Annotated in this window: 46 protein-coding genes and 1 pseudogene (1 of these 47 running past the window's edge); 19 read left to right on the plus strand and 28 right to left on the minus strand. The window is 61.1% G+C overall.

Annotated elements, in window-relative coordinates:
- Positions 1–112: 112 nt before the first annotated feature.
- A complete protein-coding gene (locus DW024_RS04460) occupies positions 113–1,600 on the plus strand; it encodes a hypothetical protein (protein WP_117818276.1) in 1,488 nt (495 codons plus the stop codon).
- A gap of 73 nt (positions 1,601–1,673) precedes the next feature.
- Here the strand turns inward: DW024_RS04460 and DW024_RS04465 are convergent, their stop codons facing one another.
- The 4 genes from DW024_RS04465 to DW024_RS04480 form a co-directional block, all read right to left on the minus strand.
- Positions 1,674–3,026 (minus strand): ATP-binding protein, encoded by a 1,353-nt coding sequence (locus tag DW024_RS04465; RefSeq protein ID WP_117637939.1) that lies wholly within the window; start codon positions 3,024–3,026, stop codon positions 1,674–1,676.
- A gap of 208 nt (positions 3,027–3,234) precedes the next feature.
- Positions 3,235–3,429: a hypothetical protein gene (locus DW024_RS04470; protein WP_233502698.1), complete on the minus strand. Its 195-nt coding sequence runs from the start codon at positions 3,427–3,429 to the stop codon at positions 3,235–3,237.
- Positions 3,430–3,563: 134 nt separating this feature from the next.
- Positions 3,564–6,191, minus strand: coding sequence for an ATP-dependent chaperone ClpB (gene clpB / locus DW024_RS04475; protein WP_117759104.1), 2,628 nt, complete (start codon positions 6,189–6,191; stop codon positions 3,564–3,566).
- A 285-nt stretch (positions 6,192–6,476) separates the two neighbouring features.
- Positions 6,477–7,163, minus strand: a complete 687-nt coding sequence (locus tag DW024_RS04480; protein ID WP_117797285.1) for a hypothetical protein — start codon at positions 7,161–7,163, stop codon at positions 6,477–6,479.
- Between the two features lie 219 nt (positions 7,164–7,382).
- On the opposite strand from DW024_RS04480, the gene DW024_RS04485 reads away from it, so the two are divergent.
- Positions 7,383–8,051, plus strand: coding sequence for a hypothetical protein (locus DW024_RS04485; protein WP_117583635.1), 669 nt, complete (start codon positions 7,383–7,385; stop codon positions 8,049–8,051).
- A 272-nt stretch (positions 8,052–8,323) separates the two neighbouring features.
- Here the strand turns inward: DW024_RS04485 and DW024_RS04490 are convergent, their stop codons facing one another.
- The 5 genes from DW024_RS04490 to dnaK all read right to left on the minus strand — a co-directional run bounded on the left by DW024_RS04490 (position 8,324) and on the right by dnaK (position 15,194).
- A complete protein-coding gene (locus tag DW024_RS04490) occupies positions 8,324–10,624 on the minus strand; it encodes a hydratase (protein WP_118377062.1) in 2,301 nt (766 codons plus the stop codon).
- Positions 10,625–10,894: 270 nt separating this feature from the next.
- The gene (locus DW024_RS04495; RefSeq protein ID WP_055250809.1) at positions 10,895–11,311 is read right to left on the minus strand and encodes a heat shock protein transcriptional repressor HspR; all 417 of its coding nucleotides are present in this window, start codon (positions 11,309–11,311) and stop codon (positions 10,895–10,897) included.
- A 72-nt stretch (positions 11,312–11,383) separates the two neighbouring features.
- Positions 11,384–12,349, minus strand: coding sequence for a DnaJ C-terminal domain-containing protein (locus DW024_RS04500; protein WP_117583637.1), 966 nt, complete (start codon positions 12,347–12,349; stop codon positions 11,384–11,386).
- Between the two features lie 107 nt (positions 12,350–12,456).
- A complete protein-coding gene (locus DW024_RS04505) occupies positions 12,457–13,299 on the minus strand; it encodes a nucleotide exchange factor GrpE (protein ID WP_117583638.1) in 843 nt (280 codons plus the stop codon).
- Positions 13,300–13,301: 2 nt separating this feature from the next.
- Entirely contained in the window at positions 13,302–15,194 is a 1,893-nt protein-coding gene (gene dnaK / locus DW024_RS04510) for a molecular chaperone DnaK (RefSeq protein ID WP_117564548.1), read from the minus strand.
- Between the two features lie 543 nt (positions 15,195–15,737).
- On the opposite strand from dnaK, the gene DW024_RS04515 reads away from it, so the two are divergent.
- On the plus strand, positions 15,738–15,923 hold the full coding sequence (locus tag DW024_RS04515) for a DUF362 domain-containing protein (protein WP_006235216.1): 186 nt from the start codon (positions 15,738–15,740) through the stop codon (positions 15,921–15,923).
- 237 nt (positions 15,924–16,160) lie between these two features.
- Here the strand turns inward: DW024_RS04515 and DW024_RS04520 are convergent, their stop codons facing one another.
- The 7 genes and pseudogenes from DW024_RS04520 to DW024_RS04550 all read right to left on the minus strand — a co-directional run bounded on the left by DW024_RS04520 (position 16,161) and on the right by DW024_RS04550 (position 23,392).
- Positions 16,161–16,706 carry a transcription repressor NadR gene (locus tag DW024_RS04520; RefSeq protein ID WP_118377063.1) on the minus strand — a complete coding sequence of 182 codons (546 nt, stop codon included), beginning with the start codon at positions 16,704–16,706 and terminating at the stop codon, positions 16,161–16,163.
- Positions 16,706–17,566: a carboxylating nicotinate-nucleotide diphosphorylase gene (gene nadC, locus DW024_RS04525; RefSeq protein ID WP_055250817.1), complete on the minus strand. Its 861-nt coding sequence runs from the start codon at positions 17,564–17,566 to the stop codon at positions 16,706–16,708. The genes DW024_RS04520 and nadC overlap by 1 nt, the downstream gene beginning before the upstream one ends.
- A 3-nt stretch (positions 17,567–17,569) precedes the next feature.
- Complete coding sequence (locus tag DW024_RS04530) at positions 17,570–18,946, minus strand: L-aspartate oxidase (protein ID WP_233541332.1); 1,377 nt, start codon at positions 18,944–18,946, stop codon at positions 17,570–17,572.
- A gap of 56 nt (positions 18,947–19,002) precedes the next feature.
- Complete coding sequence (nadA, locus tag DW024_RS04535) at positions 19,003–20,028, minus strand: quinolinate synthase NadA (RefSeq protein ID WP_089573637.1); 1,026 nt, start codon at positions 20,026–20,028, stop codon at positions 19,003–19,005.
- A gap of 994 nt (positions 20,029–21,022) precedes the next feature.
- The gene (locus DW024_RS04545) at positions 21,023–22,075 is read right to left on the minus strand and encodes an IS3 family transposase (protein WP_158572161.1); all 1,053 of its coding nucleotides are present in this window, start codon (positions 22,073–22,075) and stop codon (positions 21,023–21,025) included.
- A pseudogene (locus DW024_RS10250) lies at positions 21,976–22,203 on the minus strand (transposase); the annotation flags it as partial. The pseudogene DW024_RS10250 and the gene DW024_RS04545, both read right to left, overlap by 100 nt.
- Positions 22,204–22,285: 82 nt before the next feature.
- Entirely contained in the window at positions 22,286–23,392 is a 1,107-nt protein-coding gene (locus tag DW024_RS04550) for a hypothetical protein (RefSeq protein ID WP_233503821.1), read from the minus strand.
- Positions 23,393–23,684: 292 nt separating this feature from the next.
- Here DW024_RS04550 and DW024_RS04555 point away from each other — a divergent pair, with 292 nt between their 5' ends.
- Complete coding sequence (locus tag DW024_RS04555) at positions 23,685–24,107, plus strand: GHKL domain-containing protein (RefSeq protein ID WP_158561612.1); 423 nt, start codon at positions 23,685–23,687, stop codon at positions 24,105–24,107.
- Between the two features lie 74 nt (positions 24,108–24,181).
- On the opposite strand, the gene DW024_RS04560 is transcribed toward DW024_RS04555, so the two are convergent.
- Complete coding sequence (locus DW024_RS04560) at positions 24,182–24,757, minus strand: hypothetical protein (RefSeq protein WP_118377079.1); 576 nt, start codon at positions 24,755–24,757, stop codon at positions 24,182–24,184.
- A 136-nt stretch (positions 24,758–24,893) separates the two neighbouring features.
- On the opposite strand from DW024_RS04560, the gene trxA reads away from it, so the two are divergent.
- The 8 genes from trxA (at position 24,894) to DW024_RS04600 (ending at position 32,239) form a co-directional block, all read left to right on the plus strand.
- On the plus strand, positions 24,894–25,214 hold the full coding sequence (gene trxA, locus DW024_RS04565; protein ID WP_118377080.1) for a thioredoxin: 321 nt from the start codon (positions 24,894–24,896) through the stop codon (positions 25,212–25,214).
- Positions 25,215–25,435: 221 nt separating this feature from the next.
- Complete coding sequence (locus DW024_RS04570) at positions 25,436–25,684, plus strand: hypothetical protein (RefSeq protein ID WP_006235225.1); 249 nt, start codon at positions 25,436–25,438, stop codon at positions 25,682–25,684.
- 1 nt (position 25,685) lies between these two features.
- Positions 25,686–26,198, plus strand: a complete 513-nt coding sequence (gene nikR / locus DW024_RS04575; protein WP_118205863.1) for a nickel-responsive transcriptional regulator NikR — start codon at positions 25,686–25,688, stop codon at positions 26,196–26,198.
- Between the two features lie 42 nt (positions 26,199–26,240).
- Positions 26,241–28,712, plus strand: coding sequence for a carbamoyltransferase HypF (hypF, locus tag DW024_RS04580; RefSeq protein WP_118377065.1), 2,472 nt, complete (start codon positions 26,241–26,243; stop codon positions 28,710–28,712).
- 131 nt (positions 28,713–28,843) lie between these two features.
- Complete coding sequence (locus DW024_RS04585; RefSeq protein WP_022094793.1) at positions 28,844–29,104, plus strand: HypC/HybG/HupF family hydrogenase formation chaperone; 261 nt, start codon at positions 28,844–28,846, stop codon at positions 29,102–29,104.
- The gene (hypD, locus tag DW024_RS04590) at positions 29,104–30,219 is read left to right on the plus strand and encodes a hydrogenase formation protein HypD (RefSeq protein WP_233541333.1); all 1,116 of its coding nucleotides are present in this window, start codon (positions 29,104–29,106) and stop codon (positions 30,217–30,219) included. The genes DW024_RS04585 and hypD overlap by 1 nt, the downstream gene beginning before the upstream one ends.
- 211 nt (positions 30,220–30,430) lie before the next feature.
- On the plus strand, positions 30,431–31,465 hold the full coding sequence (hypE, locus tag DW024_RS04595) for a hydrogenase expression/formation protein HypE (protein ID WP_118377066.1): 1,035 nt from the start codon (positions 30,431–30,433) through the stop codon (positions 31,463–31,465).
- 105 nt (positions 31,466–31,570) lie between these two features.
- Entirely contained in the window at positions 31,571–32,239 is a 669-nt protein-coding gene (locus tag DW024_RS04600; RefSeq protein ID WP_118377067.1) for an HAD family hydrolase, read from the plus strand.
- A gap of 476 nt (positions 32,240–32,715) precedes the next feature.
- Here the strand turns inward: DW024_RS04600 and DW024_RS04605 are convergent, their stop codons facing one another.
- The 4 genes from DW024_RS04605 to DW024_RS04620 form a co-directional block, all read right to left on the minus strand.
- Entirely contained in the window at positions 32,716–33,273 is a 558-nt protein-coding gene (locus tag DW024_RS04605) for a hypothetical protein (protein ID WP_118377068.1), read from the minus strand.
- A gap of 236 nt (positions 33,274–33,509) precedes the next feature.
- Positions 33,510–34,046, minus strand: a complete 537-nt coding sequence (locus DW024_RS04610) for a PTS glucose transporter subunit IIA (protein ID WP_117806548.1) — start codon at positions 34,044–34,046, stop codon at positions 33,510–33,512.
- 140 nt (positions 34,047–34,186) lie between these two features.
- A complete protein-coding gene (locus DW024_RS04615) occupies positions 34,187–35,635 on the minus strand; it encodes a glycoside hydrolase family 1 protein (protein WP_118377069.1) in 1,449 nt (482 codons plus the stop codon).
- A 167-nt stretch (positions 35,636–35,802) separates the two neighbouring features.
- Positions 35,803–36,795, minus strand: a complete 993-nt coding sequence (locus DW024_RS04620; RefSeq protein ID WP_118377070.1) for a helix-turn-helix domain-containing protein — start codon at positions 36,793–36,795, stop codon at positions 35,803–35,805.
- Positions 36,796–36,909: 114 nt separating this feature from the next.
- On the opposite strand from DW024_RS04620, the gene DW024_RS04625 reads away from it, so the two are divergent.
- Both DW024_RS04625 and DW024_RS04630 read left to right on the plus strand, forming a co-directional pair.
- Complete coding sequence (locus DW024_RS04625; protein WP_118377071.1) at positions 36,910–39,501, plus strand: glycoside hydrolase family 2; 2,592 nt, start codon at positions 36,910–36,912, stop codon at positions 39,499–39,501.
- A 164-nt stretch (positions 39,502–39,665) separates the two neighbouring features.
- Complete coding sequence (locus tag DW024_RS04630; RefSeq protein ID WP_118372907.1) at positions 39,666–40,520, plus strand: MurR/RpiR family transcriptional regulator; 855 nt, start codon at positions 39,666–39,668, stop codon at positions 40,518–40,520.
- A gap of 150 nt (positions 40,521–40,670) precedes the next feature.
- On the opposite strand, the gene DW024_RS04635 is transcribed toward DW024_RS04630, so the two are convergent.
- Positions 40,671–41,984 carry a DUF4038 domain-containing protein gene (locus DW024_RS04635; RefSeq protein WP_118372913.1) on the minus strand — a complete coding sequence of 438 codons (1,314 nt, stop codon included), beginning with the start codon at positions 41,982–41,984 and terminating at the stop codon, positions 40,671–40,673.
- A gap of 208 nt (positions 41,985–42,192) precedes the next feature.
- The gene (locus DW024_RS04640; protein ID WP_117818312.1) at positions 42,193–43,620 is read right to left on the minus strand and encodes a PTS transporter subunit EIIC; all 1,428 of its coding nucleotides are present in this window, start codon (positions 43,618–43,620) and stop codon (positions 42,193–42,195) included.
- A 487-nt stretch (positions 43,621–44,107) separates the two neighbouring features.
- Between DW024_RS04640 and DW024_RS04645 the strand changes: the two genes are divergently transcribed.
- A complete protein-coding gene (locus DW024_RS04645; protein WP_118377072.1) occupies positions 44,108–45,445 on the plus strand; it encodes a prolyl oligopeptidase family serine peptidase in 1,338 nt (445 codons plus the stop codon).
- Between the two features lie 266 nt (positions 45,446–45,711).
- A complete protein-coding gene (locus tag DW024_RS04650) occupies positions 45,712–47,223 on the plus strand; it encodes a nucleoside hydrolase-like domain-containing protein (protein WP_118377073.1) in 1,512 nt (503 codons plus the stop codon).
- Positions 47,224–47,587: 364 nt separating this feature from the next.
- Here the strand turns inward: DW024_RS04650 and pyrE are convergent, their stop codons facing one another.
- The gene (gene pyrE / locus DW024_RS04655; RefSeq protein ID WP_118372875.1) at positions 47,588–48,268 is read right to left on the minus strand and encodes an orotate phosphoribosyltransferase; all 681 of its coding nucleotides are present in this window, start codon (positions 48,266–48,268) and stop codon (positions 47,588–47,590) included.
- 435 nt (positions 48,269–48,703) lie between these two features.
- On the opposite strand from pyrE, the gene DW024_RS10255 reads away from it, so the two are divergent.
- The 3 genes from DW024_RS10255 to DW024_RS04665 all read left to right on the plus strand — a co-directional run bounded on the left by DW024_RS10255 (position 48,704) and on the right by DW024_RS04665 (position 53,120).
- Positions 48,704–50,254: an HAD-IC family P-type ATPase gene (locus DW024_RS10255; RefSeq protein WP_233541334.1), complete on the plus strand. Its 1,551-nt coding sequence runs from the start codon at positions 48,704–48,706 to the stop codon at positions 50,252–50,254.
- Complete coding sequence (locus DW024_RS10260; RefSeq protein ID WP_233541335.1) at positions 50,251–51,471, plus strand: HAD-IC family P-type ATPase; 1,221 nt, start codon at positions 50,251–50,253, stop codon at positions 51,469–51,471. Before DW024_RS10255 ends, DW024_RS10260 begins: the two co-directional genes overlap by 4 nt.
- Before the next feature lie 383 nt (positions 51,472–51,854).
- Complete coding sequence (locus DW024_RS04665; protein WP_158549353.1) at positions 51,855–53,120, plus strand: ATP-binding protein; 1,266 nt, start codon at positions 51,855–51,857, stop codon at positions 53,118–53,120.
- 97 nt (positions 53,121–53,217) lie between these two features.
- Here DW024_RS04665 and DW024_RS04670 read toward each other — a convergent pair whose 3' ends face one another.
- From DW024_RS04670 to DW024_RS04685, 4 genes are all read right to left on the minus strand, one after another.
- On the minus strand, positions 53,218–54,648 hold the full coding sequence (locus DW024_RS04670; RefSeq protein WP_118372873.1) for a 6-phospho-beta-glucosidase: 1,431 nt from the start codon (positions 54,646–54,648) through the stop codon (positions 53,218–53,220).
- 264 nt (positions 54,649–54,912) lie between these two features.
- Positions 54,913–55,557 (minus strand): DUF4867 family protein, encoded by a 645-nt coding sequence (locus DW024_RS04675; RefSeq protein WP_118377074.1) that lies wholly within the window; start codon positions 55,555–55,557, stop codon positions 54,913–54,915.
- A gap of 123 nt (positions 55,558–55,680) precedes the next feature.
- Positions 55,681–56,661 (minus strand): alpha/beta hydrolase, encoded by a 981-nt coding sequence (locus DW024_RS04680; RefSeq protein WP_117778711.1) that lies wholly within the window; start codon positions 56,659–56,661, stop codon positions 55,681–55,683.
- A gap of 105 nt (positions 56,662–56,766) precedes the next feature.
- Positions 56,767–57,671: the 3' portion of a PTS transporter subunit EIIC gene (locus DW024_RS04685; RefSeq protein ID WP_158565462.1), read on the minus strand. Its footprint extends 466 nt past the window's final position; only the last 905 of its 1,371 coding nucleotides appear in the window; its start codon lies beyond the right edge, outside the window — the gene reads right to left on this strand; it ends in the stop codon at positions 56,767–56,769.

Raw genomic sequence — 57,671 nt, forward strand, 5'->3', positions numbered from 1 at the left:
GCGACGGACCTCGGGACGCTCTTACACCACGTCTGCGCGCGCCACCCACGCCAGCTCTATGTGACCTTAATTTTGGGTACATTGTTGTCCCGATATTGAGCTTGGGGGATATATGGAAAATGAGACGAGGGGCCAAGAGGACGCGGCCCAAGATGCAGCGGCGTGCGCCGAGGCCTTGGAGAGCCTAGACCGGTTTTCGCTGGACGAAGTTGCGTTTGACGAGACAATCGCCGACATGCAGGACGCGGCGGGCGATGGCATACCGGATACGGGCGACGACGTCGAGGATGCTCGCGATGAAGCCGATGTCGAAAAAGGCGATGACGAGGGCAATGGCCAACCGGAACCCAACGCGGGAGATGAGACCTCCCTGCTTGGCGACTTGCCCGTCGACGAATCGCTCACCCGCGAGCTCCCCGGCTTGGGCTCTGCGCCAGTCGTCGACGAGACCATCGCCATGGGAGATATTCCCCTGCCGTCCGCTCCCTCGGCACACGAAGCCGAGGTTCGTCATCGTAAGATGTCGCCCAAGCGCCGCAATCTGATGGTCGCCGGTGTCGTGGCTGTCGCGCTCGTCGCCGGCGGCGCGGGCTATGCGGCTTGGAACGGATACCAGCAAGAGCAGGCCGCCGTAGTTGCCGCAAACGCCCATACCATGATGTCGGTGCAAATTGGCGTACATGCCGCGGGACTCGACTGCTCCACCGGCTCAAAGATCCCCGTGCAGGTGAGTGGCCAGGACTCCGACGGCTCTTCTGTGAGCGAAACGCTCTACGTTGACGAGCACGGCCGCGGCATCAAACTGCTGCCCGGCGATTACACGCTCTCCATCGCTGCCTCCCCCATCGCGGCCGACGGCACCATCTATACCGTCCCGACCACCAAGACGCAGGTCACCGTTAAGAGCGATGGACAGGATTTAAGTGCCCAGGCTGCCTTTAAACTCAAGGTGCCTTCGGCCGACACGGTAACCAACGACCAGATCGACGCCGCCGCCAAGTATGCCGAGGAAGGCGGCGCGAGCTCCGCCGCCACCGCCAAGGTGCTCCAGCAGGCGGCAACCGCGCGGCGCGACGCCGCCGTCAATGCCGTGAGCGCGCAAAAGGCACAGGCAGCCCGTGATGCCGACGCCCGTCACAAGGCAACCGACCTCTACCAGCTCGATATCCCCGTCGAATGGTACGGCAAGGTCGAGACTTGGCAAAATGGCAGCACGCTATGCATCTATCTTGCCGGCGACAGCGATACGCCGATTGTGACGCTCGTCGCGGTGCGCGAGGGCGAGAGCTTTACGCCCGATGAGGGCGATACGGTTTTGGGTGCGGCCAATCTAGGCAACGGTTATACCGTCTACGCCAGCGGCCCCGTCTATCCGTACGTGGTGCCCCAGACCATCAACGGGCGCACGCAGAACCCCGTGTCGACCTATCCCATGGACACAGCCATTGAGCTTGTCGAGCTTACGACCGGCAACCGCTACACCTACAGCCAGATCAAGAGCGTGCTGGTCGGCAAAGACGGCAAGGCCGACGCTGCCACCAAGCTCGAATGCGACTACATCGCCCAGATTCTGCTGCCGAGCATCAAGGCCCAGGACTAGCCGGGCGCATCATGGTACTCCCCAACCGTGATGAAGGGGCCAGGAGGTCCTGGCCCCACAGATCCGTAGATGATTAGGCAAGGAGCCACTTCCATGCGGGCACAGCGTGTACCACACCGTGTTCACATGGAATATCGGCCTGTTCATCCATAGTAACGATTACCGACTCGCCAAGATCAAACTGGGCCATCGAGGCATCGAGGGCTGCAATTTCGCGTTCGCGCGTTTTCTCGCTTGCCATATCCACACTCACCTGAGTCAGGCTATAAGCCTGCATGAGAAGTGCATCCCCAGCCACAAAGTCAACCTCATGGCTTTTATTCTTCTCCTTGACCAGTAGGCGGCAGACCGAACCGACCCGCACCGCAGGAGTCCTTCTTCTGAGCGCATTGAACACCGCAGTCTCGAGCCTCTGGCCCTGGTCCAATGCCGATGCGGGAGAGAATGCTCCAAACATCGCAGGATCGACAGCGTAGACTTTAGACGCAGACCGCGTATTATTTGCAAGTGAACGCGTAAACTCCGGCACAGAAAACAGCAGGTAGGCGTCCTCGTAATACTCAAGTAAGTCGCTGAGCGAATTACGACTGACGGGTATCTGCCTGCTCTTGAACTCGTTGTACACCTTGTTCACCGACAGCTCTCGTCCCGAAGATGCCATACACCGCGTCAGAAACAGTGAGGCCAAACGAGGGCTCTTGACGTCGTAACGCTCCACAACGTCCATAGCGACCGTTCGCGACGCATATTCCTGTAGCAGCTGAATCGCGTCTGCGGGCGTCTGCTCAAGTGTCGCGATGAATCCCCCTCGCTCGAGATATCCGACCAGATGGTGTCGGAGCAACGCTGCAGCGCTTGAGGAGAAGGGCGCGTTCGACTCAGGAACGCTCCCCGTCTTATATCGGACGTATTCCGAAAAACTCAACGGAAAAAGCTCTCGCACAAGAGAACGGCCCCTGAACTCGCTCTTAAGTTCTGAGGACAGCATCTTAGAAGAAGATCCCGTCACGTAAACGGTCGCCTTCTCCGTATCGACCACGCGTCGCAGAAACGCACCCCATTCGGGTATTTCCTGGATCTCGTCAAAGAAAAGGTAGGCGCCCTCGCCTCGAGCAGCAGGATATAGTGCATAGAATGTATCGAGCACGTCCGCTAGTAGCGATGGCTCATACGGACGCAAGCGCTCATCCTCAAAATTGAAATATAGCATCCGGTCAAGCTCGACGCCTTGGCCCTGAAGCCGCCGCATCTCCTGATACAAGCGATACGTCTTTCCACAACGACGGGCGCCCACAATCACATATACGATGTTGTCGCGCTTTGGCTCCTGCGGGTTGCCCAGATCAAGGTCGCGCTCAAAGACCTGCGGAATCCCCTGTTGCTCAAAGTCCTTTATTTTTTGAGCCACCAAGTCGTTGAATGCCATAATTCTCCAATCTTGCTCTCCTGCTAATCAAGATTATAACGATTCTTGATTAGCAGGAGAGCAAGATTATGCGTATCTTGATTAATGGATAAGCAAGTTTTCTATTAGTGGCCCCTCCCGGAGGATATCGAGCGGCCGAGGGGGGCAGGCATGAACGCCTCTAGCCGAAAACAAAGTAGCTAAAAAAGCCCCGTCCCAAATGAGCTACTTAACGCCAGGGGTCGGCTTCGAAGAGGGGCTCGCGCTCGGGGCGACGATCGCTATAAGGATCGTAGCCGTCGTCATCCTCGTTCTCGGCACGGATGTAGGGGTCGCGCGGCTTGGGCACAGGCTTGGGTGCAGGCTTGGGTGCGGCCGGCGCGGCGTTGGCGACCGGCGCATTCGTCTTGTTCTTGTCTATCATCTGCATATCTCCTTGCCATGCAATCGTGTTCAACATTATCGATTGTCGCACGAAAAAGGGCGGCGGACCCAATTGGATCCGCCGCCCTTGGCGTTTAGAGACGGCTGGCAGATTTTAAGGCATGTCCCATAAATCTACTCGGCGTCGGGGACCTCGTAGGTAGCAGACGGCGTGTTGTCGCACACGACGGTAAAGCCGCCGTCCTTGTCGGCATCGACCGTCACCTGATCGCCCTCGCGCACCGTACCGTCGATGATGGCGGCGGCGATGGCGTCCACGACCTCGCGCTGGACCAGGCGCTTGAGCGGACGGGCACCGAACACGGGGTCCAGGCCACCCACGGCGAGCATCTGCTTGGCCGCCGGGGTGATGGCAAGCGTCATGCGCTCCTTGGCCAGACGCGCGCGGACGTCGGCAAGCTGGATGTCGACGATCTTCTCGATCTGCGCCATGCCGAGCGGATGGAACACCACGATATCGTCGATACGGTTGAGGAACTCGGGGCGGAAGGTCTGAGCCATGGCGGCGTCGACCTGATGGCGCATCTCCTCCTCGTCCTTACCGGACAGATCGGCGATGGCCTTGGAGCCCACGTTAGACGTCATGATGATGATCGTGTTCTTGAAGGACACCTGGCGACCCTGGCCATCGGTCAGACGGCCGTCATCAAGCACCTGCAGCAGCACGTTAAAGACATCCGGATGAGCCTTCTCCATCTCGTCGAGCAAAATCACGGAGTACGGACGACGGCGCACGGCCTCGGTAAGCTGGCCGCCCTCGTCGTAACCCACGTATCCCGGAGGCGCACCGATCAGACGTTGGACGCTGAACTTCTCCATGTACTCGGACATGTCGATACGCACGAGCGCACGCTCGTCATCGAACAGGCACTCGGCAAGCGCCTTGGCGAGCTCGGTCTTGCCCACGCCGGTGGGGCCCAGGAAGAAGAAGCTGCCGATGGGCTTGTCCGGATCGGAGAGGCCCGCACGGCTGCGACGCACGGCCGCGGCGACAGCGGAGACCGCCTCGTCCTGGCCGATGACGCGCTTATGCAGCTCGCCCTCCAAGCCCTTCAGCTTGTCGAGCTCGCCCTGCATCATCTTGGAGACGGGCACGCCGGTCCAAGCGCTCACGACCTCAGCGATCTCATCGGAGGTCACCTGCTCGTTGAGGCCCTCGCCGTCCTGCTGCTTTTGCGCCTCGAGCGCAGCCTCGGAATCCTGAATCTGCTGCTGCAGGCCCGGAATCACGGAGTAGCGCAGCTCGGACGCACGGCCCAGGTCGCCGTTGCGCGTCGCACGCTCCTCTTCGCTCTTGGCCTCGTCGAGCTGTCCCTTGAGCTCCTGCACGTGGTCGATGGCGTTCTTCTGGTTGAGCCAGCCGGCCTTTTGCACGTTGAGCTTTTCTTGGACCTCGGCAATCTCTTGGCGCAGGGCCTCCAGACGCTCCTTGGAGGCGTCGTCGGTCTCCTTCATGAGCGCCTGCTCCTCGATCTGCAGCTGGGTGAGCTGACGCGTGGTGGCATCGATCTCGACCGGCATGCTGTCGAGCTCCATGCGCAGGCGGCTTGCCGCCTCATCAACCAGGTCGATGGCCTTATCGGGCAGGAAGCGGTCGGCGATGTAGCGATCGGAGAGGTCGGCGGCCGCCACGAGCGCGCTATCGGTGATATGCACGCCGTGGAAGATCTCGTACTTCTCCTTGAGGCCACGCAGGATCGAGATGGTGTCCTCGACGGTGGGCTCGGAGACCATCACGGTCTGGAAACGACGGGCGAGTGCCGCGTCCTTCTCGATGTACTTGCGATACTCGTCGAGCGTAGTCGCGCCGATTGCGTGCAAGTCGCCACGGGCAAGCGCCGGCTTCAGGATGTTGCCGGCGTCCATGGAGCCCTCGGTGGCACCCGCGCCCACGATGGTGTGGAGCTCATCGATGAACAGGATGACCTTGCCTTCGGACTTTTGGACTTCCTTGAGCACGGCCTTCAAGCGGTCCTCGAACTCGCCGCGGTACTTGGCGCCGGCGACCAGCGCGCTCATGTCGAGCTCGATGAGGTCGCGGTCGCGCAGGGTGCTCGGTACGTCGCCGGCCACGATTCGCTGAGCAATGCCCTCGACGATGGCCGTCTTGCCGACGCCCGGCTCGCCGATAAGCACGGGGTTGTTCTTGGTGCGGCGGGACAGAACCTGAATAGTACGACGGATCTCGTCGGTACGGCCGATGACCGGGTCGAGCTTGCCGGCGCGAGCCAGATCGCAGATGTTGCGACCGTACTGCTCCAACGCCTCAAACTGCGTCTTGTCCTCGGCAGACGTCACGCGGTCATCGCCGCGCAGTTCCTCGTAGACTTGCTCGATGCGCTCCTTGGTCACGCCGGCGCCACGCAGCACGCGACCCGCCTCACCCTTGTCCTCGGCAAGTGCCATCAGCAGATGCTCGGTCACCACAAAGCTGTCGCCCATCTTGGTGGCCTTTTTCTCGGCCTTCTCGATCACGCGAACGAGCTCGTTGGACAGGCCCATCTGCTGACCCTCGCCCGACACCTTGGGCGCATGGTCGATGGCATCTTGTGTGGAGCGTGCGAGCTGAGCCGGGTCGGCACCGATGCGCTCGATGATCACGGAGATATTGCGCTCGCCGGCACCGAGCAGGGCAGACAGCAGGTGGATCGGCTCCACCGCGCCGGCCTGTGCATCGGCAGCCGTGCTCATGGCGGTCTGCAGCGCCTCGCGCGACGTCATTGCTAGCTTATCGATTCTCATGGAATCACCTCTCTTGGGGCGGCCGCCCTACGGGGCGGCTTCACGTTGTTCGAGAAGTATTGTTGCCAGCTTTACGCGATCTTATACACAAATCTAAGTCTCTATATATAAGATTTTCTGAGTGAATTACGGATAGGGTACTGAGATGTCAGCCCGCCGCTGCCCAGGCGCGCTACCGTCTCGATCTGTAACATCTAGCAGCCATTTTTGATCCTAGATGTTACAGATCGAGACAGACCGCGACCACCACAAAGAGGACAGGCACCTTTGTGGTGGTCGCGGTCTCTACTCCTTCGCCGAACCCGTACTTCCCGATTCGACGGTCCAGGGCATCTCATCCTCGAACAGCCATGTACGGGCAGACCCACTATCGCGTGCAGTCTGCGGGTCAGGCAAGCAGGTCTGTTTATAGGCATCTTGGATACACTGACCCATAAAATCGTTGAGCTCGGTCTGGTCGCCCTCCATGACATAGGCGACATCGCCGTCCATGATGTAGATGCCCGGACCCTCATTGCCCTCGTAGCCCGGATCGTACGAGACATCACATAACTTTGCGCCGTTTGCAGTGTCCAGCTCGATGGACGAGTGGCATCCGCCAACCATGTCGTTCGCTTTTGCCCGATAGGACGCATATCCGTACCAACGCTTAAATGTTTTGCCCTTGAGTAGCTCGGACGCCCTATCGATCAGGCTTGTATCCGTGGTATAGCGCATGGCCCCAAGCTGAATACGCGGATAATTGCTAATACCCAGCACAGCCGGCTGCTCATCAAAATCAACGGTAATGGTCTCGGGCTTGTCGTCGCCGGTCAGAAGTTCGACAGATTGAGTCACAGGCTTGACCACCGGCTCCGTCACCGCAGCAGGTAGAAATGCCATACCGACAGCGCCCGCGCCAACCACAGCGATCGCAAGCGCCAAGACAATCAATCCAATACGGGCAGAACGGCTCACGGCAAAACACCCCACAATGCAAACCTTCGCCACCTGCACTAATGATACCGCCAGCTAACACTATTACCAAAAGAAGCCGCGCGCTCCTCACCACCACAAAGGGGACAGGCACCTTTGTGGTGGTTTTCGACGCTAACGGTCGACCATCTCGCGCAATGAGATTAAACTTGAATTGCTCTCTGAACATATCCATTTCTGCCTATCCTCAACAGATCTTTGTCTCGAGGAGCGCATATGAAGCCGCCTCATTCCACCGGTCGCAACGTCATCGCCATTCTCGCCATACCCATCGTGATGCTCTTCCTTATCGTCATCACGCCCTTTTCCCTTGGTATCACCTCGCCCTTCGATTTATGCGGAATGGTCGACGCCGGCTCGCGTGCCACCTCGCTCTCCTTTATCTGTCGCGGCGTGTTTTACGAAGATGGAATTCCCACCGGAAGTTGGCAGTCAAAGTTGCCACTGCTCGGTCAGATCGACGGATGCTCCCCCTATTTCTGCCTTGGACCTCAGACGCTAAACTATCTAATCGACGACCAGCCACTCGACTTCATCACCCTCGCCTACGACTACGCACCAAACACCGATGAGCGCCACATGAACCAAGTCCTCGACAAGATGCTTGGACAGTGCGGGCTCACCGAGGAGGCCGGTCGAACCATCTATAGCAACCAGAAATTAAAGCGAACAGAACTCCGCCGTGTCGGAAAAATCAAAGGGCGAAACGGGGCCGCCTACTGGGATGCCTGGGCAACACGCGACAAGGGCGAATTCGGACACAGCACCTATATGGTCACTGTCTACACCAAAGACGGAATTAAGGACAATGTTGACGATTTCGCGTCATCCAAACTCGGCATCCCCAAAACAACCAAACCCGCCAGCCCAGATGAAATTCTGTAGAGCCGCCCATTAACATGCCGCTCAACGATCACAACAGCATCGAGCTCGTCCCCACCACCACAAAGGTGCCTGCCCCCTTTGTGGTGGTTTTCAACAAAAAGAAGCCGCCCCGATAACAGAGGCGGCATCAAGCAAGTCTATTTATTAGCGTCCCTCAAGACCCAACGAGAACGCAGAAATGTAGCCCGGGGCTTACCCTTTCCCGAACGCGGCCCTCGCGAAGCGCGTGAGCGGGCGGGAAAGGGTAAGCCCCGGGCGGACAATTAAGTGCGCTACTCGGCAGCGGCCTTGAACTTGTTGTAGTTGATCAGGCAGCCGGCCTTGACGATGGCACGCTCCTCTGCCGTCATATCGGCAATGTAGAGCTCAATCTGCTCGACCGCACCATCGGCGCGCACCACGTAGGCGGCGATGTCCTTCAGGTCGCCATCGAGCGCGGCACGGATACCCGGAACAAAGACGTAATCGCCCACCTCAAAGTTGGGCTCGGCCTCCATCTGGAAGGGCACCATGCCCCAGTTCATCACGTTGGAGCGATAGCGCTTGGTGGCGTACTCGTGGACGATGTTGGCCAGGCCGCCAATTACGCGCTGGCAGCTCGCGGCCTGCTCGCGGGCGCTGCCGTCGCCAGGCTTCTTGGCGTAAATCATGGAACCGAACTCGGTCGCCTTGGCATCTGCCGCGACGCCCGCACCAGCCAGCGCCTCGAACACACCGGCAAGCTCGGCATCGAGCGCGGCCAGGTCGCCCGCGGACTCGCCGGCAACGCGACGCTTCTCCACAGCGTCGACCTCTTTGCTGCGACCCACGTACGCCGGGTCGCGACGGCTCAGCGTAAACTCGGCCAGACCCAGCGGGTTGGAGCGGAAGGAGCTCGTCTCGCCCGAGGGAATGAGCTCGTCGGTCGTAGTGACCGGGTCCATGATCTTGGAGCAAACCTTGAGCAGGATATCGTCGCCGAGAGGCTCCATCGCGGGCCACGGCTTGATGTTGGGGCCTTCGACCAGCACATCGGCAGGCTCCGCCTTGCCAAAGCCCCAGTACACGCGCTTCTTGTACGGCGCGTCGTCAAAGGTGTACTCGCAGGCCTCGTCCCAAGTCTCCTCGGGCAGGTCGGTCGCCGGCGTCAGGACGCCACCGTTGGCAGCCGTTGCCGCAATGGAGCGAGCATCCATCAGGGCCACGGCGCTCAGCTGGCCATTACCCGGCTTGGAACCCTCGCGGTTGGGGAAGTTGCGCGTAGTGTGGCGGATCGAAAGGCCGTTGTTGGCAGGCGTGTCGCCAGCGCCAAAGCACGGACCGCAGAACGCCGTGCGCACGATCGCACCGGCCTCAATGAGGTCATAGATATAGCCACGGCGCGTAAGTTCGAGCGCCACGGGCTGGCTTGTGGGATAGACCGACAGCGAGAACTCGCCGCAGCCGGTGTTGGCGCCCTTGAGCACGCGGGCAGCCTGGACCACGGAGTCGTAGTTGCCGCCCGAGCAGCCGGCGATAACGCCCTGCTGTACGTGCAGCTTGCCGTCGACGATCTTGTCGAGCAGGCTAAAGTGCGTCTTGCCCTCGCCGATCTTGGCAGCCTCGAGCTCCACCTCATGCAGGATGTCCTCGAGGTTCTCGTTGAGCTCGTCGATCTCAAAGCCATTGGAAGGATGGAACGGCAGCGCGATCATGGGCTTGATGCTCGACAGGTCGACCTCGACGCAACCGTCATAGTAGGCGACATCGGCGGGCTTGAGCTCGCGGTAGTCGTCGCCGCGGCCGTGCATGGCCAAAAACGCATGCGTGTCCTCGTCGGTGGCCCAAATGCTCGACAGGCAGGTGGTCTCGGTGGTCATGACGTCAACGCCGTTGCGGTAATCGGTCGTCATGCTCGCGATTCCGGGGCCCACAAACTCCATGACCTTGTTCTTGACGTAGCCCTTGGCAAAGACGGCGCGAATGATGGCGAGCGCCACATCGTGCGGGCCGACGCCGGGGCGCGGGGCGCCCGTGAGGTAGATGGCCACGACGCCGGGATAGGCGACATCGTAGGTGTCGCGCAGCAGCTGCTTTGCCAACTCGCCGCCGCCCTCGCCCACGGCCATGGTACCCAGGGCACCATAGCGGGTGTGCGAGTCGGAACCCAGGATCATCTTGCCGCAGCCGGCGAAGTTCTCACGCATAAAGGAGTGGATGACGGCGATGTGCGGCGGAACGAAGATGCCGCCGTACTTCTTGGCCGCGGAAAGGCCAAAGACGTGATCGTCCTCGTTGATGGTGCCGCCCACGGCGCACAGCGAGTTATGGCAGTTGGTGAGCACGTAGGGCAGCGGAAACTGCTCCATGCCCGAGGCGCGCGCCGTCTGGATGATGCCGACAAAGGTGATGTCGTGGCTCGCCATAGCGTCGAAGCGAATCTTGAGCGCCTCGGGATCTCCGGACGTATTGTGTGCCTGGAGGATCGAATACGCGATGGTGCCGCGCTTAGCATCCTCGGGCGTCTGCGTAATACCGCGCTCGGCAGCCTCGGCCGCAGGCACAACCTCGCTGCCGCCGCGCAGGTAAATGCCGTCCTCGTACAGCTTGACCATACTGTCTCCCACTCTGCCCAAAAGATTTGGGCGCATAGCATACATTCGTTCAATATCGTGCCATAGAACGGTTGCGAGTGGGTTACGAATCTCTGCGTTCACTTTATCTCAGTAAAGCAGAGGACGAGTTAGGTCCTGGGGAGGCAGACTTAGACGCTCAAATGACGAGAGTGGATAATCTCCCACTTTGAGCCTGCAAACAGGCAAAAAACGGGAGATTATCCACTCTCATTCTGCAGGTACTCATTTAAGTCTGTCCCCAATGAGTGCCTACAGGTCGCCGCCCGTGCCCAGCAGTTTGCGCATGACTTGCTCGGGGTTGACCGAGCCGTCGCGCGGGGCCAGGGCGGTGATCTTCTTCTGCATCTTATACTCGTGCAGCTCGTCCTCGAGCTGGCGCACGCGGGCGCGGAGCTTTTCGTTCTCGCGCTCGCGCTCCTCGGCACGCTCCTTCATATCGAGGATGCGCACCACGCCGGCAAGGTTGATGCCCTCGTCAGTCAGCTGGTTGATGAGCTCCAGGCGCTCGATATCGGCACGCGAATACAGACGCGTGTTGCCGCCCGAGCGCTGGGGGTTCACCAAGCCCTTGGACTCGTAGACGCGCAGAGTCTGCGGGTGCATGCCGGTCAGCTCGGCCGCCACGCTGATCATGTACAGCGGTTTGTTCCTATTGTCCTCGGCCATGCTACCTGACCCCTTTCCGTCTCGTTATCGTCCATCATAAGCCCGCGGGCGTGGGCGTGCGCCGCGACCGCCCTAGTACGTCGCCTTGTAACGATTGACCTTCTCGCGATAGTCGCGCGTGTCGGCCTCGCGCAGCTTGGTCATGGCATCGCGTTCATCGTCGGACAGGTTCGTGGGAACCTGCACCTTGATCTCGACGAGCAGCGCGCCCGTGCGGCCACGGTGCTTAACATCGGGCGCGCCCATCTCCTTAAAGCGGAACTTCTTGCCCGTCTGGGTGCCCGCCGGCACCTTCAGACGAACCGTCGCGCCGCCGGGTGTGGGCACATCCACCGTGCAGCCGAGCGCCGCCTCGTAAACCGAGATCGGTACCTCCATGGTCACATCGGCACCCTTGCGCTTAAACAGCGGGTGCTCCTCCACATGCGTGGTCACGACCAGGTCGCCGCGCTCGCCACCCGCAACGCCATACTCGCCGCGACGCTTGTAGCGTAGTTTGCCGCCGTCGACCGCACCTGCGGGAACCGAGACCGTAATGGTTTGCTGCTCGCCCGTCGAGGGAATGCGATAGGTGACCTTGTGCGTCACGCCGCGAAACGCGTCCTCGGCCGTCACGTCGACAGTCAGCGACAGGTCGCCGCCCTTGCGAGCACGGCTGCGACCCGCACCGGCACCGGCATTACCCGCAGCCCCGGCAAAGCCCGAGCCCCAATCGCTGCCCCAAGCGCCGTTGCCGCTAAAGATGCTGTCGAAGATATCGCCCCAGCCGCTGGCGCCCGCGCCGGCACCGTAGCCGCCGCCATACGCGCCGCCCGCGCCCGGCATGCCGCCGAACATGAGCATCTGGTCGTACTCTTTGCGCTTCTTCTCGTCCGAAAGCGTCTCGTAAGCCTCGCTAATCTCCTTGAACTTGGCCTCGTCGCCGCCGGCATCGGGGTGGTATTTTTGCGCGAGCTTGCGAAACGCGCTCTTGATCTCTTTGTCGGAGGCGCTCTTGGATACGCCCAGGATGTCATAGAAGGTTTTGCCTGCAGCCATCGTAGCTCCTCTCCTGTTTCATCCACCGCTCAACGGGCGGCGGCTCATACTGTCATATGGCACTAGGCCAGAAAGGGCCCCGGGTGTTGCCCCGGGGCCCTTCTCAATTACTCCTCGGTGCTCTCAGCCGTATCGGCCGCAGCATCCTCGGGCGCCGCTTCGGGCTCCGGTGCGGGGCGCTTCTCGCCACCGTAGGTCACCGTCACCATCGCGGAGCGCAGGATGCGGTCCGCCATGCGGTAGCCCTTCTGGTACACGTCGTTGACGGTCTCGTCGTACTGCGATGCGTCCTCGACACGCCCCACGGCCTGGTGCTCGAGCGGATCGAACGCCTCGCCCTTGGGGTCGATGGGCTCAACGCCCTCGTGCGCAAACACATCGAGCAGCTTGGCATGCACCGCATCAACGCCATCGACGAACTGCTTAAAGTCGTCGGAAAGCTCCTGGCTACGGGCATGGTCGATTGCACGCTCGATATCGTCAACCACCGGCAACAGCGCGGTGACAAGCTTCTCGGTCGCGCGCTCGCGCTCGGCGATACGCTCGCTGGCGGTGCGGCGACGGAAGTTCTCCCAGTCGGCCTGCAGACGGGCGGTACGCTCGGTGGCGTCCTTTGCCTTGTCCTCGGCGGCCTTCTGAGCCTCTGCCGCAGCATCGAGCTCGCTGCGTACGTCGGCAAGCTCCTTTTGGGCCTGCTCGAACTTGAGCTTAAAGTCGTTGTCGGCGGCTTCCTCACCGGCGCGGATAGCGGCTTCCACCATCTCGTCCTCGGTCATCGTCGCCTCCTTGTTGGAATCCTCTACCTGGTTCTCGGCAGCCTCGGCGGCCTCGGCCTCGTTGGCCTCGGTATCGTCGACGGCCTCTACGGGAATCTTCACGTCCTTCTCCTCAGAGTCAACGGGGGCGGCGCCAGCGGCGGCCGCCTCCGTGCGAGCTTTACGGGCGGACATGATTACTTGTCCTCGTCGTCCACAACCTCGTAGTCGGCGTCGACAACGTCATCGTCGGCAGGCTGGGCACCGGCGGCGCCGTCGGTCTGCTGCTGAGCGTCGGCGTAGACAACCTGAGCCAGCTCGTAGGCTACGGACTGCAGGGATTCGCCAGCGGCCTTGATGGCCTCGACGTCAGAGCCCTCGAGCGCCTTCTTGGCGTCGGCGATAGCGGCCTCGGCCTTGGACTTCACATCGGCGGAAACCTTGTCGCCCAGCTCGTTGAGGGTCTGCTCGGTGGAGTAGCACAGGCTGTCGGTCTGGTTGCGGACCTCGACCTCTTCCTTCTGCTTCTTGTCCTCCTCGGCATGAGCCTCGGCGTCCTTGACCATGCGATCGACTTCGTCGTCGGAAAGCGCGGTGGAGCCGGAAATGGTGATCTGCTGCTCCTTGCCGGTGCCCTTGTCCTTAGCAGAGACCTTGACGATGCCGTTGGCGTCGATGTCGAAGGTGACCTCGATCTGCGGCACACCGCGGCGGGCAGCCGGGATACCGGTCAGCTGGAACTTACCGAGCGACTTGTTATCGCGGGCAAGCTCGCGCTCGCCCTGGAGCACGTTGATCTCGACGCTGGTCTGGTTGTCGGCAGCGGTGGAGTAGACCTCGGTCTTGGAGGTCGGGATCGTGGTGTTGCGGTCGATCATCTTGGTCATGATGCCGCCCATGGTCTCGACGCCCAGCGACAGCGGGGTAACGTCGAGCAGCAGGATGCCCTCGACGTCGCCGGTGAGCACGCCGCCCTGGACGGCAGCGCCGTCGGCAACGACCTCGTCGGGGTTCACGGACATGTTGGGCTGCTTGCCGGTCATGGTCTTGACCAGATCCTGGACGGCGGGCATACGGGTGGAGCCGCCGACGAGGATGACCTCGGTCAGATCGGAGAGCTTAAGCTTGGCGTCGCGCAGGGCGTTGGTGACAGGCTGCTTGCAGCGCTCGAGCAGGTCGCGGGTGATCTTCTCGAACTCGGCGCGGGTCAGCGTGTAGTTGAGGTGCAGCGGGCCAGACTGGTTCATGGTGATGAACGGCAGGTTGATGGTGGACTGCTGGGCTGCGGAGAGCTCCTTCTTGGCGTTCTCGGCGGCCTCCTTCAGACGCTGCAGGGCCATGGGGTCCTGACGCAGGTCGACACCGTTCTCCTGCTGGAACTTATCGGCCATCCAGTCGATGACGCGCTGATCCCAGTCGTCGCCGCCCAGGTGGTTGTCGCCCGAGGTGGACAGAACCTCAAACACGCCGTCAGCGAGGTCGAGGATGGAGACGTCGAAGGTGCCGCCGCCCAGGTCGAAGACCAGAATGCGCTGGTCGGTGCCCTGCTTGTCCAGGCCATAGGCCAGAGCAGCAGCGGTCGGCTCGTTGACGATACGCTTGACGTTGAGGCCGGCGATCTTGCCGGCGTCCTTGGTGGCCTGACGCTGGGCGTCGTTGAAGTAGGCCGGGACGGTGATGACGGCGTCGGTGACGGTCTCGCCCAGATACTTCTCGGCGTCGGCCTTCATCTTTGCGAGCGTCATGGCGCTCACCTGCTCGGCGGTATAATCCTTGCCCTCGATATCGACGACGGCACGGCCACCCTGGCCCTCCTTGACCTCATACGGCACGGTCTTGATCTCGGAGGTGCACTCGGAGTACTTGCGGCCCATGAAGCGCTTGATGGAGAACACGGTGTTCTTGGGGTTGGTGACCGCCTGGTTCTTAGCGGCCTTACCCACGACGCGGTCGCCGTCAGCACGGAAGCCCACGACAGACGGGGTGGTGCGGTCGCCCTCGGCGTTCACGATAATGGTCGGAGAACCGCCCTCGAGGACGGCCATTGCGGAGTTAGTAGTACCAAGGTCGATACCAAGAATCTTACTCATTAGAAATTCCCTCTCTCTTTTGCGTTCGCGCCGCCTCGACGATCTGTCGCGCGGCGCTTCGGCTTGTCTTTCAGGATGTAGTGTATCCCCTTATGGGCCGGAATATACAAAATCTAAGTCAATTCATATAAGATTTCTTATCTCCGAGAGTTTAGGTTCGCAAAATCGCAGGCAGAAGCGCTATTTGAGTTCTCGGCAGATCTATTGAGATCTATGTAGAGATGGCTGAGGTTTGGGCTTGGGAGCGCACATGGCGGCCCCGGGCTTCCCTGGGGAAAGTTCGACCCGTTTTTCGGCCAAATAATGGGATGCGGTTTCCGCAAGCACGCTCAATCGCCCTATATTACAAGTCACCTATAGCTAACATTTGCGCAGCTCAACGGCCCCACCTGCGCGTTTTTTAGTAAACCTTGGCATACTCGGCGAACGGTATGAAGATGCCGGCCAGAGGGTATTGCAAACGGTCGCTCCCGTGGTATGTTTTTGCCCGAATCAAACCGGCGCGCATCGCCTGTAGCGTCGGTCAACAGAGAGGAAACTACCATGGCTCATCCCGTAATTGATGCCGACGAGTGCATCGCTTGTGGCGTTTGCGTCGACTCCTGCCCCGCTGGCGTTCTGGAGCTCCAGGACGTCGCTACCGTCGCCGACGAGGACTCCTGCGTCGCCTGTGGCGCTTGCCAGGACGCTTGCCCCGCTGGCGCGATCACCGAGATCGTCGAGGAGTAACAACTCCCCCACTTGCACACTCAAAAGTACACCGTGCACAAAAAAGGAGGCTTCCGCATCGCCGCGGAGGCCTCCTTTTTGTGCGGTTAACCAATTAGGCACCGTCGCAGGTTGAGCTCACGTCAGCGAAAACGTCCCTAAGCGAGCAAGGTGACGTGAAAGAGGAGGGAAGCGTACTTTGGTACGCGACCGACGATTGAACGTCAGATTGCCGCTTAGGGACGTTTGCAGCATCGGCTACGATAGATCGTCCTCGTAAGGCATTAAATCGGCAAGGTAGCCCTTCTCCTTGAGTATGGCCTCGATCTCGTCGAGGGTCTGCTCGTCCTCCGCCGCGATGCGATGGAAGTGGTAGCCGCTCGTCACCGTTAGTAGTGGAAAGCTCTTGCCGCTCTCGATATCGTGCAGGTAGCGCTCAACATCGCGACGATTGCGGATGTCCAGGTCGGCCGTGATCTTGCCGTACACACGATGGTTGACGATCACGTTGAGCACGGCGCCACCCGCGTCGACGATACTCGTAAGCTCGTCGCCCGCCTGCTCCACGCCGTGGCGCACCTTAACAAGACGCGTGGGCACGGCGGGGCTACTCGCGGCTTCCTGCAGCACGTAGCCGCGGTTGGTCGCCACGATATCGTGCCCATCGGCACGCAACAGGGCAATATCCTGAACCACGACCTGGCGGCTCACGCCAACCTCGCGGGCAAGTGCGCTGCCCGAAACGGGCTCCCTGGCTCCCTCGAGCACGCCCATGATGGCACGACGGCGCTCGCGGGCGTTCATTATTTACCGTCCAGCAGACGCAGGTGCTTAAGCGAGAGGTCGAGGATCGGGGCGGAGTGTGTCAGCGCGCCCGAGCTAATAAAGTCGACGCCCAGATCGGCCAGGGCGCGAATATTGCTGGCGTCCACATTGCCCGAACACTCAGTCTTGGCGCGACCGGCGATAAGCTCGATAGCGGCGGCCATGTCGTCGTGGGTCATGTTGTCGAACATGATGATGTCGGCGCCGGCTTCCACGGCCTCGCGCACCATGTCCAGGTTCTCGCACTCGATCTCGACCGTCGTGGTAAACGATGCATGGGCGCGCGCCATCTCAATCGCGCGCGCCACGCCACCGGCGGCGTCGATGTGGTTGTCCTTGAGCATGACGGCCGTCGACAGGTTGTAGCGATGGTTGCTGCCGCCGCCGATCTCAACCGCCGCCTTCTCGAAAACGCGCATGCCCGGCGTGGTCTTGCGTGTGTCGACAAGCACGGTCTTGGTACCCTCGAGCGCCGCTGCCATTCTGTGCGTATAGGTAGCGATACCGCTCATGCGCTGCAGGTAGTTGAGCGCCACGCGCTCGCCCGAAAGCAGCACGCGCGCATCGCCGCGCACCTGGCCCACGTGGTCGCCGGCGTGCACCTCGTCACCGTCGGCAACATCAAACAGCACCGAGCTCTGCGAATCCAGCAGCTCAAAGGTGCGGGCGAACACATCCAAGCCCGCGATGATGCCATCGGCCTTGGCGATGAGCTCCACCGTGGCGGGGCGCGCCGTGGGGCACACGCTCGCCGTGCTCACGTCCTCAAACGTAATGTCCTCGCGTAGAGCCTGCAGAATCAGATCATCGACGACGAGCTTCATGGTAATGGGATTCATGGTCTACTCCTCCACGGCCTGCGTGCCGGCGGCACGGGCCAAATCATCGATTGCCAGGGAGTCGGCGCTCAGGGCGCGATGACGCCCGTCGAGCGCGGGCTCGCCCGCCTGCTCCACGGCGAGCGACTCGCCGGTGCGCATGTACCACGCGGCGCGACGACCCCAGACCAGCGCCTCGAGCAGGCTGTTGGAAGCCAGGCGATTCTTGCCGTGCACGCCGTTGCAGGCCGTCTCACCGGCTGCGTAGAGCTCGGGCATCGAGGTGCGGCCGTCCTTGTCGACCCACACGCCGCCCATAAAGTAGTGCTGCGTAGGCGTAACGGGGATGGGCTCGTCCAAGATGTCGCGGCCGTCCTCCAAGCAGCGTGCGCGAATGTTGGCAAAGTGCCCGGTCACTACATCGCGCTCGACGGGGGCAAAGCTCAGCCACTCGTGCTCGGTACCGTCCTGCTTCATCTGCTCGCGGATGGCGGCAGCGACAACGTCGCGCGGCTGCAACTCGTCGGTAAAACGCTCGCCGGCGGCATTGAGCAGAATCGCGCCCTCACCGCGGCAGCTCTCGCTGATCAGGAAGGTGCGGCCTGGCTGCGGCGAGAACAGTCCCGTGGGGTGGATCTGCACGTAGTCCAGGTGCTCCATCTTAATGCCATGCTCCTGAGCGATGTAGCAGGCATCGCCCGTGAGCTGCGGATAGTTGGTCGAGTGGTCGTATATGCCGCCGATGCCGCCCGTTGCCCACAGCGTGTGGCGGGCATGGATCTTAAACGGCTCGCCGGCATGCGCGCCCTCGGCGGCATTTATCAGCTCGTCGGCGGGGCGGACCGAGTTGTCCTCGTCCACGGGAACGGCGACGACACCGGCACACACCGTGGCGCCGTCACGCTCGCCCGTCAGGATGTCGGTCATGGCCACGTGCTCCAAAATCTGCACGTTATCCAGTTTGCGAACGGCCTGAAGCAGCTTGGTCGTGATCTCCTTGCCCGTAATGTCGGCATGGAAGGCAATGCGGGGGCGGCTGTGCGCACCCTCGCGGGTAAAGTCGAGGCTGCCGTCGGCCTTGCGCTCAAAGTCCACGCCCATCGCCAGCAGGTCGTTGATGACCGAGCGGCTCGAGCGGATCATGATGTCGACGCTCTCGCGGCGGTTCTCGTAGTGGCCGGCGTGCATGGTGTCCTCAAAGAAGGCATCGTAGTCCGAGCCCTCGGGCAGCACGCAAATGCCGCCCTGCGCGAGCATCGAATCGCACTCGTCGACAGCGCCCTTGGAGAGCATGATCACGCGCGTGCTCGTCGGCAGATTGAGGGCCGCGTACAGGCCCGCCACGCCGCAACCGGCAATGACAACGTCGCACTCCATGTCGGGGTATTGTTTGGTTTCCACAGGAATCCTCTCCCTTGTTATGTGACATAAGGGACTGTCCCTCATGTCACATTGGCTTAGCGCGCCGCGTACTCGAGCATGCGGTCGAGCGTAAGTTTAGCCTGGTCGGCGGCCTCGTCCGACACGCCGATCTGCACCTCGCCCTCGCCCGTCTCCAGGCAGCGCACGAGTTTTTCGAGCGTGATGAGATCCATGTTGACGCAGGTGGGCTGCACCGCGGGGAAGTAGAACTTTTTGCCGGTGCCCTCGCAGCGGCGCTCGAGCTCGTAGAGCACGCCGCGGACCGTCACGATAATGAACTCGCTCGCGTCGGACTCCTCGGCATACTTGATGATGCCGGCGGTGGAGCCGATGTAGTCGGCCTCGGCCAAGACGTCGGCCTTGCACTCAGGATGCGCCAGCACGAGCGCGTCGGGGTGGGCCTCCGTCGCGTCAACGATCTGCTCGACGGTGATGATGTGATGGCGCGGGCAGTAGCCGTTGTTGAGGATGACGTGCTTTTGGGGCACCTGCTCGGCTACGAAGCGGCCCAGGTTCTGGTCGGGAATGAACAAGATGTGCTGCTGCGGCAGCTCGGAGACGATCTTGACGGCGTTTGAGCTGGTAACGCACACGTCACTCCAGCTCTTGATCTCGACCGTGGAGTTGACGTAGCAGACCACGGCCAGGTCGTCGCCGTACTCGGCGCGCGCCGCATCGACCGTCTCGCGCTTGACCATGTGCGCCATGGGACAGTCCGCGCCCGGCTCGGGCAGCAGCACGGTCTTGGTGGGATTGAGCAGCTTGGCGCTCTCGCCCATAAACTCCACGCCGCACAGCACGATGGTCTGCTGCGGCAGGCTCTTGGCAAGCTTTGCCAGGTAGAAGCTGTCGCCGACGTAATCGGCCACAGCCTGGACCTCGGGCGCCACGTAATAGTGCGCCAGGATCACCGCGTCGCGCTGGGTTTTAAGTTGCTGAATGGCCTCGACGAGCTCTGCGGGCACCAATGCCGCGCGCTCCGTTGCCGTCGTTGCCGATGCCAGGCCGGCCGCGATATCGCGTGCAAGCTCCGACGCATCCATGTTCGCGCTCTGTGCCATCAAGGCCCCTCTCTTTTGGCGAATCTTGGGGCTTTAGTATGACACCTAGGTTTACAGCTGACAAGACAGCTGTAAACCTAGGTGTAAAGTTGAAATAAAGATTCAATCATGCGGCAGGTCCATTTTCGAACTGGCAAGCTGAGGACAGCCGAAAATGGACCCGCCCCATGATTCGGGCAGCCCGTTTTGTCCTGGACCAAGGGGCAGTGGTCAAAAAGGGCCAAATATGAGTACTGTCACCAAATTAGTAGCATCGATTTTCCGGTCCAGAGCAGCAAAATCGCCTTGTTTGGAGCCCGATCGCGACTCTGAAGAACGAAAATCGATGCACTTTTGGCCTCTGGCACCGATTTTTGAGGCCATTTGGCTGCCACCAAACTGGTAACAGTACTCATATTTGGCCCTTTTTGACCACCGGGTTTCCGGCAGGCCCCAAAAGCGGGCCCGAATCGCTCGATCCGGGCCCGCTGGGGGTAGCGAGCACAATCGAGGTGTAAGAAGCAAGAGAGGGCCATCGCCTAGAATCGTCAGCGCCTAGATATTCAACGAGAGGAAAGACAATGGTCCGCAGCGACATGCTACCCCAGCCGGACCGGGGGCTCGGCCTCGACCGGCCCCAGACCGAGGCATTTCACCGACGAGTTCAAGAGGAAGATAGTCGATCTCCACAACGCCGGAAAGCCCAGGCGCGAGGCCATGGACGAGTGCGACCTCGACAAGAGCACCGTGGAGAGGCGGGTCAAGTCGATAAACGAGACCGGCTCGCCGCGCGCCGCCGACAACCGCACGCCCGAGTAGAACCGGATCCTGGAGCCCGAGCGCGAGAACCGCAGGCTCCGGATGGAGGTCAACGTCTTAAGACGAGCGGCGCCAGCATACGCTCGGAAGTCAGGGCCATGGCGGCCAACGGGGGGCCGCTGCCCCATATCGGCGCAGCGCTGGCATCGAGGCCTTCTGACCTGTGTCAAGATTTCGGACACGCATGCTCGAGAAATCAAGCGGCCATAGGCATGGCCTCGAGCTTGGGCTCGGTTCTCTCGAAGAAGGCCGCCATGGCCTCGGCCGGCACCTTGTAGCCGATCGTCGAGCGGGGCCTTCGGCGGTTGTAGTACGCCTCGATGAACTCGACCACCGCGTGCTTGGCGGAATCCCTGGTCGGGAAGCTGCGCCTGTAGTACATCTCGTTCTTCAGCGTGGCGAGGAACGACTCGGCCACCGCGTTGTCGTGGCAGTTGCCGGCGCGGCTGCAGGACAGCCGCACGTCGTTGTCGCGCGCCCATTCGGCCAGAAGCCTGCTGGTGTACTGGGCGCCGCGGTCGGCGTGGAATATCGCGTTGCCGGCCACGTAGCCGCGCGATTTGGCCGACGCCAGCGCCGAAACCACGATGTCGGCGGTCATGCGCTCGGAGAGCGACCAGCCCACCACCATGCGGGTGTTGAGGTCGATGACCGTCGACAGGTACAGCCATCCCTCGCCGGTGCGCAGGTAGGTGATGTCGCCCACGAGCTTGCAGGTTGGAACGGGACTGGTGAAGTCGCGGCGCACCAGGTCGGGCCGGGGCCTGGCCTTCGGGTCGGGGATGGTGGTGCGCTTCCTGGCGTTGGGCGTGCAGCCGCGTATTCCCAGCTCGTGCATCAGCTTGCGCACCCTGTACAGGGTCAATCCGGAGAACTCGCCGGGCAGGAAGCATTTCACGAACCGGAAGCCGAACCTGCGGTCCGACTCCAGCCACACGCGCCGGACCGCCTCGCGCTCGGCCGACCAGTTTTCTCGCGGGCAGCCGTTGGAGAGCCACGAGTAGAAGCCCGATCGGCTCACGCCGAGCACGCGGGCCATCATTTTCACCGGGAATTCGGCCTTCTCCGCCAACATCATCCGGTAGCATGCGGCTACGCCTGGCTTTTGGCGAAGAAGGCCGCGGCTTTTTTCAAGAAGGCGTTCTCCATCTCGAGCTCGCGTATGCGCCTTTTCGCCTCGCGAAGCTCGCGGTCCTCGGCCTTGGGGTCGGGCCCGCCGGCAAGCTCGCGCCGGCGGTTCTGCACCCACTTGTTCACGGTCTTGGAATTCAGGCCCAGTTCTGCGCAGCATTCCGTTATCGGCCTGCCCGTCGAGATGATGTAGTCGGCGGTCTCGCGCCTGAACTCGTCGGTGTACTTGGCGGCTGGGTTGGACATAGCATACCGTCCTCTCGGTCGTCGATGAATGCATTCTAAAGGATTGGGCCTCTAGCATGCGTGTCCGAAAAGACGATACAGGTCAGACAACCCAATCAGACGTCGTCTCGAGCACGTCCTCTGCACGGTCGAGCGTGCTTCTGGCCTTGGCACCCTGTTTGAACCACGAGCGCAGGTCCTCGAGCGTGCTGCCCGCTGCGTACACCTTGATTTTGCGACCGCCTTTCGTGGTAACCGTGCAACGGTCGCCGCTCTCGCTATCCTCGTGCGCCGTGACCTTCTTGAGATAATCGCGGCGGAACGCCACGACGCGGGCGTTGCTGATCTCGATGAACCAATCGTCGTCGACAAGCGAGGTGCCCGTGGCACCTCGGCTCGCCATCTCCTCGGCGAAGGAGAAACCGAGTTCGCGCTCCTGTCTGCCGATCTCGTAGATACCACGGGCGGGCATGCTGAGCATGAGCAGAGGCAGGAGTCCCCCTATGAACAGGAAGAGGCATGGGACGAGCAGGAGCAGACGAGCACCGGCGTCGGTGAAAACAGCCATGAAGGCGATCACGAGCGAGAAGACGAGCGCCATACCGTTGAAAACAATCGTCAACGGCTTGATGGCAGACCAACACAGACCCGCCTTGGTCATCGGGCCGTCAACAGCGTCCGAGACCTCGATGCCCTCTTCCTCCAGACGGGCGAGGAGGTTGAGCGAGCACACCCCCTCGAGGCTTATCGAGCAGAACTTCCGGTCGCCCTCGAACAGGTCGATCCTCATCATCTGCGTGTGAAGCGTTGCACGGGTGATGTTGCCAAACGTCGTCTCCTTGCGGATGCCGAAGGCGTTACGCGAGAGAATTCGCTCACCGTCCACGTCGATGCGCGGGATGCTCAGCAGGGCCCAGATGGCCATGCCCGCGAGCGCCATGGCGTGACCGAACCACACAAGTTCGTGGTCCCACTCGCCCAACGAGACGCCCTGCCAGACGTAGACACCCAGCATGAGCAGTTCGAACGCGACGGCGCAGCAGGCGATGATCGTGCGAATGGCAGCGGGCATGCGCACCGTGAAGCGATCGAGGCTGTCCGTCGCCTCACTGCGCTCGCGCGCGCCGCGACGGGCGACCCATGCAGTGAGCGGACCGACGATGAACACCACCATCGCCACGCGCAGGAACGATTCGAGTATGTCGCCCATATTAACCACCATCCCAATAGAAAACGTGAATTTGGGAGACTATAGCAGAGCGAAGCGATCTGCACGGCATCGTCCGGGTGTTTTCGGCATACGGTGGAAACCAGCGGCAGCGGACGTTGAGAACTCACCCAAAAGACGCGATTCGACCGAAGCGATTCTTCTTGACTTGGTCTCAATGTGATACGACATACGCCACTACCTGCGCGGTCTTGCGGCCCTGATCGAAGAGGGTCACACCGATGAGGCGCTCGAGCGTATCGACGCGCTTTGCGAGACCAACGACCGCACCGCTGTGCGCCGCTACTGCGCCAACGAAACGGTCAACATTGCGCTCTCGTCGCTTTCCGCGGACATCAACGCGCACGGCATCACCGCCGACCTGCGAGCCGCCGTGCCCGAAACCGTCCACGTGGGCGATGCCGATCTGTTCAGTGTGGTATCGAACGCCCTGGACAATGCCATCGCCGCGGCGAGCACCGCCCCCGAAGGCAAGCGGTTTGTCGACCTGGACCTTCGCTACGAAGACGGTCAGCTTCTATTGCTGGTTTCCAACACATTTGGACGGGCGCCGCACATGGTCGACGGCACGCCCGTGGCTCAGCACGCCGGTCACGGCTTTGGCACCAAGAGCATTAAACTCGCCGTGGAGCGCATGAACGGCAACTGCCAGTTCCGCATTAACGGCGATCGGTTTGAGCTGCGCGCTGTGATGTAAGGGCGCGGGCGCGACGGATTTGCGTTCCGCGGGTACGGCTCGCCCGCTCGGGGTCGTTTGTCGACGCGGGCTCGCTACAGCGGAGCGGCCGCCGGAGTCAGCTGCTTGATGTAGGCCCACATGCGCTGCTTAGCGGCCTTGTCGGTGAGTGCCGCCTCAAAACCGTCGAGCGCGAGCACACGGCGACCCTGCACATGGGCGACCAAGCCGGGCTTGAGCATGGCGGTGTCGAAGTCATCGATCGCCACGAGCATATCGGCGTAGGTCTCGCGCATGGCGTCAGCCGCGTTGTTGTCGAGCAGTAGCACCGCCTCGGGGTCCAAAGCCTCAAGCGCCTCACGGAACAGCTCGCACGGCAGAGTCTCGCCCACCGCGACCGCTCCGTCGCCTGCGCCGGCGACGCTTGCCAGCACGCAAAAATCCTCGGGCGCGTAGCCGATGGCCCCAAGCGCCTTGCGCAGCGCAGCACCGTCCGGACCGGCAGCCAGCTCGCCGCCCGAACGCTCGGCCTCGTCCAAATCGCCTTTGACCAGCACGATCGGCGAGCACGCGTTGCCCACGATGCGCACGCCACGGACCGCAAGCGATGTGAGCTCCTGCTCGGCCGCCTGGGCGATGGCTTCTTTTTTCTGGCTTTGTGACGTGGACATGCGCTCTCCAATCGTTTGCGTGCCCACCATTATATAAAAGAGCTGCCCGCGAGTGGTTGCTTTGCGGGCCGCTGGGTATAAGCACGGTCGTACTGAGTTTTACGCGGCCGAGCCGCGTCGTATTATGGAGGTCACCATGGCTGACATTAAGCAGATTACCCCCGAGAACTTCGGCGCTGTCGTCAACGATAGCCTGCCCGTACTGGTTGATTTTTGGGCCCCGTGGTGCGGCCCCTGCCGCTCGCTCTCGCCCATCGTAGACGAGGTTGCCGACGAGCTGGCCGGCAAGTTGGCTGTGGCCAAGTGCAACGTCGACGACAACCAGGACCTGGCCATGAAGTTTGGCGTCATGAGCATCCCCACGCTGATCGTCTTTAAGAACGGCGAGGAGATTGACCGCTCGGTTGGCGCTCTGCCCAAGGCGAGGCTGCAGGCGCTGCTGGAGAAGCATCTGTAATACGCTTGTTACTTGCCCGCCGTCCATGAGCGGTTTTGCACCGCTCGCCGGACTGCCGGGTGCGGCGCGTGCGACCACGGATAGTATGGTAGTTACAAACAGCCCCCAGTGAACGGGTGCGAGTCGCACAGACTCGCACCCGTTTTCTTATGCAGCGGCGCGCAGAGCGGGCGTAGTAAAATCTGAACCACTGGATTACCGTCCACACAAGGAGATTTCCCATGCATGATGTTGGAATGAACATGAGCCAGCTTGCCATGAGCGTCAAGCAGGTCGACGACACCATCGAGCTCGCTCACGAGTGGAGCCATCAGTTGCTGCATGCGACCGAGAATTTTGACATGGAGCGCATCGGCGCCAAGCTCGAGGCAGCCATGGCCGCGCTGCACGAGGCCCACGACGCACTCGAGGGCTACGAAGAGGCCATCGAGGCCGACCACAACTCCGTCGGCTCCGTGAAGCTGGTGTAACGTGGCCGAACACGAGCACGGCTGCGGGTACGAGCACGAGCATCCGCACGGGGCGGACGGTGACGCAGGCTGCCACTGTAGTGGCTCCGGCTCCGAGCTGGTCCGCTTTTCGGTTACCGCACCGGACGACCTGCTGCGCCGTTTTGACGAACAGATCGCGCGCCGCGGCGACGTGGCCAACCGCTCCGAGGCCGTGCGCGACCTGATTCGCGCCTCGATCGCCAAGGAGCAGATGCGCACGCCCGATGAGCATGTTATCGGGTCGCTCACCATGATCTACGACCACCATACCGGCGACCTGACGCGCCGTCTGGACGAAGTGCAGCACGACTACACCGACGAGATCGTATCGACCATGCACGTGCATCTGGATCACCACAACTGCTTAGAGATTCTGGCGCTCAAGGGTCGCGGCGAGCGCGTCTACGAACTAGCCGACCGCCTGCTGGGCCTGCGCGGCGTTAAGCACGGTGAGCTCACGTGCGCCGCCACCAAGCAGAGCCTGGGGCTGTAGCGCACCTGTCCCTATTTGGTCGGTTTTGATGAGGGGTGTCGCATGCGACATGTGCATATTCATGTGACGGGCATTGTGCAGGGCGTTGGCATGCGGCCGTTTGTGTATCGCGAGGCCATGGCGCATGGCATTTGCGGATGGGTGCTCAACGCGGGCGACGGCGTGCATATCGAGGCGCACGCTCCGGCCGATGCGCTCGATGCTTTTGTTGCCGCGCTTTCTGCGCATGCGCCCGCGGCGGCTCGCGTTGAGCGAGTCGATGTTGCGGATTTGGGGCCTGGCGGCTGGAGCGCTGCCGATGAGCGGGGCTTTCGCATTGTGGCATCGCAGGATCAGACCGCTCATACCACGCTCGTCTCGCCCGATATCGCTACCTGTGACGATTGCCTGCGCGAGTTGTTCGATCCCGCCGACCGACGCTATCACTACCCCTTTATCAACTGCACTAACTGCGGGCCGCGCTTTACCATCATCCGCTCGCTGCCTTACGATCGAGCGGCCACCTCGATGGATTGTTTTCCCATGTGTCCCAAGTGCGCCGCGGAGTATGCCGACCCACTCGACCGGCGTTTTCACGCGCAGCCCGATGCCTGCTTTGATTGCGGGCCGCATATTACGTGGCGCGAGGCTGTGAACGGCGATGCGTGCGGGAATTCGTCCGCGACACCGGCCGTCGGCACCACACGCGAGGCCAGCGACGCCATTATCGACCGCTGTGTTGAGTTGCTGGCCAACGGCGGTATCGTCGCCATCAAGGGCCTGGGCGGATTTCACTTGGCATGCGATGCCTCCAACGAGCAGGCGGCAGCCGAGCTTCGCCGCCGCAAACGCCGTAGCAATAAGCCGCTTGCCGTTATGGTGCGCGACCTTGCCGACGTTGAACGCCTGTGCCACGTCAACGACGTTGAGCGCGGTTTGCTGACCGGCAGCATTCGCCCCATTGTACTGCTGCGCCGACGTGCTGTTTGCGGGAGCGACGACGATTCTCCCGACGCCCTCGTACTCGCGCCGTCCATCGCGCACGACCTGCCCGAGCTCGGCGTTATGCTCCCCTACACCCCGCTTCAGCATCTGTTGCTTGCCGCGGCAGAAGCCCGCGGTATGCACGCGCTCGTCATGACCAGCGGCAACCTGAGCGAAGAGCCCATCGAGACCGACGACAACCTTGCCTGGGAACACCTCGTTGCCGTCGGCATCGCCGATGCGCTGCTCGGTAACGACCGCGCAATTCTGTCGCGCTACGACGACTCTGTGGTACGCGTGGTCGACGGCGCCGTTATGCCCGTTCGCCGCGCTCGCGGATATGCGCCCCAGCCGCTGCCGTTGCCGGCGCTCGACGGCGCTCCGCCCTGCATGCTCGCCTGCGGGCCACAACAAAAGGCCACGATTGCGCTCACGCGTGAAGGGACGAACGGCGAGGCAACCTGTTTTGTGTCGCAGCATATCGGCGATGTTGAAAACGGCGAGACCTTCGATGCCTGGAACGCCGCGCGCACGCGCTTGGAAGATCTCTTTGACTTGGCACCCGCCGCCTTGGCCTGCGATTTACACCCCAGTTATCTATCGGGCCAGTGGGCGCGCGAGCAGGCACGGGAGCACAATCTGCCGCTTATCGAAGTCCAGCACCATCATGCGCACATCGCAAGCGTGATGGCAGAAGCGATTGTTGCAGGCCAGCTTGCGCCCGAGGCGCGCGTCCTTGGCATCGCCTTTGACGGCACCGGTGCCGGCACCGATGGGACCATTTGGGGCGGCGAGTTTCTTGTCGCTGGCCTTGCTGACTTTGAGCGCGCAGCGCATCTGCGCACTTGGGCCCTACCCGGTGGCGTAGCGTCCGTACGCGATGCCCGCCGCAACGCCTTTGCCCTGCTCAGTGAGCTCGGCCTGCTCGAGCACCCAGGTGCCGCTCGGCTTTTGGACAGCCTCGACGAGCAAACGCGCCGCGTGACAGCCACCATGATCGAGCGCGGCATCAACAGCCCGCGTACCAGCAGCATGGGGCGCCTCTTTGATGCCGCGGCAGCAATTCTGGGCATCTGTGACAAGGCAACCTACGAGGGCGAACCCGCCATAGAACTCGAAGCCGCCGCCTGGCGCGCGTTCAGCAGTGAAAGTGCCTGCCCCACCGGCAATATGGCCAGCTTTTCCGTAATCGAATCATCCCGTCCGGACGATTGCCATGTTCTGAACTCCAGGCCGCTTTTTGAGGCGCTTTTGGAGGGAATCAGGACCGGCGTGCCCGCTGGCAAGCTCGCGCTCGACTTCCACGCCACCATCGCACGCGCGTCGGCCCGCATCGCAAGCGAGATCTGCGTCCGTGAAGACCTCGACACCGTCGCGCTCTCGGGCGGCGTGTTCATGAACCGACTTTTGCTTCGGCTCCTTACCCACGAACTCAAAGACGCCGGTCTTGCCGTCTTGGTCCCCCACGCCGTGCCCGTCAACGACGGCTGCATCGCCTACGGTCAGGCCGCCATCGCTCGCGCTCGCCTCGCGCAGACAGCATCGCGATAGGCTGTTTTGCCAGCCTGCGCGCCGCCGTCTCACAGGTGTAACGCGTTTGCTCGTGACTCCCGCGAGCGCTACCATCAACTGATGGGTAATTAGGCGCCTATCCAGCGCAAAACGTATAAAAGGGGAACATTATGTGCCTTGCCGTTCCCGGTAAAGTGGTCAAACGCGACGACGACCTTAAGGCGACCGTCGACATGATGGGCATCGAGCGCCCCGTTTCGCTGCGTCTCGTGCCGACGGCGCAGGTTGGCGACTATATTCTCGTACACGCCGGCTTTGGCATCCAGATCGTCGACGAGCAGGAAGCGCAAGAAACGCTCGAGCTCGTTAATGCCATGACCGAACTGGCCGAAGAAGACCAACTGGCCAGCAATCCGGCCGAGGCATACTAGTGGCGGCCGGACAGCCGGCGCGCTCCGGTATCGACTTTTCGGCATTTCGCGACCCCAGGCTGGCTCGCGAGCTCATCGATCGTATTCATGAGCTTGTCGGCAGCCGCAGCATCAACCTTATGGAAGTCTGCGGCACGCATACCGTGAGCATCGGGCGCTATGGCTTTCGCTCCATTATGCCTGCCGGGCTCAAACTGCTGAGCGGTCCGGGTTGCCCCGTCTGCGTTACCGCCAACCGCGATATCGACCATGCAATCGCGCTCGCCAAGATGGACGGCGCCATCATCACCACCTTTGGCGACATGATGCGCGTGCCCGGGTCGTCTACCTCGCTCGCCGCGCAAAAGGCCGCGGGGCGCGATATTCGCATTGTGTACTCCCCACTCGATGCACTCGATATCGCCGAACACAACCCCGATCGCCCGGTCATTTTTATGGGCGTGGGCTTTGAGACCACAACGCCCACCATCGCCGCCGCCATTTTGGAGGCCGATGCACGCGGGCTCCAGAACTTCTCGGTCTATTGCGCCCACAAGACCACGCCGCCGGCGCTATGCGCGATTGCCAACGATCCCGAGACCACCATCGACGGCTTTATCCTGCCGGGCCACGTCGCTACCATCACGGGCCTGGCACCCTTTGGGTTTTTGGTCGATGAGTTCGAGACCCCCGGCGTAGTCACCGGGTTTGAGCCGGTCGATATCCTGCAAGGTATCTGCATGCTGGTCCAGATGGTTGTCGAGAAAAGGCCGGCGATCGACAACGCCTACCGCCGTGGCGTCAACGCTGACGGCAACCCCGTAGCGCGCCAGCTGGTCGAGCAGGTATTTGAGCCGTGCGACACCACGTGGCGCGGACTGGGACCGATTGCCAACTCGGGTCTTTCCATCCGGCCCGAATTCGCGCGCTTTGATGCCGGCGCCCGCTTTGACGTACCCATTGAACCGACGGTCGAACCACGCGGGTGCCGCTGCGGCGACGTGCTGCGCGGCGCCATCACGCCGAGCGACTGCCCGCTGTTCGGCCACGCATGTACGCCCGAACATCCCGTCGGACCGTGCATGGTGAGCTCCGAGGGCAGCTGTGCAGCATATTTCCGCTACCGAGGCTGTTAGGTTCCGCCGTTCTAACGAACGGCGGACCGGTCGACGCTGCGCGCCATTCAGGCGAGCGATTTGCCTTTCAATCGTCGGCTGCGGGCAAAAGCCCAGCAGCCTCCTCTTTCAAGGCAACTCACTTCGCCTGAATGGCGCTCGCTGACTTTTACTTAACATCGATTCTGCCACACTCAGCTATTGCCGACCCCCCACGATTGGAGTTTTCGATATGTCCCGTACTGCCACCGATAGCACTGTCCTGTTGGGCCACGGCTCGGGCGGGCAGATGATGAAGCGCATCATCGATGAGGTCTTTTTGGATGCCTTTGGGTCGCCCGAGCTGCTTGCGGGCAACGATGCCGGCGTCGCCGCGCTGCCCGCGAGCGGGCGCATCGCCATGTCGACCGACAGCTTTGTAGTCTCGCCGCAGTTCTTCCCCGGTGGCAACATCGGCCGCCTCGCCGTGTGCGGAACCGTCAACGACGTCGCGACCTCGGGTGCCAACGTGCGCTACCTATCGTGCGGCTTTATCCTCGAAGAGGGCTATCCCATGGATAAGCTGCGTCAGATCGTGCAGACCATGGCCGAGACGGCGCGCGAGGCGGGCGTGGCGATCATCACCGGCGACACCAAGGTGGTTGAGCGCGGCGGGGCCGACGGCGTCTACATCAATACCGCCGGCGTGGGCGAGGTACCCGCGGGTGTGGCGCTCAGCGGCGCCAACTGCCGCCCCGGCGACGTCATTCTGGTGTCGGGTACACTCGGCGACCACGGCATCGCCATCATGAGCCAACGCGAGGGCTTGGCGTTTTCGAGCACCATCGAAAGCGATGCCGCGCCGCTCAACCAGCTGATTGCCGATGTGCTTGCCGCAGCACCCGACACGCGCTGCTTTCGCGACCCCACGCGCGGTGGCCTGGCCTCGACGCTCAACGAGTTTGCGCAGGCCAGCGGCGTTGCCATGGAGGTCGACGAGGATGCCGTGCCCGTGCGCCCCGACGTGCAGGCAGCCTGCGAGATGCTCGGCTACGATGTGCTGCAGGTGGCAAACGAGGGCAAGATGGTCGCCGTGGTGCCGGCTGAGCAGGCCGATGCCGCGCTGGCGGCCATGCGCGCCGCCCGCTACGGAGAGAACGCTGCCATTATCGGCCGCGTGCTGCCGCTTGCCGAGGGCGCCCGTCCCGCCGTGCGCGTACGCACCGGCTGGGGCTCGACCCGTATCCTCGACATGCTCGTAGGAGAGCAGCTACCGAGGATTTGCTAACGACAAAGGCTCAGGGCTATTAAAGATATTCAGATTCCAAACATGCCCGGCACGCATGCCCAGTATCATGGGGTGCGTTTTACAACTCAAGCGGCAGGAGCAACCATGGCAGCGGATTATTCCCATGTGATTTTTGATCTGGACGGCACCATTCTCAACACGCTCGAGGACCTGGCGGCCGCCGGCAACCATACCTGCGAGATGCACGGCTGGCCCACGTTTGCCGTAGACGAGTACCGCTACAAAGTGGGAAACGGCATGCTCAAGCTGGTCGAACGCTTTATGCCTGCCGAGTATGCGGGCGACGGGCGTATGTTTGAGCAGACGCTTGCCGAGTTTAGGGCTTATTACGGCGAGCACAAGGAGGACCACACCGCACCGTACGCAGGCACGATCGAGATGCTCGACCGCCTGCGCACCGCGGATGTGCAGCTCGCCGTGCTCACCAACAAGGACCACGTCTCGGCGGCTCCGCTTATCGAAAAGTATTTTGGTTCCGAGCGCTTTGCGCTGGTGCAGGGCCGCGTCGATGCGTTTCCTCCCAAGCCCGAGGCGCCTGTTACGCTGCATATGATGAAAGAGCTAGGCGCCGATCCGGCAACCACACTCTATGTAGGCGATTCCAATGTCGATATCCTGACCGGTCACAATGCCGGCCTCAAGAGCGCCGGTGTCACCTGGGGCTTCCGCGGCCGCGCAGAGCTGGAGGCCGCCGGCGCCGACTACGTGGTGGACACCCAGGACGAGCTCGCGGCGCTGATTCTGGGCGAGTAACGAGCGACACTGCTTAACGCAGCTGCGACAATTCTTCCGCGCGGAAAGCGCATCCCGTTTTGAAGCTCCGGAATGGGATGCGCTTTCCGCTTGAGCTCCATCGGGGAAACGGCATCCCGTTGTGGAGCAATATTCCGGGTCGCACTTTCCGCAACCCACCCCATCCGGAAACCGCGACCCGCTATTCGGCCAAATACCGGCTCGTATTTTCCCGAGCATTCGATGCAACGCTGGCGCAAGGAGTGTCCCCAACTGCCGGCAGAAAAGGAACGTCCCCAAGTGCCGCCCCAATGACTACCATGGCAACGCCGCAGGTAGAGGACGGACAGCGAGCGGGCACCAGAGCGAACAAATTGGCATGAAAAGAGGACGGCATAGACCTTCTGGTCATGCCGTCCTCTTTGAATGACAAGTTGTCGCTCTGGTGCCCGCGCAGCGTCGAGCAGTTGCGGCGTTTGGTAAAACGCCGCAACAAACTAGCTCAGCATTGCATCCATCATCTCGGAGTTGACAGAGTCGTCGGCAGACCACTCGCCGTCGTCGTTGCAGGTGTACTTGAAGATAACCGTGGTCTTCCTGGGCTCGGTTGCCTTGGTCACATCGACCATAACCTGACCTGCCATCTTGTACAGCTCGTCATCGGAAGGAACCGTATCAAGCGCGGCGACCTTCTCCTGATACTGGGTGGAGAAGTCCTCGACGATCTTGTTCATGGACTTGCAGGTGATGGAGACCTCGGCGGTCGCGACACCCTTGTCCTCGTCGACCGTCACGTCGCCGATCTCGTAGTCAAAGCCTTCGAGATAGGTCTTGGCATACTCCTTGGGATCGATACCCAGCTGCTCGAACTCGTCGCCCGAAGCCTCCTCCAGACCAGAAAGGAACTCGTCGCCACCGTTCTTGACCTCGTCAAACTGAGTCGTAAGATCCTCGGTGATGAGTTCCTCGACCGAAGGGCCTCCACAACCGGAAAGCACGACCACGCATGCAACCAAAACGGCCATGAGGGGCGCAAGCAGCAGCTTCTTTTTCATGTTGTTCCTCCCAATGAGCGGCACCGCGCTTCCCAGACGCGGCGCACGTTGTAATAAGTAAGCCCATACTATCCACTTATTAACACCCTCGACGGCACGAAGGCGCGGTCGGTTCGTTTTAGCGTCCGAACGGTTTGCAAGCCCGCCCAACGTGCAATAAAACGCTTCCCCGCGGTGCAATAAAAAAGGTGGCCGGACAACCCGACCACCTTTGCACATCCTTTGGATGTCGCAGTTTACTTGCGGACGACCTTAACGATGGCGTCACCGGCGGCGACAGCGGAGTCGGCCTCGACGGCGAGTTCGACATCGGCAAACTCGGCGGTGTTGGACACAGCAACGACGACGCAGTCCTTGTAGCCGGCAGCGGCGATCTTGGCGCGGTCGATCTTGAGCATGGGCTGGCCGGCCTTCACGACGTCGTCGGCCTTGACGAAGCCCTCGAAGCCGTCGCCGTTCATGTTGACGGTATCGACGCCAACGTGCACCAGAACCTCGATGCCGCTATCGGACTGCAGGCCCACGGCGTGACCCATGGTGACGGTCACCTTGCCGTCGCAGGGAGCGTAGACCAGATCGTCCTCGGGCCACACGGCGCAGCCCTTGCCCAGGACCTCGCCGCCAAAGACGGGATCGGGCACGTCGGCCATCTTGATGACCTTGCCCTTGACGGGCGAGCACAGCACGTCGGCGCCGGCAGAAGCAGAGATGGAGGACGGAGCAGCGGCAGTCGCGGGCTCAGCCTTCTTCTTGAACATGTCAAACAGACCCATACGTTTTCTCCTCTTGATTAAGCGCAACGTTGTGCGCATGCCTATGGTGATTATAGTGCCAAATGGTTCAAATGCTAAGGTGGGGACTCGAATCGCGAGCCCATCCCAACGCTTTTCCCCGGTGGCACTCATATTGTCGATTAATCCAGGCCCTCGGCACCGTTGGACTTGATGATCTTCTGGTAGGCGTAGAAGCTGTCCTTGCGGCGTCGCTCGTAGGTACCGGTGCCGTCGTCGTACTTATCGACGTGGATAAAGCCGTAGCGCTTGCGCATCTCGCCGGTGCCGGCGGAAACCAGGTCGATGGGGCCCCACCAGGTGTAGGCGATCAGGTCGACGCCGTCGGCAATGGCCTCGCCCATGGCCTTGACGTGGCTCTGCAAGTAGGCGATACGATACGGGTCACGGATGGAGCCGTCCTCCTCGACCTCATCGTAGGCGCCCATGCCATTCTCGACCACCATCAGCGGAATCTCGTAGCGGGCGTAAATCTCGTTGAGGGCGATGCGCAGACCCAGCGGATCGATCTGCCAGCCCCAGTCGGTGGACTCCAGATAGGGATTCTTGCCGCCAAAGGTCATGTTGCCCTCGGTCATCTCGTGATCCTTGTGGGTGCCCACGGTGCCGGACATGTAGTAGCTAAAGGTGTAGAAATCGACCTTGCCGTCGGCGATATCCTGCAGGTCACCGTCCTCCATCACAAGCTCGACATCGTTCTCGGCCCAGAAGCGCTTGGCATAGAACGGATACTTGCCGCGCACCTGCACGTCGGAGCAGTACCAGTTCATGGTATTCATCTCCTGCTGCGTGGCGAACACGTCGGCCGGATCGCACGTGGCGGCATAGGAGAGGACGAAGCAGTCCATGTTGCCCATCTTAAACTGCGGATAGTGCTCGTGGGCATAGCGCACGACGCGGCCGCTGGCGACAAACTGGTGGTGCAGCGCCTGCATACGAGCCTGCGGCGTAGCATGGACCGCCGAAGCCGGGCCCTCAAAGCCCTGAATCATGCTGGTCTCAAAGAGGTTGCCCATGTCCTGAGTGCCGCAGTTGATCTCGTTGAAGGTGAGCCAGAACTTGACCTTGTCCTGATAGCGGTCGAAGACGGTCTGGCAGTACTTCTCAAAGAAGCCGATGAGCTCGCGGCTCGCCCAGCCGTTGTATTTCTCGACCAGGTGATAGGGCATCTCGTAGTGCGACAGGGTCACGAGCGGCTCGATATTGTGAGCGCGCAGGCAGTCGAAGACGCGGTCGTAGAAGGCGAGGCCGGCCTCGTTGGGCTCGGCGTCGTCACCGTTGGGGAAGATGCGGCTCCAAGAGATGGACATGCGGAACATGGTAAAGCCCATCTCGGCGAACAGCGCGATGTCCTCCTCGTAGTGATGGTAAAAGTCGATACCGTCATGGTTGGGGTAGAAGCGGTTAGGGTCGATGTCGATCGTAATCTGGCGCGGCTCCTTGTAGCTGCCACCCAAGAAGTGGTCGTCGACCGACGGACCGCGGCCGTCCACGTTCCAAGCGCCCTCAAACTGATTGGCGGCCGTGGCGCCGCCCCAATAGAAACCCTCGGGGAACTTGATGTTTGCCATGAGCATCTCCTTTGCATTGCGGGTCGATAGGCCGAGTATCGCCCACGCACGCGACAGGCAGGGGCAGGGGTGCCAAACCCGACACTTCTTTTCGCAGACGCGCGCTGCAACAGCGCTGCAGCTGAAACTTTTTGACACCGAAGGAGCGAAGACGATCCGCCCCGCGCTTACCGGCGGTATGCCGCGGGGGTGCAGCCATACTTGTCGTGAAACTTACGGTAGAAGAAGCTCATGTTTTCATAGCCCACCGCATGCGCAGCCGCCCCGGCCGTGGCGCCGCCGCGCAGAAGCTCGGCCGCACGTACCAGGCGTCGCTCCTGCACAAGCTGCCTAAAGGTCTTGCCCACATGGCGCTTGAGAAGCGCCGTCGCATAATTAGGGCTCAAGCCAAACTCCGCCGCCATCCCCTCGAGGGAGCACGCGGCGAATTCGCGATCGATATAGCCAAGCATTCCCGTCACCAGGGCAGTGGGCCCCGCCGTGCCGTCCGCCGCGCCGCGCACCAGCTCGCGCTCGTAGCAATCCATGAGCTCGGCCAAAAACAGCTGAAACAGACGCAAGACGATCTCGGGACCGTTGGGGCTCGGGTCGTACAGCTCGCAGAGCATCTCCTGCATGTAGCGCCGAATCCGACGGCTCTCGCCGCAGTAAAAACGGACATGGCCCCGATGGTCCGTCTCGCTGTTGAGCGCGTTGAACAAAAACCGCGAGACCGCGCTCTCGCGCGAGAGGCTCGACTCGAGACTCCGGCGCAAAAAAGAGCGTGAAACGGTCATGCTCAGCATGATGTCGTCCTCGCCGAGCGCCGCCACGGCATGAGGGCAAAGGGCGTCGAGCAAAAGCACCTCGTTGCGGCGCAACTCGAGCCTCTCCCCCGCCACCGTCTGCGGGCAGCGCCCGCGATACACATAGCTCATCTCCACGTAATCATGCACGTGCTCGGGAACTGCATTAAAGCGCGAGTTTTTCCTTATCGTCAGGCCGCGCGGCATGCCGGGCTGGGCATAGGCAAACCCTGGCTGCCCAATCTTGCGCACTGGGCATCCGTCGATTTCGACATGCTCGGTCATAATCGACCAATCAAATGCCATGCCGTCTTTATAAGCGATCTCACTGGCGCTCAGTTCGTTGAGCCTACGCTCGAGCTCGTCGATCTCCATGGCTTGCCAATCGTTGATTTGGTCATAGTTCGTCGTGATTCAGATATTAGCAGAACGCGCCGACGCGTCCATAATCTGTGCTATGCAGCAGATCGATCGAGCCAAGGAGGATCCATGACCGCGTACTATCAGCAGGTGCTCGAGGGCACATACGACAACCACGTGCTTCCGTTTTTGTGGATGAAGGGCGAGAGCCATAAGACCATTGCCGAGTATCTGGAAAAGATCGCCGGCGCCGACATCCACGAGGTCTGTCTCGAAAGCCGCCCACACCCCGATTTTTGCGGCGAGGGCTGGTGGCGCGACTTGCGCTTTGTCATTGACGAGTGCAGGCAGCTGGGCCTTAAGCTCTGGATCTTGGACGACGCGCACTTCCCCACGGGCTTTGCCAACGGCGCCGTCAAGGAGGCCGTGCCCGAGCTCCGCAAGATCGTGCTCACGCACCGCACGTTCGACATCGTGGGCCCCACGTCCGCCGCGAGCATCGCGCTCGCCAACATGCTCGACAAAACGGAGCGCTTCTACGGCGTGACATTTATGCAGGACGGCAGCCCCGTCGACGTCGCTTACCGAGTAATCGACGATGCAGACGGCAACCCCAGCCGCCTGGTCTTCGATGCACCTGCGGGCCTCACGCAGGCATGCGTGATGTTCACGAGCGGCAAGACCTCCTACAACGAGGACTACATCAATATGGTCGACCGCGCCTCGGTGGCGCAGCTCATCGATGCTGTCTACGAGCCGCATTTTGAGCATCTGGGCGATGAGTTTGGCAAGACGATCCTGGGCTTTTTCTCCGATGAGCCCGGATTTGCCAACGAGAAGGGCACCACGGGCCCCGATGGCATCTCGGACACGCTCATCGGCAAGGCCACCGCGCCCCTACCCTGGTCGGCCGAGCTTGAGCGTCGCCTACGCGCGGCACTGGGCGAGCGCTACCTGGCCGAGCTCCCGCACCTGTGGGACCGCGAGCCGGCCGGCGCGCACGTACGCCACGTCTATATGGACATCGCGAGCACCCTCTATAAGGAGTGCTTCTGCGACCAGCTCGGAGACTGGTGCCGCGCGCGCGGCGTGCAGTACATCGGCCACGTTATCGAGGACAAGGACTGCCACGCGCGCCTGGGCGTGGGCGCCGGGCACTACTTCCGCGCCGTGGGCGGTCAGGACATGGCGGGCGTCGACATCGTGATCAACCAGCTGGTACCCGGCATGGACCGCGGCCTTCACAGCTACGGACGCGGCGTGTGGGACCTCGAGTTCTATAACTACGTGCTGCCCAAGCTGGGCTCCTCGGCAGCGCACCTCGACCCCAAAAAGCAGGGGCGCTGCATGGCCGAGGTCTTTGGCGCATTTGGATGGCACGAAGGCCTACGCGAGATGAAGTGGATCGCCGATCATTTTTTGGTGCGCGGCGTCAATTGGTTTGTGCCGCATGCCTTTAGCATGGCCGCCTTCCCCGACTGGGACTGCCCGCCGCATTTCTATGCGCATGGCCAAAACCCCCAGTTTGCACACTTTGGGCAGCTCATGAGCTACATGAACCGTACGGCGAGCCTGCTGAGCGGCGGGCGCGCAACGACCCCGGTGGCGCTTCTCTACCATGCGGACGCCGAGTGGGCAGGCGAGGCGAACTTTATGCAGCATGCCGCCTCCGAGCTTATGCGCGCGCAGGTCGACTTTGACATCGTGCCGGCAGAGGCATTTGAGGACGCAGGGCGCTATGCCGTTGAAATTGCCGCAGACGGTAGCGGCTTTGGCGTGAACGGCCAGGCATACCGCTGCCTGGTGATGCCCGGAGCCGAGTTTGTCGGCGGAGCCGTGCTCGACTTTGCCGCGCGTGCCGCAGCCGCAGGTGTTGCCGTGTACGCGCTGGATGAGTTGCCGAACAAGCGCTACGACGGTGACACTGCAGGCCGCGAGGGCTTTGCCTCCCTGGATGCAGCCGCGGTCGCCGGCATCAAGCTCCTGGCGACCACCGAGCTCGCAGACACACTTGCCAACACCGGCATGCAGACCGTGGTTTGCGCCGCGCCCCAGCCCTGGCTGCGCGCACTGCGCTACGAGCGGGCGGGCGAGAGCTATCTGATGCTCGTCAACGAGCATCCCAAGCAGGGTATCTCCACTCAGATTGCGCTTGCCGACGGCACACCCGTTGCAGGCGCGCGCCTCGACCTGCTCAACGGCACCGAGCCCGCCGCCTTTGACGGCACGCTCGAGCTGGCTCCCTACGAGAGCTGCATCGTGGTCCTTGGGGCTACAGGTTCCGTTGCTGTGGCAACCGCCGAAGACGAAGCCACATGCGTCGACGGGCCCTGGGCGGTTGCCTTCTCTGCCCCTGGCACCGATGCCTTTGGCGAGTCTGTTGAGCTTGCAGACCTGCACGACCTTTCCTCGGTCGAGTTCCCCGGCAAGGCCGGCACATTCCGCTACCGGGCCTCCTTTGTCCTGGGCGAAGCGGCCACCCGCACCGTCATCGACCTTGGCGAGGTCTTTGAGACCGCAACCGTCACCCTCGACGGCAAATCCCTCGGCACCCGCATCTGTCCGCCTTACCGCTTTGAGGCCGCCGCACTTTTAGCCGGCGAGCACGCGCTTACGATCGATATCATCAACACCCTCGACCACGCCGTCCCCGACATGTTCGGCATGACCGAGCCCTCCGATCCCAGCGGCCTCTTGGGGCCCGTACGCGTGCTCGGATAGCAGCCCGAGCGCAAACAACTCGGGCAGGGCACGCCCTATGTTGAGCCCGCGCAGCGTCGAGCGGTCCGTCGTTCATAGACCGGCGGACCAAAACTCCCAGCCAAGCCGAACGTTTTATTTATCGCTATGATTGGTTTATCGCGACGCAAACGCATAGGAGCCATATGGATATCAGGCGAAAGATCACGCAGGGCAAAAGCCTCACCCCCACCGAGCAACAACTTGGGCAAACGGCGCTCGCCATGGGCGAGGATGTGCGCGGGCTTTCCATTAAGGAATTTGCCGCGCGCGCCAACGTTTCGGTCGCGAGCGTTCACCGCTTTTGCAAAAAGCTCGGCCTCGAGGGCTTCAAAGATCTCAAGGTCGAGCTCATCCGCCAGGCGACCGAGGCGGGCAACCGGCGCGACGTGGACATCAACTTTCCCTTCGATGCCACCTCCACCCCTGCGCAGGTGATGGAACGCATGGAGGGGCTCTACCAGACCACCTTGGCCGAAACGCAGGAGCTGCTCGACCCTGCACAGCTCAACCACGCCGCCAAGCTCATCATGCGCGCCGGCACCGTGGACATCTACACGGGCTCGCACAACCTCTATCCAGCGGGAATGTTCCGCGACCGCCTGCTCTCCGCCGGTAAAAGCGCGACGTGCCACGACGGTGTCGAGGCCCAGGTGCGAACGGCGCTCGCCTCGGGCCCCGACCATGCGGCAATCGTCATCTCCTACAGCGGCCTTGCCCCCAACCTCAAGGACATCTTGCCGATCCTCAGCAGTCGACATGTCCCGGTCATCGTCATCGGCACGCCTTATTGCGCGCGCATTCACCCTGGCTTTGCCGCCTACCTTACGGTGAGTGACCACGAGAGCATGACGCACCGCATCACGCAGTTTGCCAGTCACATCGCCGTGCAATACGTGCTCGATTCGCTCTACAGCAGCTACTTTGCCAAAGATTACGCCCGCTGCTCCGAGTTCCTCGAGCAGTCCTTCCCCTTTACCAAGCTGCCCGGGCTCAAATAAAACGAGAGAGGATTTTTGGACACTTAAATGACGAGGGTGGATAATCTCCCACTTTGAGCCTGTACACAGGCAAAAAACGGGAGATTATCCACCCTCATTCTGTAGTCGTTGCCCGCGCCTTTTTGCCGCTGGTCGCGTTGGAACCGCGCGCTACTGAGTGGGCGAGACCACCAGAAGCGCGTCGTGCTCAAAGGGATGCTGAGCCACGCGCACGGCACCGTCGACGGGCACAACCGGCAGGTTTGCCACGCGCTTGTTCTCCAGATCAAACGCCACAGCATTCCAGGCGGTTGCGCCGCCCTCGAGTTTGAGCTTGACGGCCGTGGTCCTCGGCAGATAGACCACCACGCGTTCGCCCACGCGCGCCACACGGATGGCTTCGCGTGCATCGTCGAGCAACTCCTGCGCGGGTTCAACAGCTACCGCCCCATCCGCGCTTGTGGCACCCAGGCCGCGTAGCACGTGCTCGATCAGGCCAAAGTCCCACACGCCCGCAAACTGCAGGCACTCTTGCCAGCGGAAGGGCATGTCAAAGCCCTCGCCCAGGACCGAGCCCTGGCTGCGCGATGTCTGCCAGTTCCACACGCCGTGTGCGCCATAGGTCACGCCGGCACTGGCGCCGGCAAGAATCGACGACCATACGCTCGCGCGGCAATCCTGCGCGGTAAAACGCCAGTAGACGTTGCGCGACGCACCCATCTGCTCGTAGCAAGGCTCGGAGTTGACCATCGGCTTTTTGGGATAGTTGGCGATAAAGTCCTGCGGCAGACGCCATGCCTCGGGCTGGCCCTCGTAGTTGTGGCCGGGCTGGAACATATAAAAGTCCAGACGGTCCAGATACTGCGCCGGAATGGTGCGGTTACCGCGGTTGATATGCATGGTGCGCAGTGCCTCGGGCGCGCGCTTGACGACCTCGTCGAGGGCGTCCTCGTAATAGGCGATCGCCTCGTCGCCGGCAAAGTCGGTATCGCCCGTCACCACGTAGACGGGGTCGAACTCGCCCAGGTTCTCGACGACGCGGGCAACGTGGACGCGAACCTCCTCACGCGGCATAACCTCGGCGCCGCAACGCTCGGCGATCTTGGCACCCCAGGTACCGGGCACGTAGTTGCACCACATGAGCACGAGCGCCGGACGAATGCCGTGCTCGACGGCAGCACGGCACATGGCGGCGGCACGATCCCAGTACGCCTGGTTGGGACGGGACCAATCAAAGTGCACGCCGTCCTCGCTGGCATAGGGCCAAATGCCCAGGTCGGGGCAGCAGCGATCCCACTGCGGCAGCGTGTTGATCTGCAGTGCGTTCATGCCCTGCTCGGCACGGCGGGTCAGGTAGTAATCCCAGTCGTTCTCGGCGATGCTCGTAAATGCGCTCCAGCACGTATCGGCAAACCAGAAGAACGGTTTGCCCTCGCACAAAAAGCCATCCTGGCGACCGTTGACGGTCAGCTTTCCCAAACTCATCTGCATGTCCTTTCGTTTGATAAAGGATTTGCGAACCGCCGAGGGCTTTCGCGGTAACCCCGCGCGAAAGCCCCCGCCGCTTGGCAAACCATCGCGGGCGAATACCGTCCGCCCCATCAGTCTACCTTGCAAGAAGGGCCCCGCCGGGCTTACGCCTGACGGGGCCCTGTCGTGTAGGTGAGGTCATATGTGACCGAACGGTTTGGCCTTAGGCCTCCATCTCGGCGAGTTCCTCCTTGGAGAAGCCGCAGGCAAAGACGACGGCAGCGGCGATGACAAAGGAGATTGCCATACCAACGATAGCCCAGACGGTGTTCATCTGGCCACCCTGCAGGTAGTTGGTGAAGACCAGGAAGTTGGAGGCACCGCCTGCGAGGTAGTAGGTAACACCCATGAGGCCGGAGAACACAGCGCCGATGGCACCGCCGATGAACATGCCAAACATGGTGCGACGGAAGCGCATGAGGATGCCGAAGAGCGCGGGCTCGGTGACGCCGCCGGCGATGGCGGAGATGACGTAACCGATGGCGAGAGACTTCTCGTCGGGGTTCTTCATCTTGAGGAAGGCACCGAAGGCGCAGCCCCAGACAGCGGCCATAGCGCAGTTGGTGGAAACGAAGACGAAGGGATCGTAACCGGCAGCGATGATCTGAACCTGGGCGAGCAGGATGACGGGCATGTGCATGCCGCAGACCACGAAGAGCTGCCAGAAGGCGCCGAGGATGGCCATGACGATCAGGATGCCGATGCCGCCAAGGTCAGCAAGGCCGAAGAGGGCGTTGGCGATCAGCGTACCGATCTCGTTGCCGATCGGAGCGAGGACGATGAAGGCAATGGGGATCGTGACGATCATGGTGCAGAACGGCGTGAAGACCGTGGACAGCACGTCGGGCATAACCTTCTTAAAGAACTTCTCGATGAAGTACAGGACGGGCACCGAAAGGATGATCGGCAGGACGGACTGCTGATAGTTGGCAGCAGCGATCTGGATGCCGTAGACGGAGATGATGCCGCCGCCCTCCTGGGTGGCGACGCTCACCACGGAAGGAGCCATGAGGGCGCCACCGAGCAGCATGCCGAGCACCGGGCTGGCGCCGAGCTTCTTAGCCGCGGCATAACCCAGGTAGATGGGGATAAAGGTGAACGTGGCCTCGTACAGCGTGGTGTAGAGGAACGTATAGGTCGGGTCGTCGGCCGAGAGCACACCGAGCATGGTGGGGCCGAGGACGGCCGCGATGGTACGGAACAGACCGCCGGCCATGAGCAGCGGGATGAGCTGGGTCATGGAGCCCGACAGATAGTCGAGGATGATGTTGGGCAGGTTCTTGAGCTCGAACTTCTCCTTGGGAGCATCGAGGTTCTCGTTGACGGCCTCGCCCTGCTTGACGCCGGAGATGGCGACGAACTCGGCGAGCACCTTGGGCACGTTCTGGCCGATGATGACCTGGAGCTGGCTGCCGGCGAACTGGCAACCCAGAACACCCTTCACCTTCTTGATCTTCTCCACGTCGGCCTTGCTGTTATCCTTGAGCGTCAGACGCAGGCGCGTCATGCAGTTGGTGGCAACGGAAACATTCTCCGCACCGCCCACGAGCTCGAGGACATCGGTGGCAATCTGCTTGTTATCTACTGCCATGGGACCCCTCCCCATATCTTCGTGTGCCTACTCGCTTGTGTAAGCACGCCTTTGGCTCGGCGACTATAACCCCTTACGGTTGCCGAACCCTTGGATACGCTGTCGTAAACAATTTGTTTACTGAACGTTTACTGGCTTTAGTTTACACGGAGTGCCTGATTTGTGGCGATTTTGCCGTCTGGAGTCCGGTGAACGGTAGGAAATCGGGGGTAAGCGTATTTAGACGGTAGAAGATCGTCTATTTGACCCGATATTGATATATGGCTATTTACGTGGGCTTTTATTTTGATGAACACCTCTATAACCTGTTAGATCCTCAACAAAAGTCCTGCTAGTTACTAGTAAACGTCTGTTTAGTAGTTCATTGCGTGTTCCGTTTTACCGTTTACCGAGTTCATCTGCTCATTCTACAGTTCTGCATTAGACTAAACATGTTTAATCTGTATTGCCGCCCTTGTTTAGTACTTGCGGCACAAAGGAGTAGCTCATGGAACTCAAATCGTGTACCTACGCAACCGTCACCACGCTGGGCGATTTTGGCCCCTGGATCAGCAAGGTCGTACTCGACCTGCCCTGTACCGTGCGCGCCAACGACGTGAACGAGCACACGTTCAATATCTACTGTGCCCGCCACGAGCGCGCCGGCGAGGTCTTGATGCGCAAGGAGCACGGGGCCGATCACGCGGCGCCCTCCGTGGGCTACGTGCCGGTCCTCGCCACCTACCCCTGTGATGAGAACGGCCAGCGCCTGCCCAAGGGCACACACGTAGCGCTCGAGACGCCCGAGGTGCGTCTCACCAAAGAGATCGAGGGTGGCGTGCTGGGTTCGCGCTATATAGAGAGCCGCCTGCGCGTGACGCAGCTTGTGGCGCTCCCGGGCGAAGACGGCGACGACCCCACCGCGGGCCTCGTCTTCGATCGCAGCCGCGGCGACATCTGTCCCGCGCTCAAGGGCTGGCATAACGCCGTGCAGCAAACGCCCGTCGACGGCATCGCGCTCGAGTACGGCTATTTTGAGCCGAGCTTTGAGCCCGCTGACTCCGCGCTCTTCAACCCGTTTGCGCCCAAGGACACGCCCGCCATCGAGAAGGCGCCGCTGATCGTGTACCTGCACGGCGCCGGCGAGGGCAAGGGCACCACACAGGGCGAGGGCGCGACGCGTGCCTACACCGGCAACCGCGTGACAGCGCTCTCGCAAAAGCAGATCCAGCGCTACTTTGGCGGCTTTGCCTGGGTGCTCGTGCCGCAGTCGCCCACCTTTTGGATGGACAACGGCGTCGAGCAACTCGGTCGCTCCAACCAAAGCATCTACTCTCCCGTGCTCAAGGCGCTCATCGACGAGTTTGTCGCCGAGCATGCCGACCGCATCGACACCGATCGCATCGTGGTCGCCGGTCTTTCCAACGGCGGCTTTATGACCCTGCGCCTGTGCGCCGACTATCCCGAGTTCTTCGCCGCGGGCCTTCCCTGCTGTGCCCCGTGGTACAACGCCACGGACGAGGACGTGGCCGCACTCGCCAAGACGCCGCTGTGGTTTACGCACTCCAAGGGCGACGAGCTCGTGTGCCCGCAGCAGACGGTGCTGCCGCTCACGGCGCGCCTGCGTGATGCCGGCGCCAACGTGCACCTCACCTACTTTAGCCATGTCGAGGACCTGACCGGCGTGTACCGCGAGGCCGACGGCTCGCCCAAGAAGACGTTCAATCACGGCGTGTGGATCCACCAGTTCAACGACCTGTGTTATCAAGACTTCGACGGGGGCAACGTACTCATCGACGGCGAGCCGGTGGGCTGCTGGGAGTGGTCGGCTAGGGTTTCGAGGTAGCCGTCCCATCGGGTGCCCCGCCCTTTAGTTTTGTGAACGTCCTCGCGCATGGGCCCGTTCATCCTGCTCCTTCGGAACAACGGATAAACGGGTCCGCGCTGCGGAATGTTCACAAAACTAAAGGGCGGGGCACCCTGAGTTAACGTTGTTCGAAACGCTGGCCGGGCGCTTCCGGCGGGCCGCCAGGTCGGTGGCGATGCGGGCGTGGGCCCCGTCTTGCCTTGCGCGTAACTGGCTGAAAACAAATCGTGGTTGGAGTTATTCCTATGTCTCAGAATTTGACTCGGGTGATTGTCACCACCGATATGGAAGTCGATGATATGAACTCTCTGGTTCATTTGGCTCTGTATCTCAATGTGCTCGATGTGCAGGCTGTGGTGTACACGGCTTCGCAATATCACTTTCTTGGCGATGGTGTTCATACGCTGGGCGAGGTGAATCCGCATTGGCGGACCAAAGGCGTGCGCTCCTATACCTGGGACGTCGTTCCGCACGAGCCCGACCCCGAAGCTGGCTCGCTCATGGAGTACCGCCCATTCCCCGAGGGTTGGATCGAAAGCCTGTGGAGCAACGAGTATGCCCAGGCCTGGCCGCAGCTACAGGCCAACGCCGCTGCCGCCGGCGAGCCGTCCTTCCCCACGCCCGCCCAGATGATCGAGCGCACCTATATGGGCAACGTCGCCTTTGAGGGCGACGTGCGCGAGGAAACGCCCGGTTCGCGCGTCATCGCCGACGCCATCATGGATGACGACCCCCGCACGCTGTGGCTCCTTTCCTGGGGCGGTATGAACACTATCGTTCGCGCCCTCATGTCCATCGCCGAACAATGGCAGAACACACCCGAGTGGCCCGCCGTGCGGCAGCGGATCTATCAGAAGGTGCGCGTGATGGGGGTTGCTAATGGCGTAGGTCAGGACAACTCATGGCTCGACCATGGGCGCGAGCTCTTTCCCGAGCTCGTCTTTTGGTGTGTGCCCCATAAGTATGGCAGCTATGTCAACGCCAAAATAGCTCAGCCCGATACGCTGCCGCTGTTTAAGGCTCCTTGGCCCGAGCATAATCTCACCCAGGGCAACGGCCCCCTCATGGCGCGCTATATGCTCTATGGTGATGGCAAGGACTACGAAAACGAGCCCGAGCGCTTTCAGTTTGGCAAGCATGCCCGTCTGGATTGGGGCCTGGAAGGCGTGCCCGCAATGCAGTTTGAGCGCGGCGACTTTATGGCCGAAGGCGACAGTATGACCTATATCCCGCTGCTGCCGTTTGGCCTGCGCGGTATCGACGACCGCAACTTCGATACGCTGCTCGGCCGTATGTTTCTTGATGGGCATCCCGATGCAGGAGCACCCACCGATTTTGACGCCATCAGTACGCCTGCAGACGACAACCCCAATCCCTACCTGCGCGCCTATCAGGAAGACTTTGCCGCCCGCGCGCAATGGTGCGCCCATGATCCGGCAGTCTGCTCGCACCCGGCGCATGTTGTCGAAGTTGCGGCCGATCGCAGTGCTATAGCCGGCGAACGCGTCGCCCTTGCAGCGACCATCGTCGATCCCGACGACAAGGGACTCGATGCGCATTGGGATATCGCCGTGGACCCGTCGAGCTATGCAGGTACCCAAGACCTGTCGCTGTGGCAAGAATGCACAGTGGACACCACTTTCGTCGTGCCCGCCGACGCACGACCCGGCGATCGCTTCGTGCTCACCCTCACCGTGCAGACGCGCGCCGAGCGCCCCTGCAGCCGCTACGCCCAGGTCGCCATCACCGTCGTGTAGCAACCGACGGCCCACATTCGGCAAGGAGTGTCCCCAGCTGTCGGCACAAAAGGAACGTCCCCAAGTGCCAAAATGACGAGGGTGGATAATCTCCCACTTTGAGCCCGCACACAGGCCAAAAACGGGAGATTATCCACTCTCACTCTGACTAGTCATTTAAGTCTGTCCCCAATGAGTACCCCACAGCAACGGCAACGCCGATGTCTTGGCAACGACAGCGAGCGGGTCGCATTTGAGACAAGGTGACGTGAAACGAAAGGGCGCTGCCCTTCTGGTCGCGCCCTTGAAGTTGAACGTCAGATTGTCCAAATGCGGCCCGCGCAGCGTCGAGCCGTTACGCGGTTTGGTAAAACCGCGTAACTACCTACTTGGCTCCGTACTGCTCGTAGTAGGCGTCGATGGCGGCCTTGAGCTCGTCATCGATGACGACCTTACCGTCGATCTCGTGGTTGTAGAGGGTCTCGACGACCTCGGCCATGGAAACGATGCTCGCGACGGGAAAACCGTACTTGGCCTCGATCTCCTTCTGCGCGGTGGTCACGCCGCCCTTGCCGACCTCCATGCGATTGAGGGATACGATGAGGCCCTTGATCTCGACATCGGCAGCAGCCTTGACCTTGGGATAGGTCTCGTCGATGGACTTGCCGCTGGTGGTGACGTCCTCGACCATGACCACGCGGTCGCCGTCCTGGGGCTCATAGCCCAGCAGGTTGCCCTTGTCGGCGCCGTGGTCCTTGGCCTCCTTGCGGTCGCAGCAGTACTTGACCTCCTTGCCGTACAGCTCGTGGTAGGCAATGGCGGTCACGACGGCCAGGGGAATGCCCTTGTAGGCCGGCCCAAACAGCACGTCAAAGTCGTCGCCAAAGTTATCGTGGATGGCCTGGGCGTAATACTCGCCCAGCTTCTTGAGCTGGTAGCCCGTCACATAAGCGCCGGCGTTCATAAAGAACGGAGACTGACGGCCGCTCTTGAGCGTAAAGCTGCCGAATTTAAGAACGTCGGACTCAACCATGAACTTGATGAACTCTTGCTTGTAAGCCTCCATGCGGGCTCCTCTCGTAATCGCGTACGTGCCTTCCAGTTTAGCGCAGGCAGGGCGCGTTGCGGGCGCGCTTTGGGGCCTCGGCATTCTGTAAAGGCTTTGTCAGGGGCAATGGTTTTCCAAACATTGGGGTTGACACGGCAAACCCCCTCATCAAGAATACGGGCGGATTGTAACGGGTACGAGATACCCAAAGCGCGCCGCGCCCGGCCTTAAGGAGGTGTGCCATGGAAGGCAGTCATAGTCGAAAAACCTGCATGTCGCCCTCGGCACGCCGCGAGGATTCCGCGCACGCATAAGCGCCAACAGCCGATCGTCAAAACCACCACAAAGGTGCCTGTCCCTTTGTGGTGGTTCGAAAGCATGACGTGAGCGACATCTAGGTTTTTTGAAGCACATACGACACGTACGCTAACTCCCTTCAACAAGGAGGACCCTATGCTGATGCTCAAAACCGCCACGGTACTCGAAGCCATCTCCAAGCGCCGCCGCACGGCGCGCCCCGCCGCTCATACCGGCATGTCCAAGAACACCATATTCGCCGCCACCCATAGCGCCGAGGATGCCCTCGTGCTGCTCGACGCCACAGCCGACGGCCTCACCGCCGAGCAGGCAACCGAGCGCCTGGACGCCTCCGGCCCCAACACCATCGAGGCGCCGACCAAGACACTCGCCCGCCGTATCGCCGACGCCTTTGTCGACCCCTTCGCCGGCATCCTCGCCGCTCTCGCGCTGGTCTCGCTCTACATCGACGTGCTCGCCGTGCCCGAACCGCAGCGCGACCCCTCCACGGTCATCGTCATCGGCATCATGTTGCTGGTATCGGGCGGTATGAAGTTTATCCAAGAAGCCCGCAGCGGCAATGCGACCGAGGCCCTCAAGGACCTGGTCTCCAACACTTGCACCGCTCTGCGCGACGGTGAGCGCGTCGAGATCCCCTTCGACGAGCTCGTCCCCGGTGATGTGATCCGCCTCTCTGCCGGCGACATGGTGCCGGCCGATGCCCGCATCATCACCGCGCGCGACCTGTTTGTGATCGAGTCCGCACTCACCGGCGAGAGTGAGGCTGTCGAGAAGACCGCTGCCATCACCGTCGTCGAGGGCGCCGACGACTCCGCACTGCCGCTCTCTGCCTGCAAAAACATCGTCTTTACCGGCACCTCCGTGCAAAACGGCACCGCTATGGCACTTGTCGTAGCCACCGGCTCGGACACTTACCTGGGCGGCATCGCCAAGATGCTCAACGGGCGCGGCGAGAAGAGCGCGTTTGACCGCGGCGTCTCGAGCGTCTCCATGTTGCTCGTACGCCTCATGCTCGTTATGGCGCCGGCCGTCTTTGCCATCAACGCCGCCACCAAGGGCAACGTCATCGATGCGCTGTTGTTCGCCACGAGCGTGGCCGTGGGCATCACGCCGCAGATGCTTCCCGTCATCGTGACCACGAGCCTGTCGCAGGGCGCCAAGGACCTCGCCCGTCGCCAGGTTATCGTCAAGGAGCTGCCAGCAATCCAAAACCTGGGCGCGATGGACGTCCTGTGCTGCGACAAGACCGGCACCCTCACCGAAGACCGCATCGTGCTCGAGCGCTACCTCAACACCGACGGCAACGAAGACGCACGCGTGCTGCGCCATGCGTTTTTGAACAGCTTCTTCCAGACCGGCCTCAAGAACCTTATCGACCTGGCCGTCATCGACCGCGCCGATGTGACGCCCTCGGCCGCAGCACCCGATTCCATGCTGGGCCAGAGCCTGCGCGACCGCTATACCAAGGTCGACGAGGTGCCCTTCGATTTCTCGCGCCGTCGCCTGAGCGTAGTTGTCGCCGATGCCCAAGGCAAAACCCAGATGGTCACCAAGGGAGCTGCCGAGGAAATGCTCGAGATCTGCTCCTTTGTCGAGGTCGATGGTGCCGCCCAGCCGCTCACCGAAGATAAGCTCACCCAGATTCGAAAGCAGGTAGCCGGGCTCAACGCCGAGGCCTGCGCGTGATTGCTGTGGCGCAGAAGACCGACCCGCGCTGCGTGGGCGAGTTTGGCATCGCCGACGAGTGCGACATGGTGCTGATGGGCTTTTTGGCCTTCCTCGATCCGCCCAAAGCAAGTGCCGCGGGCGCCGTCGCCACCCTCGAGGCCAAGGGCGTCGCCGTTAAGGTCCTGACCGGCGACAATGACCGTGTCGCCGCCACCGTCTGCGAGCAGATCGGCATCGACGCGAGCAACGTCTTGCTCGGCTCCGAGATCGATGCGCTCGATGACGCCGAACTTGCCGAGCGCGCCGAGAACACCCACCTCTTCGCCAAGCTCTCGCCTCTGCAGAAGGCGCGCCTGGTGCGCGTCATGCGCGAGCTGCTCGGTCACACCGTGGGCTTTATGGGTGACGGCATCAACGACGCCGCCGCCATGCGCGCGAGCGACTGCGGCATCTCGGTCGACTCCGCCGTCGACATCGCCAAGGAATCCGCCGATATCATCTTGCTCCAGAAGGACCTGGGCGTGCTCGAGCGCGGCATCATCGAAGGCCGCCGCACCTACGGCAACCTACTCAAGTACCTCAAGACCACGGTGAGCTCCAACTTTGGCAACGTGCTATCCGTGACCGTCGCGAGCCTGTTCTTGCCGTTCTTGCCCATGAGCGCTCTGCAGCTGGTGCTGCTGTCGCTGGTCTACGAGATCGTGTGCATCGCGCTGCCGTGGGACACCGTCGACGACGCCTGGACCGTCCGTCCGCGCGCCTGGGACGCCGCGTCCATTCAGGGCTTTATGCTCGAGCTGGGCCCCGCGAGCTCGCTGTTTGACATCGTGACCTTCGCCGCGCTCTTCTTTGTGGTGTGCCCCGCCACCGTGGGCGCGAGCTGGGCAAAGCTTGCCGCCGCGGGCAACGTCGCGGGCATGACGACCTTCGCCGCAATCTTCCAGAGCGGCTGGTTTGTCGAGTCCATGTGGTCGCAGACGCTCGTAATCCACATGCTGCGCTCCCCGCGCCTACCGAGCCTGCGCGACCACGCCGCGCCCGCGCTGTGCCTCCTCACCGTGCTGGGCCTGGTGCTCGTCACTTGGCTGCCGGCAAGCCCCATCGCCGATGCGCTGGGTCTCATGCCGCTGCCGCCAATCTTCTTCGCGCTGCTCATCGGCATTGTCGCCGCCTACATCGCGCTCACCCAACTGGCCAAGCGCCGCTACATCGCCCGCCACGGCGAGCTGCTGTAACTTCACCGGCACCCTCGTCAAGGATGTTTGGGCCGCCGCGACCCGCCCCCGCTGGCCGCGGCGGCCCAAAACAGCTAAAAACGCCCCTCACCCCCGCTTTAATTTCTTTTGCAAGTTTTAACTTCTTTTGCTTTCTTTCACTTCTTTTAACAAGGCGCCCGGCGGGCATAAGTTGCTCGCCGGGGGTGTCGGTTCGACGAAGAGGCCTCAGCCGTAGCAACGGATTGCCCAGCGAGAGATTTCCCAAGTGCCAACTCAAACAGTACATGTTTAATCTGTTTCGTTAATTGAAATGCGTAAATATGGTTAACCAAAGAATTGATATTTGGTTAAATAGTAACTGTATATTTGGTTAAATGTACTGGTAAACAATGGTGATAATTATGCCAAAGAAGTACTACACTAGAATTATCGAAAATGAGCTTGACCAGCTGCTGGGTATATTCGGCGCCGTTCTCATCGAAGGACCGAAATGGTGCGGAAAGACGACCACGGCCGAGACCCGTGCGGCGTCCAGGCTCCTTCTCATGGACCCGTCCCGCAACTTCGAGAATCGCTTGCGTGCCGAGACTGACCCGGCTCTTGCCGTTTCCGGCGAGGTGCCGCGGCTGATTGACGAGTGGCAGGAGGTTCCGAAACTTTGGGACGCGGCACGGTTTGAGTGCGACAACCGCAGCGGCGAGCCTGGTCAGTTCATATTTACGGGGTCAGCGACACCGCGAGACGACGAACGTCCAATGCACAGTGGCGCTGGAAGGTTCGCTAAATTGCGCATGGATACCATGACGCTTTTCGAGCTTGGGAAATCCAGCGGCGCGGTTAAGCTGTCGGGCATTATTTCTGGCGAAAAGTTCAATGGCGCTTTCGGATCGCTGGATTCCGCCTCGATTGCCGAGTACGTTGTCCGTGGCGGATGGCCCGCGGCGGTCGGTCGCGATGCGCTGGCTGCGTCGGCGATGGCGAAACGTTACATCGGCATAGTCGCCGAAGAAGATTTGTCTCGTGTCGACGGCTCTCGCCGCGACCCTGAAAAGGTCAAAGCTGTCATCGAATCGCTTGCGCGCAATGAATCCACTTTGGCGACACTCAAGACGCTCGTAGCCGATCTTGGTGGAGAAGTATCGAGACAAACGGCGGCATCATATATATCCCTTCTCGCTCGGGTTAGTTTCGTTCGCGATATTCCCGCATGGAACCCCGCAATGAGATCTCCCGTGCACTTAAGAGAATCGAAGAAGCATCATCTCGCTGATCCGTCACTGGCGGCCGCTGCGCTCGGAGCGACTCCGGCGACATTGCTGCTAGATTTCAAGACGCTTGGGCTGCTTTTTGAATCGTTGGCCCTTCATGATTTGTGGGTTTATGCGCAGGCAAATGGAATGGGCCTCTATCACTATCACGATTCTCGCGATCTAGAAGTCGATGCAGTCATTGCGGCTCCCGGTGGAACGTGGATCCCGGTCGAAATCAAGCTCAGCTCCGCCCAAATCGAAGAGGCGTCTGACAGCCTTATTGCTGTCGAGAAGCGTATGGTTGCCGCCGGAAACAACCCGCCAGTTTCGAAAGTCGTAATCATTGGATTTGGTTCACAAGCCTATGTCACTGACCGCGGCGTCCAAGTTGTTCCGCTGGATGTGCTCGCGCCGTAGTGCAATTGCAAGTTTTTACTTCTTTTAACAAGGCACCCGACGGGCATAGGCTGCTCGCCGGGCGCCTTGGTTAGGATGCTATTGCTGTTGAGAACGCCTAGGCCAAATCTTCGCCGTTGGTGGCGATAACCTTCTTGTACCAGTGAAAGCTCTTCTTTTTGGAACGCTTGAGGGTGCCGTTGCCGGCGTCGTCGCGGTCCACATAGATAAAGCCGTAGCGCTTGGACATCTCGCCCGTGCCGGCAGACACCAGGTCGATCGGGCCCCAGGTGGTGTAGCCCAGCAGGTCAACGCCGTCCTCGGTCACCGCATCGCGCATCGCGGCGATATGCTGGCGCAGGTAGTCGATACGGTAGTCGTCGTTGATGGAGCCATCCTCCTCGACAACGTCCTTGGCGCCCAGACCGTTCTCGACCACAAACAGCGGCTTCTGATAACGGTCGTACAGGTCGTTGAGGGTGATGCGGAAGCCCAGCGGATCGATGGCCCAGCCCCACTGGCTCTCCTGCAGGTAGGGGTTCTTGGCGCCGGCGAAGGCGTTGCCCTGGGTGCGCTCGACGTCGGGGTTATCGGCACCGGCGGAGCAACGGGTGCTGTAATAGCTAAAGCTGATGAAGTCGACGGTGTTGGCGGCCAGGATCTCGCGGTCCTCATCCGTCATGCCCACATCGATGCCCAAACGCTCGAGCTTCTTGACGGCATAGGCCGGGTAGTAGCCGCGGCTCTGAACGTCGACGAAGAAATAGTTGCTCTGGTTGTCAATCTGCGCTTGGCGCACATCGCCCGGACGGCAGCTGTAGGGGTAGTAGCTACCTGCGGCAAGCATGCAACCGATCTTGACCTCAGGGTCGATCTCGTGAGCGATCTTGGTTGCCCAAGCGCTGGCGACGAGCTCGTTGTGGGCGGCCAGGTACTCGACGGCCTCCTTGTTCTCGCCCTCCTCAAAGACCAGACCGGCACCCATAAACGGCAGGTGCAAGATCATATTGATCTCGTTGAAGGTGAGCCAGTACTTCACCAGACCCTTGTAGCGGGTAAAGATCGTGGTCGCGAGGTTCTTGTAGAAGTCGATGAGCTTGCGGTTGCGCCAGCCGCCGTACTCCTTGATGAGGTGGATCGGGCAGTCGAAGTGCGTGATGGTCACGAGCGGCTCGATGCCGTGCGCCTGACACTCGCGGAACACATCCTCGTAGAAAGCCAGGCCGGCCTCGTTGGGCTCGGTCTCGTCACCGTTGGGGAAGATGCGGGTCCAAGCCAGGCTCATGCGGAAGGTCTTAAAGCCCATCTCGGCAAAGAGGGCGATGTCCTCCTTGTAGTGGTGATAGAAATCGATGCCGGTCTGCGCGGGGTAGTAATAGCCGTCCTCGAAGTCGAGCATCTTGCGCTGGCCGGAGACCACCGCATAGCGCTCGGGGCCGTGCGGTGCCACGTCCACGTTGGCCAGGCCGCGGCCATCCACGTCGTAAGCGCCCTCGCACTGGTTGGCAGCCGTCGCGCCGCCCCACAGGAAGTCTTTACGGAAAGCCATGCATCAATCCTTTCACACGCTGTTTGTCGTAGCTTCAGTATCCCCGCAAACAGCGCGCCGCTCAACGACAGCAACGCAGGTCGACACTTCTTTTCGCGCGCGGGCGTCCGGCAGCCGCCCCTGCCTGACACTTTCTGATACCGCCGCCCCAAACCACCACAAAGGGGACAGGCACCTTTGTGGTGGTTTGGGGCGGTTTGTCTTGATCTGTAACAGGTAGAGACGATTTAGCCCGCCAGGTGTTACAGATTAAAACAAAAGCCCCTAGTCCACGGTGATGTCGAGGTTCTTGCCGACGAGGCCCACGTAGCCGCCTTCGGCTGCCTTGGGGCTATCGGCGTGGCAGAGGACCCACTTGTCAGCCTTCCAGTAGCAGTAGCTGTCACCGGCGGCAGGCATGTCGGCTGCAGCCTCGGGGCGCGGGCCATTGGTGCCCGCCGGCAGCGCCACCATCACCTGGAAGCCGCCGTCGTCGACCATGCAGGGCGTGTAGTGGAGCGTGGTGGCGTAAACCTCGACGAGCGTGCCGGCGGGCGCGCGAAAGGCCTTGACCTGAGCGGTGTCGAGCTTGCCGTCGACAATTTGCTCGCGCTTGGCCAGCAGCAGAATAAAGTCGCGCGCACCCAAATTAAACTCACTGGCACGGTGATACTCCAGACAGTTGAGGCGCGTGTTGTGGCCGTTGCACCAGCCCGGCTGGAACGGACGGCCGCCGTACATGAGCAGGCCGAGCGTGTCGACACCCTCAACCTGCTCGAGCTCGGGTGCGGAGGCCACGTACTTGGTGCCCTCGGGAATGGGAGTAGCCGCAAGCGCCTCGACAAGCGGGGCGGTCAGGTTGGACGGCACGTCGTCCCACACGCGACCATAGGATTTGAACTCGGGATCTGATACAGAGTAGATATGCATGTTCGCTCCTGTTCGTTTATGTGACAGTATGAACATTCTAGAACATCATTCATCCACGACCACGATCAATACCGAAAACATTGCATGACGAAATCACCCGCTCAAAAAGCGACATGCAGCTTCCTAGTCGAGATAATCTTTAAGAAACTCAATAACGCTCATACACCAGTAGTCGGTCTCCGGCGCATGGGGCTTCATCAATGCGTGCCCCCCTTCTGAATACATGACTCCCTCATGGTGTACTCCAGCTGCATCCAGAGCATCGACCATCTTTTCATAATTGTCGGGCGATACAATATCATCGTCAGCGCATTGCCAAAGATATGTCGGAGGATACTGCTCCCACACATGCTGATTAATACAGAAATCATCGAGCGAGTCGCGACCAGCCCCGCCGCACACCGAATCAAGAAATCTATTGTCTGATGCGTTCTCAAAGCCACGAAGATCAATCGGTGCATAACACAGGACCAAGGCTTTGGGTGCCTCGCATCCGTAGGACGCAAATCCCTTGTTGTCCGTCCCCCACTCGGCAGTTAAATGCGCACCAGCAGAAAAGCCGATAACTGCATAACTTTTTGCGACATTAAATTTCGCTGAATTCTCGAAGACAAAACGGACAGCTCGATTTAAATCGTCGATTGGACGCGGCATCAAAGGCTCGACCCTCACCCTGTATGACAGCACGAACACGTTATAGCCCGCATCGTTGAGCTCGGGGGCAACGGGAAAGCCTTCCATTTGATGACAAACGCTCTGATAACCTCCGCCCGAAACCGCAATGATAAAGGGAGCCCCGGGTCTCCCGGGAAAGAAGAACAGTTTCGTGTTGCGTCGAGTCGGATCACGGATGCAGTCGGCTTCATCCCATATATCGTAGGCAACTTGCCTCCCGTCATCCACGAGCTCGACAATCCGATTCAATCCACGCAAAACGCGAGTAGTTTCATATGGATTAGCATCAGAATTCATATGAGACACGATGGGTTTATTCCACATGCGCTCCCAAGTTGAAGGCCGGCAAAGCATAAGGTGCTCGCCAAAGCCAGCGAACTCAGGAAGGAGCGCGATTTCGCCAAACGTCATATCGGCTGTAATTGTCATAGCTAGTCACTCCAAAAATGAGGGTGGGCTCGCGTGAATCAACGGCAAGCCCACCACATGCAATCTGCCGCGGGGTTTTCGGCAGCTTACATCCCAAATAATTGTCTACTCCACTACTGCCTCTTCATCAGGGCGATACAGGATGTAAACGAGAACGAAGTTAAGAATTAAACCGACGACATTGCAAAGAATTGCGCCGATGAGGCTGCTCATATCACCAGAAGGATCCATATAACCGGGGAAGCTAAAAATGCCGCTCGACGTCATAACGAACGTACAGGTGTTGAAAATCGCCGGGATAACAGCACTGATTGCTCCGGCGACCATGGAAGCGATAATGATCTTCTTGTGCTCCAAGATGATGCCGTACAGCGCCGGTTCCGTAATCCCGAAAAAGCCCGTAATGGCACAGCTGAACCCAAGACTCTTTTCACTCGGGTCCTTCGAGCGGAGGGCAAACGCCAAACAAGCGCCGACAACACCCATGCTGCAGCAGAGAAGTCCAAGGATAGGATCGGAGCCGACGGTCATAATATTGTTGATGGAAAGCACGATCAGGGCCCAATGGAGTCCAAGGGGGATCATAACGAGACCGAATATCGGCCCGAGAATAACGCCGCAAAGGACGGGGCTGAACTGATAGACCGCCAGCACTGCAGTCGCAAGCAAAGAGCTCGCCTGCTGAATAACGGGGCCAATCACAAGGAGCGAGACGGGGGCGGCAACAGCAACCGTCAGGAACGGGACGAGCGCAAATGCCACAACATCGGGAAGAACCGCCCGCAGCCACTTATTAAGAACGGATGCGAACCAAGCCGCCACGATAGCAGGAAACACCGTGGAGGAATAGCTCACCATTGTGAACTTCATGCCGAGCAAATCCAGCGCATCGCCCGCTCCGGCCGCAGCAACGAAAGTCGGATAAATCAGGATTGCACCGAGTACCGCACCGATATATCGATCGGTTCCAAAGAACTGAGCAGCAGATGATCCGACAAGAACGGGCAGAA

Source organism: Collinsella sp. AF37-9, assembly GCF_003475115.1.
Lineage (GTDB): Bacteria > Actinomycetota > Coriobacteriia > Coriobacteriales > Coriobacteriaceae > Collinsella.

Excerpts from the sequence above, each read along its gene's own strand:
- DW024_RS04460 (WP_117818276.1), top strand. The coding sequence starts at position 113 with ATGGAAAATGAGACGAGGGGCCAAGAGGACGCGGCCCAAGATGCAGCG.
- DW024_RS04465 (WP_117637939.1), bottom strand. The coding sequence starts at position 3,026 with ATGGCATTCAACGACTTGGTGGCTCAAAAAATAAAGGACTTTGAGCAA.
- DW024_RS04470 (WP_233502698.1), bottom strand. The coding sequence starts at position 3,429 with ATGATAGACAAGAACAAGACGAATGCGCCGGTCGCCAACGCCGCGCCG.
- clpB (WP_117759104.1), bottom strand. The coding sequence starts at position 6,191 with ATGAGAATCGATAAGCTAGCAATGACGTCGCGCGAGGCGCTGCAGACC.
- DW024_RS04485 (WP_117583635.1), top strand. The coding sequence starts at position 7,383 with ATGAAGCCGCCTCATTCCACCGGTCGCAACGTCATCGCCATTCTCGCC.
- DW024_RS04490 (WP_118377062.1), bottom strand. The coding sequence starts at position 10,624 with ATGGTCAAGCTGTACGAGGACGGCATTTACCTGCGCGGCGGCAGCGAG.
- DW024_RS04495 (WP_055250809.1), bottom strand. The coding sequence starts at position 11,311 with ATGGCCGAGGACAATAGGAACAAACCGCTGTACATGATCAGCGTGGCG.
- DW024_RS04500 (WP_117583637.1), bottom strand. The coding sequence starts at position 12,349 with ATGGCTGCAGGCAAAACCTTCTATGACATCCTGGGCGTATCCAAGAGC.
- DW024_RS04505 (WP_117583638.1), bottom strand. The coding sequence starts at position 13,299 with ATGTCCGCCCGTAAAGCTCGCACGGAGGCGGCCGCCGCTGGCGCCGCC.
- dnaK (WP_117564548.1), bottom strand. The coding sequence starts at position 15,194 with ATGAGTAAGATTCTTGGTATCGACCTTGGTACTACTAACTCCGCAATG.
- DW024_RS04515 (WP_006235216.1), top strand. The coding sequence starts at position 15,738 with ATGGCTCATCCCGTAATTGATGCCGACGAGTGCATCGCTTGTGGCGTT.
- DW024_RS04520 (WP_118377063.1), bottom strand. The coding sequence starts at position 16,706 with ATGAACGCCCGCGAGCGCCGTCGTGCCATCATGGGCGTGCTCGAGGGA.
- nadC (WP_055250817.1), bottom strand. The coding sequence starts at position 17,566 with ATGAATCCCATTACCATGAAGCTCGTCGTCGATGATCTGATTCTGCAG.
- nadA (WP_089573637.1), bottom strand. The coding sequence starts at position 20,028 with ATGGCACAGAGCGCGAACATGGATGCGTCGGAGCTTGCACGCGATATC.
- DW024_RS04550 (WP_233503821.1), bottom strand. The coding sequence starts at position 23,392 with ATGGGCGACATACTCGAATCGTTCCTGCGCGTGGCGATGGTGGTGTTC.
- DW024_RS04560 (WP_118377079.1), bottom strand. The coding sequence starts at position 24,757 with ATGTCCACGTCACAAAGCCAGAAAAAAGAAGCCATCGCCCAGGCGGCC.
- trxA (WP_118377080.1), top strand. The coding sequence starts at position 24,894 with ATGGCTGACATTAAGCAGATTACCCCCGAGAACTTCGGCGCTGTCGTC.
- DW024_RS04570 (WP_006235225.1), top strand. The coding sequence starts at position 25,436 with ATGCATGATGTTGGAATGAACATGAGCCAGCTTGCCATGAGCGTCAAG.
- hypF (WP_118377065.1), top strand. The coding sequence starts at position 26,241 with ATGCGACATGTGCATATTCATGTGACGGGCATTGTGCAGGGCGTTGGC.
- DW024_RS04585 (WP_022094793.1), top strand. The coding sequence starts at position 28,844 with ATGTGCCTTGCCGTTCCCGGTAAAGTGGTCAAACGCGACGACGACCTT.
- hypE (WP_118377066.1), top strand. The coding sequence starts at position 30,431 with ATGTCCCGTACTGCCACCGATAGCACTGTCCTGTTGGGCCACGGCTCG.
- DW024_RS04600 (WP_118377067.1), top strand. The coding sequence starts at position 31,571 with ATGGCAGCGGATTATTCCCATGTGATTTTTGATCTGGACGGCACCATT.
- DW024_RS04605 (WP_118377068.1), bottom strand. The coding sequence starts at position 33,273 with ATGAAAAAGAAGCTGCTGCTTGCGCCCCTCATGGCCGTTTTGGTTGCA.
- DW024_RS04610 (WP_117806548.1), bottom strand. The coding sequence starts at position 34,046 with ATGGGTCTGTTTGACATGTTCAAGAAGAAGGCTGAGCCCGCGACTGCC.
- DW024_RS04615 (WP_118377069.1), bottom strand. The coding sequence starts at position 35,635 with ATGGCAAACATCAAGTTCCCCGAGGGTTTCTATTGGGGCGGCGCCACG.
- DW024_RS04620 (WP_118377070.1), bottom strand. The coding sequence starts at position 36,795 with ATGGAGATCGACGAGCTCGAGCGTAGGCTCAACGAACTGAGCGCCAGT.
- DW024_RS04625 (WP_118377071.1), top strand. The coding sequence starts at position 36,910 with ATGACCGCGTACTATCAGCAGGTGCTCGAGGGCACATACGACAACCAC.
- DW024_RS04630 (WP_118372907.1), top strand. The coding sequence starts at position 39,666 with ATGGATATCAGGCGAAAGATCACGCAGGGCAAAAGCCTCACCCCCACC.
- DW024_RS04635 (WP_118372913.1), bottom strand. The coding sequence starts at position 41,984 with ATGAGTTTGGGAAAGCTGACCGTCAACGGTCGCCAGGATGGCTTTTTG.
- DW024_RS04640 (WP_117818312.1), bottom strand. The coding sequence starts at position 43,620 with ATGGCAGTAGATAACAAGCAGATTGCCACCGATGTCCTCGAGCTCGTG.
- DW024_RS04645 (WP_118377072.1), top strand. The coding sequence starts at position 44,108 with ATGGAACTCAAATCGTGTACCTACGCAACCGTCACCACGCTGGGCGAT.
- DW024_RS04650 (WP_118377073.1), top strand. The coding sequence starts at position 45,712 with ATGTCTCAGAATTTGACTCGGGTGATTGTCACCACCGATATGGAAGTC.
- pyrE (WP_118372875.1), bottom strand. The coding sequence starts at position 48,268 with ATGGAGGCTTACAAGCAAGAGTTCATCAAGTTCATGGTTGAGTCCGAC.
- DW024_RS10255 (WP_233541334.1), top strand. The coding sequence starts at position 48,704 with ATGCTGATGCTCAAAACCGCCACGGTACTCGAAGCCATCTCCAAGCGC.
- DW024_RS04665 (WP_158549353.1), top strand. The coding sequence starts at position 51,855 with ATGCCAAAGAAGTACTACACTAGAATTATCGAAAATGAGCTTGACCAG.
- DW024_RS04670 (WP_118372873.1), bottom strand. The coding sequence starts at position 54,648 with ATGGCTTTCCGTAAAGACTTCCTGTGGGGCGGCGCGACGGCTGCCAAC.
- DW024_RS04675 (WP_118377074.1), bottom strand. The coding sequence starts at position 55,557 with ATGCATATCTACTCTGTATCAGATCCCGAGTTCAAATCCTATGGTCGC.
- DW024_RS04680 (WP_117778711.1), bottom strand. The coding sequence starts at position 56,661 with ATGACAATTACAGCCGATATGACGTTTGGCGAAATCGCGCTCCTTCCT.